General features: G+C 62.9%; 54 protein-coding genes (1 of these 54 only partly in view). 24 read left to right on the forward strand and 30 right to left on the reverse strand.

What is annotated here, in order from left to right; genetic code table 11:
- The first annotated feature begins 305 nt into the window (after window positions 1-305).
- Entirely contained in the window at window positions 306-1,523 is a 1,218-nt protein-coding gene (locus ACFY68_RS24675; protein ID WP_346614429.1) for an argininosuccinate synthase, read from the forward strand.
- A gap of 66 nt (window positions 1,524-1,589) precedes the next feature.
- Here ACFY68_RS24675 and ACFY68_RS24680 read toward each other — a convergent pair whose 3' ends face one another.
- A complete protein-coding gene (locus tag ACFY68_RS24680) occupies window positions 1,590-2,096 on the reverse strand; it encodes a hypothetical protein (RefSeq protein ID WP_387532895.1) in 507 nt (168 codons plus the stop codon).
- 364 nt (window positions 2,097-2,460) lie between these two features.
- On the opposite strand from ACFY68_RS24680, the gene ACFY68_RS24685 reads away from it, so the two are divergent.
- Complete coding sequence (locus ACFY68_RS24685) at window positions 2,461-3,087, forward strand: response regulator transcription factor (protein ID WP_346614427.1); 627 nt, start codon at window positions 2,461-2,463, stop codon at window positions 3,085-3,087.
- A 50-nt stretch (window positions 3,088-3,137) separates the two neighbouring features.
- On the opposite strand, the gene ACFY68_RS24690 is transcribed toward ACFY68_RS24685, so the two are convergent.
- The 7 genes from ACFY68_RS24690 to metG all read right to left on the reverse strand — a co-directional run bounded on the left by ACFY68_RS24690 (window position 3,138) and on the right by metG (window position 8,845).
- The gene (locus ACFY68_RS24690; RefSeq protein WP_346614426.1) at window positions 3,138-3,314 is read right to left on the reverse strand and encodes a PA3496 family putative envelope integrity protein; all 177 of its coding nucleotides are present in this window, start codon (window positions 3,312-3,314) and stop codon (window positions 3,138-3,140) included.
- A 104-nt stretch (window positions 3,315-3,418) separates the two neighbouring features.
- Window positions 3,419-4,057 carry an endonuclease III gene (gene nth, locus ACFY68_RS24695; protein WP_387532899.1) on the reverse strand — a complete coding sequence of 213 codons (639 nt, stop codon included), beginning with the start codon at window positions 4,055-4,057 and terminating at the stop codon, window positions 3,419-3,421.
- Window positions 4,058-4,061: 4 nt separating this feature from the next.
- Complete coding sequence (locus ACFY68_RS24700) at window positions 4,062-4,586, reverse strand: Rnf-Nqr domain containing protein (protein WP_387532902.1); 525 nt, start codon at window positions 4,584-4,586, stop codon at window positions 4,062-4,064.
- Complete coding sequence (locus ACFY68_RS24705; protein ID WP_387532905.1) at window positions 4,579-5,181, reverse strand: RnfABCDGE type electron transport complex subunit G; 603 nt, start codon at window positions 5,179-5,181, stop codon at window positions 4,579-4,581. The genes ACFY68_RS24700 and ACFY68_RS24705 overlap by 8 nt, the downstream gene beginning before the upstream one ends.
- A complete protein-coding gene (locus ACFY68_RS24710) occupies window positions 5,178-6,152 on the reverse strand; it encodes an RnfABCDGE type electron transport complex subunit D (protein WP_387532908.1) in 975 nt (324 codons plus the stop codon). Before ACFY68_RS24710 ends, ACFY68_RS24705 begins: the two co-directional genes overlap by 4 nt.
- Window positions 6,153-6,161: 9 nt before the next feature.
- Complete coding sequence (locus ACFY68_RS24715) at window positions 6,162-6,710, reverse strand: Rnf-Nqr domain containing protein (protein ID WP_387532910.1); 549 nt, start codon at window positions 6,708-6,710, stop codon at window positions 6,162-6,164.
- 89 nt (window positions 6,711-6,799) lie between these two features.
- On the reverse strand, window positions 6,800-8,845 hold the full coding sequence (gene metG / locus ACFY68_RS24720) for a methionine--tRNA ligase (protein WP_387532912.1): 2,046 nt from the start codon (window positions 8,843-8,845) through the stop codon (window positions 6,800-6,802).
- Window positions 8,846-9,001: 156 nt separating this feature from the next.
- On the opposite strand from metG, the gene apbC reads away from it, so the two are divergent.
- A complete protein-coding gene (gene apbC, locus ACFY68_RS24725) occupies window positions 9,002-10,096 on the forward strand; it encodes an iron-sulfur cluster carrier protein ApbC (RefSeq protein WP_387532915.1) in 1,095 nt (364 codons plus the stop codon).
- Window positions 10,097-10,292: 196 nt separating this feature from the next.
- On the opposite strand, the gene ACFY68_RS24730 is transcribed toward apbC, so the two are convergent.
- On the reverse strand, window positions 10,293-10,502 hold the full coding sequence (locus ACFY68_RS24730) for a cold-shock protein (protein ID WP_016488765.1): 210 nt from the start codon (window positions 10,500-10,502) through the stop codon (window positions 10,293-10,295).
- 329 nt (window positions 10,503-10,831) lie between these two features.
- Between ACFY68_RS24730 and dcd the strand changes: the two genes are divergently transcribed.
- Both dcd and ACFY68_RS24740 read left to right on the forward strand, forming a co-directional pair.
- Window positions 10,832-11,398, forward strand: a complete 567-nt coding sequence (gene dcd, locus ACFY68_RS24735) for a dCTP deaminase (protein ID WP_012313046.1) — start codon at window positions 10,832-10,834, stop codon at window positions 11,396-11,398.
- Between the two features lie 98 nt (window positions 11,399-11,496).
- Window positions 11,497-11,724 carry a hypothetical protein gene (locus tag ACFY68_RS24740; RefSeq protein ID WP_346614418.1) on the forward strand — a complete coding sequence of 76 codons (228 nt, stop codon included), beginning with the start codon at window positions 11,497-11,499 and terminating at the stop codon, window positions 11,722-11,724.
- 13 nt (window positions 11,725-11,737) lie between these two features.
- Here the strand turns inward: ACFY68_RS24740 and pdeM are convergent, their stop codons facing one another.
- The 10 genes from pdeM to ACFY68_RS24790 form a co-directional block, all read right to left on the reverse strand.
- Entirely contained in the window at window positions 11,738-12,346 is a 609-nt protein-coding gene (gene pdeM, locus ACFY68_RS24745; protein WP_387533004.1) for a ligase-associated DNA damage response endonuclease PdeM, read from the reverse strand.
- A gap of 44 nt (window positions 12,347-12,390) precedes the next feature.
- Window positions 12,391-14,844: a ligase-associated DNA damage response DEXH box helicase gene (locus ACFY68_RS24750; RefSeq protein ID WP_387532921.1), complete on the reverse strand. Its 2,454-nt coding sequence runs from the start codon at window positions 14,842-14,844 to the stop codon at window positions 12,391-12,393.
- Window positions 14,845-14,912: 68 nt separating this feature from the next.
- Window positions 14,913-16,028 carry a succinylglutamate desuccinylase/aspartoacylase family protein gene (locus ACFY68_RS24755; RefSeq protein WP_346614416.1) on the reverse strand — a complete coding sequence of 372 codons (1,116 nt, stop codon included), beginning with the start codon at window positions 16,026-16,028 and terminating at the stop codon, window positions 14,913-14,915.
- Between the two features lie 106 nt (window positions 16,029-16,134).
- On the reverse strand, window positions 16,135-17,793 hold the full coding sequence (locus tag ACFY68_RS24760; protein ID WP_387532924.1) for an ATP-dependent DNA ligase: 1,659 nt from the start codon (window positions 17,791-17,793) through the stop codon (window positions 16,135-16,137).
- Complete coding sequence (locus tag ACFY68_RS24765) at window positions 17,790-18,806, reverse strand: ligase-associated DNA damage response exonuclease (protein WP_387532927.1); 1,017 nt, start codon at window positions 18,804-18,806, stop codon at window positions 17,790-17,792. The genes ACFY68_RS24760 and ACFY68_RS24765 overlap by 4 nt, the downstream gene beginning before the upstream one ends.
- 203 nt (window positions 18,807-19,009) lie before the next feature.
- Window positions 19,010-21,451 carry a penicillin acylase family protein gene (locus ACFY68_RS24770; RefSeq protein ID WP_387532930.1) on the reverse strand — a complete coding sequence of 814 codons (2,442 nt, stop codon included), beginning with the start codon at window positions 21,449-21,451 and terminating at the stop codon, window positions 19,010-19,012.
- Between the two features lie 180 nt (window positions 21,452-21,631).
- The gene (locus tag ACFY68_RS24775; protein ID WP_012313055.1) at window positions 21,632-21,835 is read right to left on the reverse strand and encodes an SEC-C metal-binding domain-containing protein; all 204 of its coding nucleotides are present in this window, start codon (window positions 21,833-21,835) and stop codon (window positions 21,632-21,634) included.
- Between the two features lie 7 nt (window positions 21,836-21,842).
- On the reverse strand, window positions 21,843-22,319 hold the full coding sequence (locus ACFY68_RS24780; RefSeq protein WP_346616054.1) for an LEA type 2 family protein: 477 nt from the start codon (window positions 22,317-22,319) through the stop codon (window positions 21,843-21,845).
- A gap of 2 nt (window positions 22,320-22,321) precedes the next feature.
- Complete coding sequence (locus ACFY68_RS24785; protein ID WP_346616053.1) at window positions 22,322-22,798, reverse strand: YchJ family protein; 477 nt, start codon at window positions 22,796-22,798, stop codon at window positions 22,322-22,324.
- A 2-nt stretch (window positions 22,799-22,800) separates the two neighbouring features.
- A complete protein-coding gene (locus tag ACFY68_RS24790; protein WP_387532935.1) occupies window positions 22,801-23,295 on the reverse strand; it encodes a DUF6231 family protein in 495 nt (164 codons plus the stop codon).
- Window positions 23,296-23,454: 159 nt separating this feature from the next.
- Here ACFY68_RS24790 and ACFY68_RS24795 point away from each other — a divergent pair, with 159 nt between their 5' ends.
- From ACFY68_RS24795 to ACFY68_RS24805, 3 genes are all read left to right on the forward strand, one after another.
- Entirely contained in the window at window positions 23,455-24,153 is a 699-nt protein-coding gene (locus ACFY68_RS24795; RefSeq protein WP_387532938.1) for an OmpA family protein, read from the forward strand.
- 87 nt (window positions 24,154-24,240) lie between these two features.
- Window positions 24,241-24,954 carry an OmpA family protein gene (locus tag ACFY68_RS24800; RefSeq protein WP_387532941.1) on the forward strand — a complete coding sequence of 238 codons (714 nt, stop codon included), beginning with the start codon at window positions 24,241-24,243 and terminating at the stop codon, window positions 24,952-24,954.
- Between the two features lie 20 nt (window positions 24,955-24,974).
- Complete coding sequence (locus tag ACFY68_RS24805; RefSeq protein WP_387532944.1) at window positions 24,975-25,247, forward strand: DUF1145 domain-containing protein; 273 nt, start codon at window positions 24,975-24,977, stop codon at window positions 25,245-25,247.
- Between the two features lie 16 nt (window positions 25,248-25,263).
- Here ACFY68_RS24805 and ACFY68_RS24810 read toward each other — a convergent pair whose 3' ends face one another.
- Complete coding sequence (locus tag ACFY68_RS24810) at window positions 25,264-25,728, reverse strand: CopD family protein (protein ID WP_346616048.1); 465 nt, start codon at window positions 25,726-25,728, stop codon at window positions 25,264-25,266.
- A 98-nt stretch (window positions 25,729-25,826) separates the two neighbouring features.
- Between ACFY68_RS24810 and dinG the strand changes: the two genes are divergently transcribed.
- The 6 genes from dinG (at window position 25,827) to ACFY68_RS24840 (ending at window position 33,990) form a co-directional block, all read left to right on the forward strand.
- A complete protein-coding gene (dinG, locus tag ACFY68_RS24815; protein ID WP_346616047.1) occupies window positions 25,827-27,971 on the forward strand; it encodes an ATP-dependent DNA helicase DinG in 2,145 nt (714 codons plus the stop codon).
- Window positions 27,972-28,052: 81 nt separating this feature from the next.
- Entirely contained in the window at window positions 28,053-30,320 is a 2,268-nt protein-coding gene (locus ACFY68_RS24820) for a beta-galactosidase (RefSeq protein ID WP_387532948.1), read from the forward strand.
- A 106-nt stretch (window positions 30,321-30,426) separates the two neighbouring features.
- Window positions 30,427-31,572: a serine hydrolase domain-containing protein gene (locus ACFY68_RS24825; RefSeq protein ID WP_387532951.1), complete on the forward strand. Its 1,146-nt coding sequence runs from the start codon at window positions 30,427-30,429 to the stop codon at window positions 31,570-31,572.
- Window positions 31,573-31,671: 99 nt separating this feature from the next.
- On the forward strand, window positions 31,672-32,661 hold the full coding sequence (locus ACFY68_RS24830; protein WP_346616044.1) for an OmpA family protein: 990 nt from the start codon (window positions 31,672-31,674) through the stop codon (window positions 32,659-32,661).
- A gap of 19 nt (window positions 32,662-32,680) precedes the next feature.
- On the forward strand, window positions 32,681-33,328 hold the full coding sequence (pdxH, locus tag ACFY68_RS24835; RefSeq protein ID WP_346616043.1) for a pyridoxamine 5'-phosphate oxidase: 648 nt from the start codon (window positions 32,681-32,683) through the stop codon (window positions 33,326-33,328).
- A gap of 197 nt (window positions 33,329-33,525) precedes the next feature.
- Entirely contained in the window at window positions 33,526-33,990 is a 465-nt protein-coding gene (locus ACFY68_RS24840; RefSeq protein ID WP_033702633.1) for a glycine zipper 2TM domain-containing protein, read from the forward strand.
- Window positions 33,991-34,063: 73 nt separating this feature from the next.
- On the opposite strand, the gene ACFY68_RS24845 is transcribed toward ACFY68_RS24840, so the two are convergent.
- From ACFY68_RS24845 to ACFY68_RS24875, 7 genes are all read right to left on the reverse strand, one after another.
- On the reverse strand, window positions 34,064-35,671 hold the full coding sequence (locus ACFY68_RS24845) for an NAD(P)/FAD-dependent oxidoreductase (RefSeq protein WP_346616042.1): 1,608 nt from the start codon (window positions 35,669-35,671) through the stop codon (window positions 34,064-34,066).
- Between the two features lie 104 nt (window positions 35,672-35,775).
- Window positions 35,776-36,450, reverse strand: coding sequence for a COG3650 family protein (locus ACFY68_RS24850; protein WP_387532957.1), 675 nt, complete (start codon window positions 36,448-36,450; stop codon window positions 35,776-35,778).
- Window positions 36,451-36,644: 194 nt separating this feature from the next.
- A complete protein-coding gene (locus ACFY68_RS24855) occupies window positions 36,645-37,346 on the reverse strand; it encodes an ABC transporter ATP-binding protein (protein WP_016498257.1) in 702 nt (233 codons plus the stop codon).
- Entirely contained in the window at window positions 37,347-38,114 is a 768-nt protein-coding gene (gene livG / locus ACFY68_RS24860; protein WP_019473322.1) for a high-affinity branched-chain amino acid ABC transporter ATP-binding protein LivG, read from the reverse strand. It abuts the gene before it with no gap.
- Window positions 38,111-39,367: a high-affinity branched-chain amino acid ABC transporter permease LivM gene (locus ACFY68_RS24865; RefSeq protein WP_346616040.1), complete on the reverse strand. Its 1,257-nt coding sequence runs from the start codon at window positions 39,365-39,367 to the stop codon at window positions 38,111-38,113. Before ACFY68_RS24865 ends, livG begins: the two co-directional genes overlap by 4 nt.
- Window positions 39,364-40,287 carry a high-affinity branched-chain amino acid ABC transporter permease LivH gene (gene livH / locus ACFY68_RS24870; protein ID WP_003254876.1) on the reverse strand — a complete coding sequence of 308 codons (924 nt, stop codon included), beginning with the start codon at window positions 40,285-40,287 and terminating at the stop codon, window positions 39,364-39,366. The genes ACFY68_RS24865 and livH overlap by 4 nt, the downstream gene beginning before the upstream one ends.
- 185 nt (window positions 40,288-40,472) lie before the next feature.
- Window positions 40,473-41,588 carry a branched-chain amino acid ABC transporter substrate-binding protein gene (locus ACFY68_RS24875; protein WP_387532963.1) on the reverse strand — a complete coding sequence of 372 codons (1,116 nt, stop codon included), beginning with the start codon at window positions 41,586-41,588 and terminating at the stop codon, window positions 40,473-40,475.
- A gap of 359 nt (window positions 41,589-41,947) precedes the next feature.
- On the opposite strand from ACFY68_RS24875, the gene ACFY68_RS24880 reads away from it, so the two are divergent.
- The gene (locus tag ACFY68_RS24880; RefSeq protein ID WP_387532966.1) at window positions 41,948-42,259 is read left to right on the forward strand and encodes a DUF2288 domain-containing protein; all 312 of its coding nucleotides are present in this window, start codon (window positions 41,948-41,950) and stop codon (window positions 42,257-42,259) included.
- Window positions 42,260-42,426: 167 nt separating this feature from the next.
- Window positions 42,427-43,314 (forward strand): NAD(P)-dependent oxidoreductase, encoded by an 888-nt coding sequence (locus ACFY68_RS24885; RefSeq protein WP_387532969.1) that lies wholly within the window; start codon window positions 42,427-42,429, stop codon window positions 43,312-43,314.
- On the opposite strand, the gene ACFY68_RS24890 is transcribed toward ACFY68_RS24885, so the two are convergent.
- Window positions 43,214-45,478 carry a putative bifunctional diguanylate cyclase/phosphodiesterase gene (locus ACFY68_RS24890; RefSeq protein WP_387532972.1) on the reverse strand — a complete coding sequence of 755 codons (2,265 nt, stop codon included), beginning with the start codon at window positions 45,476-45,478 and terminating at the stop codon, window positions 43,214-43,216. The two genes, ACFY68_RS24885 and ACFY68_RS24890, sit on opposite strands and share 101 nt — an antisense overlap.
- 198 nt (window positions 45,479-45,676) lie before the next feature.
- Window positions 45,677-48,523 (reverse strand): RNA polymerase-associated protein RapA, encoded by a 2,847-nt coding sequence (gene rapA / locus ACFY68_RS24895; RefSeq protein ID WP_387532975.1) that lies wholly within the window; start codon window positions 48,521-48,523, stop codon window positions 45,677-45,679.
- A gap of 131 nt (window positions 48,524-48,654) precedes the next feature.
- On the opposite strand from rapA, the gene ACFY68_RS24900 reads away from it, so the two are divergent.
- The 8 genes from ACFY68_RS24900 to ACFY68_RS24935 all read left to right on the forward strand — a co-directional run bounded on the left by ACFY68_RS24900 (window position 48,655) and on the right by ACFY68_RS24935 (window position 53,993).
- Window positions 48,655-49,350 (forward strand): M949_RS01915 family surface polysaccharide biosynthesis protein, encoded by a 696-nt coding sequence (locus ACFY68_RS24900; RefSeq protein ID WP_387532978.1) that lies wholly within the window; start codon window positions 48,655-48,657, stop codon window positions 49,348-49,350.
- Between the two features lie 108 nt (window positions 49,351-49,458).
- Entirely contained in the window at window positions 49,459-49,791 is a 333-nt protein-coding gene (locus ACFY68_RS24905; protein ID WP_387532981.1) for an aspartate-semialdehyde dehydrogenase, read from the forward strand.
- Window positions 49,792-49,880: 89 nt separating this feature from the next.
- Window positions 49,881-50,042: a hypothetical protein gene (locus ACFY68_RS24910; RefSeq protein ID WP_387532984.1), complete on the forward strand. Its 162-nt coding sequence runs from the start codon at window positions 49,881-49,883 to the stop codon at window positions 50,040-50,042.
- A 135-nt stretch (window positions 50,043-50,177) separates the two neighbouring features.
- Window positions 50,178-50,294, forward strand: a complete 117-nt coding sequence (gene ccoM, locus ACFY68_RS24915; protein ID WP_003254862.1) for a cytochrome c oxidase subunit CcoM — start codon at window positions 50,178-50,180, stop codon at window positions 50,292-50,294.
- Window positions 50,295-50,474: 180 nt separating this feature from the next.
- Complete coding sequence (locus ACFY68_RS24920) at window positions 50,475-52,463, forward strand: FUSC family protein (protein ID WP_387532989.1); 1,989 nt, start codon at window positions 50,475-50,477, stop codon at window positions 52,461-52,463.
- Entirely contained in the window at window positions 52,450-52,656 is a 207-nt protein-coding gene (locus ACFY68_RS24925; protein WP_346616030.1) for a DUF1656 domain-containing protein, read from the forward strand. Before ACFY68_RS24920 ends, ACFY68_RS24925 begins: the two co-directional genes overlap by 14 nt.
- A gap of 11 nt (window positions 52,657-52,667) precedes the next feature.
- Window positions 52,668-53,534, forward strand: a complete 867-nt coding sequence (locus ACFY68_RS24930) for an HlyD family secretion protein (protein WP_346616029.1) — start codon at window positions 52,668-52,670, stop codon at window positions 53,532-53,534.
- A gap of 138 nt (window positions 53,535-53,672) precedes the next feature.
- Complete coding sequence (locus tag ACFY68_RS24935) at window positions 53,673-53,993, forward strand: DUF2025 family protein (RefSeq protein WP_387532993.1); 321 nt, start codon at window positions 53,673-53,675, stop codon at window positions 53,991-53,993.
- A gap of 40 nt (window positions 53,994-54,033) precedes the next feature.
- Here the strand turns inward: ACFY68_RS24935 and ACFY68_RS24940 are convergent, their stop codons facing one another.
- Window positions 54,034-55,746, reverse strand: partial view of an EAL domain-containing protein gene (locus ACFY68_RS24940; protein WP_387532996.1) — the 3' portion only. Its footprint extends 873 nt past the window's final position; only the last 1,713 of its 2,586 coding nucleotides appear in the window; its start codon lies off the right edge, out of view; it ends in the stop codon at window positions 54,034-54,036.

Here is a 55,746-nt window from a genome sequence, read left to right on the forward strand (position 1 = left end):
CCAAGGCGAACAACCATGGCCTGACTGGAATGGCACGTTGCAACAAATGTGGGAGCGGGCTTGCCCCGCGAAGCGCCGCGCGGGCGGCGCTCGATCTCACATGCGCCAACCCCCTCAAGGCATGCACCCGCTAGCCACACCTCCTCCAGCCATACACCTACCACCCCCCACCAACCCACCCCCCCCCACGTCGCCCCCTCGACACTTCCTGTCGCTTTGTCGTCACAAGCTGTCGCCCCACTGTAAATTTATCCGTAACGCCGGTAGAATCGATCCCTTTCCGTACAACCCCGTGGAGTGATGGCATGGCGGACGTAAAAAAGGTCGTACTGGCGTATTCCGGCGGCCTTGATACTTCGGTGATTCTCAAGTGGCTGCAGGATACCTATGACTGCGAAGTGGTGACCTTCACCGCTGACCTGGGTCAGGGCGAAGAAGTCGAGCCGGCTCGCGCCAAAGCCCAGGCAATGGGCGTCAAAGAGATCTACATCGACGACCTGCGCGAAGAGTTCGTGCGTGATTTCGTCTTCCCGATGTTCCGCGCCAACACCGTCTACGAAGGCGAGTACCTGCTGGGTACGTCCATCGCCCGCCCGCTGATCGCCAAGCGCCTGATCGAAATCGCCAACGAAACCGGCGCTGACGCCATTTCCCATGGCGCCACCGGCAAAGGCAACGACCAGGTACGTTTCGAGCTGGGTGCCTACGCGCTCAAGCCAGGCGTCAAGGTCATCGCCCCATGGCGCGAGTGGGACCTGCTGTCCCGCGAAAAGCTGATGGATTACGCCGAGAAGCACGGCATCCCGATCGAGCGTCACGGCAAGAAGAAATCGCCGTACTCGATGGACGCCAACCTGCTGCACATCTCCTATGAAGGCGGTGTCCTGGAAGATACCTGGACCGAGCACGAAGAAGACATGTGGCGCTGGAGCGTCTCGCCAGAGAACGCACCGGACCAGGCAACCTACATCGAGCTGACCTACCGCAATGGTGACATCGTCGCCATCGACGGCGTCGAGAAGAGCCCAGCCACCGTCCTGGCCGACCTGAACCGCATCGGCGGTGCCAACGGCATCGGCCGCCTGGATATCGTGGAAAACCGTTACGTCGGCATGAAGTCGCGCGGCTGCTACGAAACCCCGGGCGGCACCATCATGCTCAGGGCTCACCGCGCCATCGAATCGATCACCCTGGACCGTGAAGTCGCTCACCTGAAAGATGAGCTGATGCCCAAGTACGCCAGCCTGATCTACACCGGCTACTGGTGGAGCCCGGAGCGTCTGATGCTTCAGAAGATGATCGACGCTTCGCAGGTCAACGTGAACGGCGTTGTGCGCCTGAAGCTGTACAAAGGCAATGTCACCGTTGTCGGGCGCAAGTCGGACGACTCGCTGTTCGATGCCAACATCGCGACCTTTGAAGAAGATGGCGGCGCCTACAACCAGGCGGATGCGGCTGGCTTCATCAAGCTGAATGCGCTGCGCATGCGTATTGCTGCGAACAAAGGCCGCGGGATGCTCTAAGCGCCTCAGGCTGTTGAAAGAACCCTGGCTCCGGCCGGGGTTTTTTTTGCGCGAAAGGCCGTATATTCACTTCATCAGCTGAGCCGCATTTTCCGGTAGCTCGCTTGTGGACAGGCGAAAACACTGCTGATTGTCCAAGTTGCAAAATATCCAGTTGGCGCCTACGAGTTGAGGTTCTGAAACGGCCCGGAGTAGATGTTCCTGGATCAGTTTCTGTGCATCGGGGCCGGACAGCATGAGTGTCACAGGCTGAACTGTGGATGAGAGTGTTTCAGGGTTTTCGTTGGGTCGGTCAGACTGGGCCGTTAATGGTTGCGCATCAATTGTCGCAGGTGGTGTAGCCGCCTCAGTTGCAGTACCCGCTTCTTCGGGTTTGTAGAGTGACTTGTAATTGAAGTTGAGTGTCAGGAAAAAAAGCGCGGTAAGAAAAAACGGAAAACCCACTAGAAACCAAGTGTAGAGTCCCTGACTTTTTTCGCTGAGAAATGGAAGAGTTGCCAATGCAGAGGACTCGATGATCCCGGCAAAGATGGCGATGATCGTCAGTGGGGCTGCGGGCTGGGTTGCAGTCATGATGTGGGCCTCCTGCGGTTTTCTAATCAATACCCTAGCGAGGCGATCAACTAAATGATGGACTGTTTCCGGACGGTGAAATTGATCCCGACGTCGAGCTGCTGGATTTACCCATTTGTGGTTGGCTAAACCCGCCAGTGCAGCGGATTTTTCCTGTCATGCTGTTTGATATTCAGACGATTCAAATGCACGGGAAAATATGCATCTATGCTTGGGGGTAAATTTTATCCTGTAGGAAAATTCCGAAAGCGATGTAAGGTTGATCTATTCGTCTGTTTGCGCGGGAAATTGACACGCCATTGAACCCCCTGCTCGGTTATGGTGTCCCGACGTCAACGCAAAATAATGAATGAATGGATATCGCATGAATAAAGTCCTTATCGTGGATGATCATCCGGTCATACGCTTGGCAGTGCGCATGCTGATGGAGCGGCATGGCTACGATGTGGTCGCGGAAACCGACAATGGCGTGGCTGCTTTGCAGCTTACCCGGGAGCACCTGCCGGATATCGTGGTGCTTGATATCGGCATTCCCAAACTTGACGGGCTCGAGGTGATTGCCCGCATGGCTTCGGCCAGCCCGTGCAGCCGTGTGCTGGTGCTTACTTCACAATCCCCGGGGCATTTCTCGATGCGCTGCATGCAGGCGGGGGCATCAGGTTATGTGTGCAAGCAGCAGGAGCTCACCGAACTGCTCAGTGCAATCAAGGCCGTGTTGTCGGGCTACAGCTATTTCCCCAACCAGGCTTTGCACAAGTCACGCGGGCAAGTGGGGGGCGTTAGTGAGACCGAGATGGTCAGCCGCCTTTCAGCGCGGGAAATGATGGTGCTGCAGCAGCTGGCGCGTGGCAAATCCAACAAGGACATCGCCGACAGCATGTTCCTCAGCAACAAGACAGTCAGTACCTACAAGACCCGTTTGCTGCTCAAGCTCAACGCCCATTCGCTGGTGGACCTGATCGAGCTTGCTCAGCGGCATGGCCTTACCTGACATTCGAGGAGCGCAAAGCCTCCGTGTGGGAGGCTTTTTTTTGGTCCGGGCTACAGGTCGTAGTCGAAATCGGCGAGTTGCCGCTGCAGGCGTCGTTCTTCGAGGAGGTTGTCGATGGTCCGGCGCTTGCTCAGGTTGGTCTTGGCGGGTTCTACCTGGGGCTCGGCATCATCGTCAGTGGTGGCAAAGTCATCTTCGATCGACAGCTCGTCTTTATCGGTACTCATGAGTCGCTCCAAGCCAAAGGGCCATTGGCCGTCCTTATAACCAGAAAGCGAACGTTGGTAAAAAAGATTTTTTCAATCGAAACCGCTACCTAATCACTATCGGATCAATCGTCCGACGTTTTCAGCTTGTACTCGCACAAGTCCTCAATGCGGCAGCTGCCGCAGCGGGGCTTGCGCGCCTGGCACACATAGCGCCCATGCAGGATGAGCCAGTGGTGCGCATCGATCAGGTAATCCTTGGGTACGAACTTGAGCAACTTCTTCTCGACCTCCAAGACCGTCTTGCCAGGTGCGATACCGGTGCGATTGCTTACCCTGAAAATATGCGTATCGACTGCCATGGTGGGCTGGCGGAATGCGGTGTTGAGCACCACGTTGGCGGTCTTGCGGCCTACGCCCGGCAGCGCCTCCAGTGCTTCGCGGGTCTGCGGCACTTCACCGTCGTGGCGCTCGATCAGCAAGCGGCAAGCTTCAATGACGTTCTTCGCTTTGCTGTTATACAGCCCGATGGTCTTGATGTACTCGCTCAAACCTTCGACGCCGAGCGCGTAGATGGCTTGCGGGGTATTGGCAACCGGGAACAGGCGGGCGGTGGCCTTGTTGACGCCGACATCGGTGGACTGTGCAGAGAGGGTCACGGCGACCAGCAACTCGAAAGGGGTCGTATAAGCCAGTTCCGTTTTGGGGTCGGGGTTATCTTCGTGCAGCCTGCGAAAGATCTCCAGGCGTTTGGCGGCATTCATGGGGTCAACGCTTTCCTTGACGACGTGAGGGGGCTGGGCCCGGACGCAGGCGATTGTACAAGGCCAACAGCAAACCGAGCAGTAGCAGCGCGCCAGGCGCCAGGCTGGCGATGTGCAGGTTCAGGCCATTTTCCAGCCATTGGCGGCTGGCACCGAGCAACAGGCACAGGCCCAGCAAGCCAGCCAGGTGCACACTCAGCTGGCGCCAGCGGCCCTGCTCAGGCAGCAGGCGGTCCATAGCCAGGCATTGAACGCAGATCAGTGCCGGGAAGTCGCCGAGCGCCAAGGCAAGCGGTAGGGCCCAGGCGCGCAGGGCAAGTTGCAGACAACAGGCCAGGGCAGCCACCAGCAGCAGGCTCGCCAGCCCATACATCGCCCCGTCGAGCCTTGGGCGAAGAGGGTGCAGCAATGTCTGGTGCAGCACTGTCAGCAGCAGCATGCTGATGCCGATGACCGCTGCTTGCATGAATGTCCGGGTAGCGCCCAGCAGCGGCGCAAGGCTTGCCACCAGCAAGTAGGACCTAGTCATGTTCAGGGCCCCCGAGCAGCTGCGTGCGATGTTGGTCAACGTAGCGCAACGCGTCGTGCTGTGCCTCGATGACCGCGCGCGAGGTAACGGTCGCTCCGGCCAATTGATCGAAGTCGCCCTGGTCGCGCTTGAGTGCCCAGCGGGCGTCAAGCCGACGGTTGGCGAACTGCGCCAGCCAATTCACGTGCGGGTCGCTGATGCGCCCACCGAGGCCGGGGCTTTCCTGTTGATCGATCACTCGGGTGCCGATCAGGCGGCCATCCGCAGCGATGGCAAGGCTCAGCCGTATGGGCCCGGCGTAACCCTGTACCTGGCTCACCAGGATCAACGCTGTAGCCGCCGTGCCGCGGGTTGCGCGATAGGCGGCCAATATCCGGCTATTCGGCGGCTGCGCCCCCGGCAGCGGCAGGGGGTTGCTCAATGGCCTGTTGTCGTAGTTTTGGCCAGGCAGAACAGCGAGCAACTGGCGGGCTTGCAGTTGCTGTTCGGCATCGGCAATGGGCTTTCGGGTAAATTGCTGCCAGGTAACAGTGACCAGCAAAGCCAGCGCCCCGACCAGCAACACCCACAATGCGCTGCGCACAGGGCGGTTCATGGTGTGGCCTGCTGTTGCCGGGTGGCAAGCCGGTCCAGCGCCGGGGCTGCAAGGTTCATCAGCAGAATGGCAAACGCAGTGCCATCCGGGTAACTACCCCAGGTACGGATCACATAGATCAGCGCGCCGGCACCAACGCCGAACATCAACTTTGCCAAACCGGCCTTGGGGCCAGAAACCGGTTCGGTGGCAATGAAAAATGCCGCCAGCATGGTCGAGCCCGAGAACAGGTGCAGCAGTGGCGAGCCATTGGAGTCCGAGCCTGAGCCATTCCAGCCCAGTAAGCTGAATACGAATAACGCCGCCAAGAGGCCGGCCGGGGCATGCCAGCTGCAGACCTTGCGCTGTATCAGAAACACCCCGCCCAGAAGAAACGCCAGGTTCACCCATTCAATGCCGCGGCCGCCGAAATGGCCGAAGCCCGGGTGATGGGCGAACAGTTCATCGATGGTCAGGCTGAGATTGTGGCGAAGGCCGTCGAGCACGGTCGGCCCGGCCCATGCATCGATCTGTTCGCGACTGTCAAACACCAGGTTCAAGCTGTCGAAAAAACCTGGCGACTGGGCGGGCCAATGGCTCATCTGCAGCGGGAAGCTCAGCAGCACGAAGGCATAGCCGACCATCGCCGGGTTGAACGCGTTGCGTCCTACGCCGCCGAAGGCTTGCTTGCCTAGGCCAATGGCGATGGTGGCGGCAATCACCGGTAACCACCAAGGCGCCTGGGTGGGCAGGGCGAGCGCCAGCAGTATTGCGCTCACCAACGCGCTACCGTCGCTCAGTGCCGTTGCGACAGGCCGGCCTCGAAGCGTCAGGCACGCAGCTTCGCAGCAGGCTGCAGCGAGCATGCACAGCAGCAGGCTGAACAGCAGGCCCCACCCCAGCAGCCAGAACGATGCCAGCAAACCAGGAAGACAGGCCAGCAGCACCAGGCCCATTGCGTCGCGCAGCAGCCGTGGGTCAGGTGTGGTCATGAGCCAGTCTCATTGCCCGAGTAAACCGTTGAGGCCTGAGAACGCCAGGGTCATGACACCTGCGCCGAGCAATGTGACAGGCAGGCCGCGCAATGCTTTCGGCACGTCAGGGTGTTTGCTACGCTGCATCAGGTCATCAAAAAGCACCAGGGCCAGCCAGAAACCCATCCCGGCGACTAAGCCGTAGCCCAGCGCGGCAAGCCATTCACGGTGCTCGCCGACGACCTGCAATGCAAGGCCCAGCAGCAAGGCATTGCTCACTATCGGCCAGGTCAGGTCTGCTGTGGGCCAATCAGGCCGTAACCTTGCCAGTGCTCGCGTTACACCCCAGGCGAGCAGTGCCATCCAAGGCAGCAGCAGGAACAAGCGCAGGTCCTGCAATTGCCAAGGCACCACGAGCAGACGCTCAAGCAGTTGCCCCCCAGTGACCCCACACACGATCGACAAGGCGCACGCCAGGCCGCACACGTGCAGGCGCAGCCGTGAGGCCGGCTGTTGTTGCAAAAGCAGATGGCTGAGCAGCGCTGCGCTGACCAGAACCAGGGCATGGTCATTCATGCCAATGACGATAGCCGGGAATCGCTGGCAACGTCCGGCAATACGCGAGGGGATGAAAAACCCCGGCACTGAGGCCGGGGCGGGGGAGGTTACTTGATGCGCTGGCCTGGCTTGGCGCCGCTGTCCGGGCTGAGCAGGTAGATCTCTTCGCCGCCAGGGCCTGCCGCCATGACCATGCCTTCGGACACACCGAAGCGCATTTTGCGTGGCTTGAGGTTGGCGACCATCATGGTCAGGCGGCCTTCAAGCTTGGACGGGTCGGGGTAGGCCGACTTGATGCCCGAGAACACGTTGCGGTGTTCGTCACCTATATCCAGGGTCAGTTGCAGCAGCTTGTCGGCACCCGGCACCGCTTCGGCCTTGACGATCAGCGCCACGCGCAGGTCGACGGCGGCGAAGGTGTCGAATTCGATTTCCGCCGACAGCGGGTCCTTGGCCAGTTCGCCGTTGCCGGCGGGTGCCTGGGCCTGGCCGCCAGCTGCCAGCAAGTCTTCCTTGCTGGCGGCGATCATGGCTTCGACCTTGGCCGGTTCGATGCGGCTCATCAGTGCCTTGAACGGGTTGAGCGGGTGGTTTTCCAGGCGCGACTGGTGGTCGTTCCAGCTCAGCGGCGCGACATTGAGGAACGCCTCGGCGTCGGCGGCCAGTACCGGCAGCACCGGCTTGAGGAAAATCACCAGTTGGCGGAACAGGTTGATGCCCTGGGCGCAGATTGCCTGGACTTCGTCCTGCTTGCCTTCCTGCTTGGCCAGCGACCACGGTGCCTTGTCGGCGATCCAGGCGTTGGCACGGTCAGCCAGGGCCATGATTTCGCGCATGGCACGGCCAAAGTCACGGGCCTCGTAGGCTTCGGCGATGGACGGGGCCGCAGCGAGGAACGCTTCGCTCAGCTCTGGCGCAGCGTCGCCGGCAACCATCACGCCGTCATTGCCCTTGTGAATGAAGCCGGCGCAGCGGCTGGCGATGTTGACCACCTTGCCGACCAGGTCGGAGTTGACCTTCTGCACGAAGTCTTCGAGGTTCAGGTCCAGGTCATCGACGCCACGGCCGAGCTTGGCGGCGTAGTAGTAACGCAGGTATTCAGGCTGCAGGTGGTCCAGGTAGGTGCGGGCCTTGATGAAGGTGCCGCGCGACTTGGACATCTTGGCGCCGTTGACGGTCAGGTAACCGTGCACGTTGACCGCGGTCGGCTTGCGGAACCCTGCGCCTTCGAGCATGGCTGGCCAGAACAGGGCGTGGAAGTTGACGATGTCCTTGCCGATGAAGTGGTACAGCTCGGCTTTCGAGCCTTCGTTCCAGAACGCATCGAAGTCCAGCTCAGGGCGGCGCGCGCACAGGTTCTTGAAGCTGGCCATGTAGCCGATCGGGGCATCCAGCCACACGTAGAAATACTTGCCTGGCTCGCCCGGGATCTCGAAGCCGAAGTACGGCGCGTCACGCGAGATGTCCCATTCCTGCAGACCGGCGTCCAGCCATTCGGCCAGCTTGTTGGCCACGGCGTCCTGCAGCGTGCCGCTGCGGGTCCACTGCTGCAGCATGGCCTGAAAGTCCGGCAGCTTGAAGAAGAAGTGCTGCGAGTCGCGCAGCACCGGCGTGGCGCCGGAGATTGCCGACTTGGGGTTCTTCAGCTCGGTCGGCGCGTAGGTGGCACCGCATTTTTCGCAGTTGTCGCCGTACTGGTCTTCGGCCGCGCACTTGGGGCAGGTGCCCTTGATGAAGCGGTCGGCCAGGAACATGCCCTTCTCAGGGTCGAAGTACTGGGTGACCGAACGGGTGGCGATGTGCCCGGCGTCGCGCAGACGCGAGTAGATCATGCCCGACAGTTCGCGGTTTTCGTCGCTGTGGGTGGAGTGGAAATTGTCGAAATCCACCAGGAAGTCGGCGAAGTCGCTGCTGTGCTCGGCCTGGACGTTGGCGATCAGCTGCTCCGGGGTGATGCCTTCCTTTTCGGCGCGCAACATGATGGCCGAACCGTGGGCGTCGTCGGCGCAGACATAGATGCACTGGTTGCCGCGCATTTTCTGGAAGCGAACCCACATGTCCGTCTGAATGTACTCAAGCATATGGCCAAGGTGGATGGACCCATTGGCATAGGGCAGGGCGCTGGTGACGAGAATCTGGCGTGGCTCGGACATGGTGGCTCGGCTACTTATATGGCTCGGGTAAAAATGAGGGTGATCGGCCACTATAAAGGGCCGGCGAATATATTTCACCCCATGGACGCAACTGCTGACGATTGACGGGTTAGGATAGGCGTCTGTTTGACTATCCGTTTGCCAATGGGAGCCTCCATGAGTGCCGTCACCCGTGCCGCCGTCGAAGGCGTGCTTCGCCAGTACACCGACCCTTATCTGAACCAGGACCCGGTCAGCGCCGGCTGTGTGCGCGCCATCGATATCCAGGGCGGGCAGGTCGCTGTGCAGTTGCAACTGGGGTATGCCGCCGGTCTGTTCAAGAACGGCTGGGCCCAGGTGTTGCAGACCGCGATAGAGAACCTCGACGGTGTCAGTTCGGCCCAGGTATCGATCGACTGCGTGGTCGCCGCGCACAAGGCCCAGGCCCAGGTGCCGGCCATGGCCAACGTCAAGAACATCGTTGCCGTGGCCTCGGGCAAGGGCGGTGTCGGCAAATCGACCACGGCCGCCAACCTGGCCTTGGCCCTGGCCCGCGAAGGGGCCCGGGTGGGCATCCTCGACGCCGATATCTACGGCCCCAGCCAGGGTGTGATGTTCGGTATCGCCGAAGGCACCCGGCCGCAGATTCGCGAGCAGAAGTGGTTCGTGCCGATCAAGGCGCATGGTGTCGAGGTCATGTCGATGGCATTTCTCACCGATGACAACACGCCGATGGTATGGCGTGGCCCGATGGTGTCCGGTGCGCTGCTGCAATTGGTGACCCAGACGGCTTGGGACGACCTCGATTACCTGGTTATCGACATGCCGCCGGGTACCGGCGATATCCAGCTGACGCTGGCGCAGAAGGTCCCGGTGGCGGGTTCGGTGATCGTTACCACGCCGCAAGACCTGGCGCTGCTGGATGCGAAGAAAGGCGTGGAGATGTTCCGCAAGGTCAACATCCCGGTGCTGGGTGTGGTCGAGAACATGGCGGTGCACATCTGCTCCAACTGCGGCCATGCCGAGCACCTGTTCGGTGAAGGTGGTGGCGAGAAGCTGGCGGCGCAGTATGGTGTCGAGCTGCTGGCTTCACTGCCGCTATCGATGCTGATCCGTGAGCAAGCCGACAGCGGCAAGCCGACTGCGATTGCCGAGCCAGAAAGCCAGATTGCCATGGTCTATCAGGAACTGGCCCGCCAGGTGGGTGCACGGATCGTCTTGCAAGAAGCGGCGGCACCCGCGATGCCGAGCATTACCATTAGCGAAGACTGACGCATTTTTGTGGGAGCGGCCTTGTGCCGCGAAAGGGCCGCAAAGCGGCCCCAGCAATATGTGGTTGGATCACATAGCTTGGGGCGCTTCGCACCCCTTTCCGACCGGTCCGGCGCGCCGGCAAGGCCGCTCCTGGACAGGCATAAAAAAACCCGCCAGAAGGCGGGTTTTTTTGAAAGCTAGGAAGCTAAATCGCTTAGGCGATTTGAACTTCTTCAGCCTGCATGCCTTTCTGGCCGCGGGTAGCGACGAAAGTAACAGCCTGGCCTTCTTTCAGGGTTTTGAAGCCGTCAGCTTGGATGGCTTTGAAGTGCACGAACAGATCGTCGCCCGACTGAGGGGTGATGAAGCCGTAGCCTTTCTCATCGTTGAACCACTTAACGGTACCGGATTGACGGTTGGACATTTTTCTGTCTCCTTGGACAAAGTAGATAACGGTCAGGAAAAACCCTGGCCGGGACTGAGTGCAAAGAGAGCAGAAAATTCAGCGATGGTGCGATCAGGATCGTGCATCAAACTAGAGATTCTCGGTGTCACGTGCAGCACAGTGGCGTCACCTTAACCCACTTTCCACGAGCTGCCAATCTCCAAAATAGCCTTTGATGAAATTCGGATCGGCGGCGGCCGCAAGCCCCGTCTGGCGCGGGATGCGGGATGGAACTTTAACCTGAGCGCGGGGACCGGTAAGATGCGCCTTTCGTTTTTTCACCTCGCAACTCTCAGGACACCCCCGCCATGAGCATCAAATCGGACAAGTGGATTCGCCGCATGGCGCAGGAACACGGCATGATCGAACCGTTCGTCGAGCGCCAGGTGCGCGGCGAGCACGACAGCCGGGTGATCTCGTTCGGCGTTTCCAGCTACGGATACGACGTGCGTTGCGCCGACGAATTCAAGGTGTTCACCAACATCAACTCGGCCACCGTCGACCCAAAGAACTTTGACGCCGGCAGCTTCGTCGACGTCAAGAGCGATGTCTGCATCATCCCGCCGAACTCCTTCGCCCTGGCCCGTACCGTCGAGTACTTCCGCATCCCGCGCAACGTGCTGACCATCTGCCTGGGCAAGAGCACCTATGCGCGTTGCGGCATCATCGTCAACGTCACGCCACTCGAGCCGGAGTGGGAAGGCCACGTGACCCTGGAATTCTCCAATACCACCACACTGCCGGCGAAGATCTACGCCAATGAAGGCGTAGCGCAGATGCTCTTCCTCGAATCCGATGAAGAGTGCGAAGTGTCGTACAAGGACCGTGGTGGCAAGTATCAGGGCCAGCGCGGCGTCACCCTGCCACGCACCTGAGCCGACGAGCGCGGGGAATTAGTTCTCGCTTGGGCACTCCAAGTTACTGAACAGTGCTGCCATGCATGATGCGTGGCGGCCCTAGTCAGGAGTTACCCATGAAACTCGATCCCGCAATCAGTGCAAAGCTGGCTGTGCTGCAGCCCAACCATATCGGCATGCTGGCGTGGTCTCTGCTGGCCCATCCTGCGCCGATGCACCTTGGCGGCGTACCCGGTCAGCCTGGCCCGGATACCCCGCAACCCGCCCAGCCTGGGGATACACCACCCATGGAACCGGGCGAGCCAACCCTGCCCGATGAACCGCCTCCTGCCCCTGTGGCCTGAACGGCCCGTTCAGTCAGAGCTGCAATGGCCAGACCTGGTCCGCGCCGGCAAGGTAGATGCGGTTGCCCTGGTTCTGCTCGACATTCCAGCCGCCAGTGAATTCACCAAACGCCGGTAACAGGCTGACCTGACCCATGACGAAACAGGGCAGCCTCAGCCGCTGGCGGGCGCGACCACGCAGGACGTATACCGGGTGTACATGGCCTGACAACACCGGGTGGTCCGGGTGTGTTTCAGGTTCGTGCTGCAGCGCGAATGGCGGCAGTACCCAAGGTTCATCTTGAACCTCGATGCCAAGCTGTGCGGGTGGATCACCTGCATGGCGATCGTGGTTGCCACGTACCAGCACGATGCGCAACCCTGCATGGCGCGTCCGCCAAGCCTGTAGCTTGGCCATCGTTGCCGCGGTCCGGCCCGTTCGCGCATGCAGGAAGTCGCCCAGCACGATCAACATCTCGCACTCACAGGCTGCAAGCAGTGCATCCAGGCGCTGGAGCGTGGCTTCGGTGGTGCCGCGTGGTACGGGTTGGTGCAATGCGCGGTAACTGGCAGCCTTGCCGATATGCACGTCGGCTACCAGCAGAGCGCGACGGGCTGGCCAGTAAAGGGCACGGTCAGGCATCAACCACAGTGTTTGCCCGCAATGTTCGATGGCCAGGTGTTCACTCACGTCGTTCTGCTCGCGGCTTTTTCAAGGTCGGCGACCATCCGCGCAATGCGATCCGCCAGCTTCTCTGTGCTCAGGGTTTCTCGCATGCCTTCCACCAGCAGCGTGAACGCCAGTGGCCCTGGCCGTCGCAGTTCGCGCATGTCCAGGCGCAGCCGGCTCATTTTGGCCAATTGACCCTGCAATCGTTCGATTTCCAGTTCCTCTCGTAGCACTTCGTCCCGTGCCTGGCCCAGCAGCAGGTTGCCGGCATCATGCTTGCGAAAGACCTCGAAGAACAGCCCGCTCGACGCCTGGATCTGCCGAGTGCTCTTTTGCGCCGCCGGGTACCCGCCAAACACCAGCCCGGAAATCTGGGCGATTTCACGAAAGCGTCGCAAGGCCATTTCACTGGCGTTCAGGCTGGCCAGCACATCATCCAGCAGATCCTCGCCGGACAACGCCGCAGGCAGATGGGTGGCCCAGTCCACGGGGCTAGGGCTGAGCAGCTCGAAGCCGTAGTCACTAACGGCAATGGAGACCGACAGCGGTTGGTGGCGGCTGATCCGCCAGGCGATCAGGTTGGCCAGGCCCAGGTTGGCCATGCGCCCGGCAAAGGGGTACAGAAACAGGTGTGAGCCTTGGCGTGTGGCAAGCGTTTCGGCCAACAGCGTCTGTGTGCTGGGCAAGGCTGACCACTGCCCTTGAAGCGTGAGCAATGGGCGCACCGCGCGCATCTCCGGGTCGTCGAAATGGCCGCGGGCGGCGGCATCGAGCTTTTCCACCAAGGCATCGGCCAGTTCGCTGGAAAGCGGCATTCGCCCGCCATTCCAGCGGGCGATGGCGGCTTTGCGGGCAGTGCTGCGGCGCACGTAGGCAGTCATGTTCTCTACGCGCACCAGCTCTAGTACACGCCCGGCAAAGACCAGGGTGTCGCCTGGGCGCAGGCGGGCGATGAACGCTTCTTCGACACTGCCCAGGTGTTTGCCGCCGCCACCTTTGCTCCAGTATTTGAGCTGCAGGCTGGCGTCGCTGACGATGGTGCCGATGCCCATGCGATGGCGCCGCGCCAGACGCTCGCTGGCGACCCGCCAGACACCATCGGCGTGGGCTTCGACGCGTTGGTAGTCAGGGTAGGCGCTGAGTGAGCTGCCGCCATGGCTGACGAAGTCCAGCGCCCACTGCCATTGGCTGTCACGCAGCTCGCGAAATGCCCAGGTGCTGCGCACTTCAGCAAGCAGTTCGGCTGGGCGAAACCCACTGCCCAGTGCCATAGAGACCAGGTGCTGGACCAGCACATCCATGCACAGGCGCGGCGAGCGGCGTGCTTCGATATGCCCCGCAGCCAAGGCGTTGCGTGCCGCTGCGGCCTCCACCAGTTCCAGGCTGTGGGTGGGCACCAGGGTGATCCGCGACTGACGCCCCGGCGCATGCCCGGAGCGCCCGGCGCGCTGCATCAGGCGAGCGATACCTTTGGCCGAGCCAATTTGCATGACCCGCTCCACTGGCAGGAAATCCACCCCCAAGTCCAGGCTGGACGTGCAGATCACGGCCTTGAGCGCACCCTGTTTGAGGCTGAGTTCCACCCAGTCGCGGGTCGCGCGGGCTAATGAGGCATGGTGCAGGGCGATTTGCCCGGCCCAGTCGGGGCGGGCGTCGAGCAAGGCCTGGTACCACAGCTCGGCCTGGGCGCGGGTATTGGTGAACACCAGGCTGCTGGCACTGCCGTCGAGCTCACGGGCGACCGGGTCGAGCATTTTCAGGCCCATGTGGCCGGCCCAGGGGAAGCGTTCGATGGCCTCGGGCAGCAGGGTATCGACAATAAGGCGCTTGTCCTGGCGGCCTCGCACCAATTGGCCGCCCTCGGGCAACAGCACCTCGAGCGCATGGGGCAGGTTGCCCAAGGTGGCCGAGAGCCCCCAGGTCACCAGGCGCGGGTGCCAGCGGCGCAGGCGGGCAAGGGCCAGTTGCAGTTGCACGCCGCGCTTGTTGCCCAGCAGTTCGTGCCATTCGTCCACCACCACCAGGCGCAGGTGGGCGAAGTCCTCGCAGGCTTGTGCCCGGGTCAGCAGCAGGGTCAGGCTTTCGGGGGTGGTGATCAAGGTGCTCGGCAGGCGCCTGGCTTGCCGGGCGCGCTCGGCGCTGCCGGTGTCACCGCTGCGCACACCGACGCTCCAGTTCAGGCCGAGCTCATCCAGTGGTGCTTGCAAGGCCCGGGCGGTATCTGCGGCCAGCGCGCGCATGGGGGTGATCCACAGCACTTGCAACGGCGCGGGCTGGCGGCCTGGGGCAGGCTGGGCAAAGGCGCGCAGCGCCGCAAGCCATACCGCGTAAGTCTTGCCGGCACCAGTGCTGGCATGCAGCAACCCCGATTCGCCGCGGCCGACCGCCGCCCAGACTTGCCGCTGGAAGGCGAAGGGCTTCCAGCCGCGTGCGGTGAACCAGGCATTGGCTAGGTCTGTTTGGGCGGGCATGCGGGCGCGGTGTCCTTCGAGGGCTGTGCTTATAAGGACCACCCGCCCGGTGCATTGGTTTTACCGAGTCAGTTCGCCAGCAGATAGCCGCTGCGGCACACCTGTTGACCTGCTACGTGGGCAATGACCATTCCGGCCGTGGCCATGCGCCGCACGCTGCGGGCATACAGCAGGCCGGGCTGGCTGTTGCGCACGGCGGTCACCCGGTCGCTGAGCGGGTCGATGACTTCGGCGATAAGTTGGCCAGCCTCAAGCTGCTGGCCAGGCCGGGCGTGATACACCAGCAGCCCACCGAGCGGGGCCGATACCGGTTCGACAGCGGCCAGTGGGGTAGCGGGGCTGGGCAGTGCCGGCAAGGGCGCGGGTGTACCCGCTAGGACGCCCGCGTGGGTGAGGTAATCAAGGATCGCCTGGCAATCCTTGCTTGCCAGGTCATGGCTGACGTCGGCCTGGCCACGCAGTTCGACGGTCACCGCGACGCTGCCCAACGGGATCGGGAAGCGCTTGCCGAAGCGTTGCTGCAGCTGCCACCAGACCAGGCTGAAGCATTCATCGAACGACTGCCCGCCGGAATCGGTGGCCAGCAGGCTGGCCTGGGCCCCCAGGTAGCGGGCCAGCGGCTCGACCTGTGGCCAGGCTTCCGGGGTGGTATAAAGGTGTTCGACCGCCTCGAAGTCGCAGTGCAGGTCGAGGACCAGGTCTGCATCGCAGGCCAGCCGCTGCAGGATCAGGCGCTGAGACTGCAGCGGCGTAAGCGCCGGGTGGGCATCCAGGCCGCGGCGCAGGTACTCGCGAATCAGCGCGAGGTTGTGCGCGGGGTCCTGGGTCAGATGCCCCTCGATCTGGTCGCCGATGCTGTCGGAAAGGTCGACGAAATTGCGGTTGAAGTTCTCGCCACTTTGCAGCTCGAAACGGCCCAGCGGCGCATCCAGCATCACCTGCTCCAGGCCCACCGGGTTGGCCACGGGCACCAGGATGATTTCGCGGCGCAGGCGCCCTTGCTGTTCCAGCTCGCCCAGGCGGCGCTTGAGGTGCCAGGCCACCAGCATGCCCGGCAGTTCGTCGGCATGCAGTGAGGCCTGGATATACACCTTGGCGCCACCGCGCGGGCCGAAGTGGAAACTGTGCAGTTGGCGAGTGATGCCGGGTACGGGGGACAGCAAGTCGTGGGTCGAATGGTGCATGGTGGTCCTGATTACGTGGCGAAAACGGTCTGCGACACGGGTCGGCACAAAGCTAAGCATAATTTTGCCGGCTGTGCCTGTCTGCGCGTCTTGCCACGGTGTGCGGTCAGGCCAGCAGTGCCTGCAAGGTCGCCAGGTCGTCCGCCTCGGCGACCGGTTTATCCTGGCGCCAGCGCAACATGCGTGGGAAGCGCACGGCGATGCCGCTCTTGTGCCGCTTGGACAGTGCGATACCCTCGAAGCCCAGCTCGAACACCAGCGTCGGGGTCACGCTGCGCACCGGGCCGAAGGTTTCTACCGTGGTCTTGCGGATGATGGCATCCACCTTGCGCATTTCTTCATCGCTGAGGCCCGAGTAGGCCTTGGCGAACGGGACCAACGCACGCTCCGGGCTACCGGGTGGCGCGTTCCAGACGGCGAAGGTGTAGTCGCTGTACAGGCTGGCGCGTCGGCCATGGCCGCGTTGGGCGTAAATCAGCACCGCATCGACGCTGAACGGGTCGATCTTCCATTTCCACCATACCCCCATGTCCTTGGTTCGCCCCACACCGTACAAGGCGTCACGCTGCTTGAGCATGAGGCCCTCGACCCCCAGGCTGCGCGACTGTTCGCGCTGAACGGCGAGGTCTTGCCAGTCCTGCCCTTCCAGCAGCGGCGACAGCAGCACGGGGGCCAGTGGGTAGTCGGCGACCAGGCACTGCAACTGCTGACGGCGTTCGTGTTGTGGTCGGTTACGCCAGTCCTCGCCTTGCCACTCCAGCAAATCGTACGCCTGCAGTACCACGGGCGTGTCGGCCAGCAGCTTCTTGCCCAGGGTCTTGCGGCCAATGCGTTGCTGCAGCAGGGCGAACGGTTGCACGGCCAGCGCTTCGGCGGTGGCGCCGGGTTTCCAGACCAGGATCTCGCCGTCGAGGACGACGCCGTCCGGCAGGCTCTGCGCCAGGCTGTGCAGCTCCGGGAAGCGGTCGGTGATCAGCTCTTCGCCGCGCGACCACACCCACACCTGGCCATCGCGCTTGACCACCTGGGCGCGAATGCCATCCCACTTCCATTCGATCTGCCAGGCGCTGGGGGGGCCAAGCAGGTCGTCGAACTGCTCGGTGGGGGCTTGGAGGGCATGCGCCAGAAAGAACGGGTAAGGCTGGCCGCCGCGCTGGCTGTGCTCATCAGCCGATTCGGCGGCGATCAGCTTCTGGTAGCTGTCGGCAGTAGGGCGATGGCTGATGTCGGTGTAGCCGACCAGCCGCTGCGCCACGCGCTTGGCATCCAGCCCGGCCAGCTGGGCCAGGGCGCGGGTGACCAACAATTTGGACACGCCGACGCGAAAGCTGCCGGTGATCAGCTTCAAGCACAGCATCAGGCTGGGGCGGTCCAGTTGTGCCCACAGGGGAGGCAGGCGCTGCTGCACTTCTTCGGCGGGCAGCCCGCGAAGGGGGAGCAGGTGGCCTTCAACCCAATGGGCCAGGCCGTCGTCGCTGCCGTGCTGATTTTCAGGCAGCAGCAGCGATATGGTTTCCGCCAGATCGCCCACCGCCTGGTAGCTTTCCTCGAACAACCAATCGGGCAGGCCGGCCAGTGCCGTCGCCAGTTCGCGCAGTACGCGGGTAGGCACCAGCTGGCGTGGTCGGCCACCCGACAGGAAATACACGGCCCAGGCCGCATCTTCGGCAGGGGCGGCGGCAAAATAGTCGCGCAGCGCTTCGAGCTTGGCATTGCTGGACGTCGTGGCATCCAGCCGCAGGTAGAGTTGGGCGAAGGCTCTCATGCTCCGGCTTCCGTCGCGGGGGCGTCATCTTCCTCGCCATACTCGGTAACGAAGGCGCGGGCATCGAGGCCCTTTTCATTGAGCAAGCGCACCAGCACATTGACCGAGCCATGGGTCACCATCACCCGTTCGGCACCGGTCTGCTCGATGGCCCAGAGCAGGCCTGGCCAGTCAGCATGGTCGGACAACACGAAGCCACGGTCCACGCCGCGCCGGCGCCGCGTGCCGCGCAGCAGCATCCAGCCACTGGCGAAGGCATCGCTGTACTCGCCAAAGCGGCGCATCCAGCTGCTGCCTGCGGCAGAGGGGGGCGCCAGAACGATGGCTTGGCGCATGAGTGGGTCGTTTCGTGGCACATCACCCGCATAGAGGGTTTGCGGCAGGTACACACCCGCCTCGCGGTATACCTGGTTGAGGGGCTCCACCGCACCGTGCACCAGAATCGGCCCGATGCTGCTATCCAGGCCGTGCAGGATGCGCTGAGCCTTGCCGAAGGCGTAGCAGAACAATACGCTGGCCTTGCCCTGATCCCGGTTGGCCCGCCACCAGGCATTCACCCCGGCAAACACCTCGGCCTGGCTTGGCCAGCGGTAGATGGGCAAGCCGAAGGTCGATTCGGTGATGAAGGTGTGGCAGCGCACCGGCTCGAACGGGGCGCAGGTACCGTCGGGCTCGACCTTGTAGTCACCGGAGGCCACCCAGACCTCGCCCTCATGCTCCAGGCGCACCTGGGCCGAGCCCAGCACATGCCCGGCCGGGTGCAGGCTGATGGTGACGCCGTGGTGACGGATGCGTTCGCCGTAGTCCAGGGTCTGCAAGTCGATGTCCTGGCCAAGGCGGCTGCGCAAGATACCGGCGCCAGGGGTGGCGGTCAGGTAATGCGCGTTGCCGCGACGGGCATGGTCGCCATGGCCATGGGTGATGATGGCACGCGCCACCGGCCGCCACGGGTCGATGTAAAAATCACCGGGCGGGCAGTACAGGCCTTCGGGGCGGGCGATGACGAGGTCCATGGCGTAGGCACTGGTGGTTGGGGTTACCAGTTAGGAGCGGTGCCAGGGTTGGGAAGTTCGCAGAGGTTTGAGTTTGAGGTTAGGTGCCTGTCGCGAGTGCGGTGGCGCTCTTGCGATCGAGCGCCGCCCGCGCGGCGCTCGATCTCAAACCACCTGGAAGGCCAAAGGCGAGCACATCACAGCCCTGCCGCCATTATTCCCGGTTACCTACCAGGCACCAACGTCAACCGCTGGCTCCCATAAGCCCGCGCAAAATTCTGCGGCTGCAACGGCAGGCTCGTGAACCGCCCTTTGAACCAGGCATCCAGCCCATCGCTGTAATGCCCGCTGGCCGGGTTGCCTGACTGGCCATTGCTGGTCAGCACCTGCAGCGGTTCGGCCTGGCCAAAGTCGACGATCATGCGTGCCGAGGCCGGCAGGCGGGTGTCGAAATCGCTGCCCCATGCATAAGGCGTCAGGGCCAGGGTGCTGAAATCACCGCCGGCCGCCAGCGGCGAGCGGCTGAGGGCATCGCCCAGGCCGTGGTAGGCCGGGGCTGGCCAGCGGTACTGGTGCAGCTTGCCCCATTGCCAGGCGCGGCGGTCGCTGCCCAGTTGGGCGGTACCTGCATCCACCGCCGCCGCCAGGCTACGGGCGAGAATGGCCGGTTTGTCTTCCTTGTGCGGCGTGTTGCGGTCATCCCAGAACGGGCTGTCCTCCCGGCCAAGCAGGTGGTCGGCCTGGGCCGAGTAGGACAGGCGGGCGTTGCTGACAAACGCCTGCCAGGCTGGGCTGGACTCCGGGCCGAGGTCGTCGAGGAAAGTCTGGCGCGCGACTTCCTGCAGGAACAGTTCATACAGCGCCGCATCTGCCGAGACCGGGCTCAGGCGGCCGTCGAACGCTTTCAATCGGGCCAGCGCATCGCGGGCCTTGTCGCGCTGGGCACCTGGCAGCGCGTCGATGGCCTGTTTGAGCGGCTGGGCCATGCCGGGCGCATCGAACATCTGCTTGAGCTTGTCGGCCAGCAGCGTCACCTGGTCGTTCTGTAGCGCCATCAGGCTGCGGCTGTCGTGGCGGCCATTGCCAGCCAGTTGGCCCAGGCGTTCGGCGCGCTCCGGGTAGTACCAGGTGTTGGACAGTTGCATGCCGTAGCCACGCGGCAGGCTGCGCTGATTGGCGTGGCCGATCCAGCCGGCTGGCGGGTCCTGGTCATAGGGGTGCAGCATCGGGTCGGCATAGCCGTCCCAGTCAAAACGCCCGTCCCAGCCAGGCGACGGCAGCAGGCCCTGGCCTTCGCGGCGGTTCGGGTAGCGGCCGCTGACCTGCCAGCCAATGTGTTCAGGTTCGGCGAACACGAAATTGAGCGCCGCAGCACCGATCTCGCGCGTGCTGTCGAACGCGCGCTCGACGTTTTTTGCCCGGGTCAGGTCGAACAGCGCGTCAAGGCTTCGGTCGCCCTTGAGCTGCGGTAGGTTCAGCGCCAGGCCCAGGCTGGCATTGCCCGGCTGCGAGAGCAGGGTGCCGTGGCGGGTGTCGTACATCACTTCGCGCTGCGGGCGTTGGCCGCGGACGAAAAAGGTTTCGGTGCGCGCGCGGGCGGGCAGCCATTTGCCATCGGCCAGGTAGCTGAGCTGGCTGCCCTGATGGCGCAGTTGTTCCAGGTACAGGTCCTGGTTGTCGGCCATCACCGCACTGCTGCTCCAGGCCAGTTTGCCGTTGTAACCGGCCAGGACGATGGGCAGCCCCGGCAGCGACAGGCCAGCCACCTGGTACTTGCTGGTGTGGATTTGTACCGGGCTCAAGGCCCAGGCTGCCCGGCTGTCGCTGGCCAGCAGGCTCTTGCCACTGCGGCTGCGTTGCGGGCCCAGTGCCAGGTTGGCCGAGCCGGGGCTGCCGAGCAGGTCAAGGTCGGCGAGCTTCTGGCTGGCCGCAGCGAGCATAGCCAAGCCCGGCAGCTGGCTAGCCAGGTTCAGGCCCTTGAGTTTTTCCACCTCGGCGTCGGCAAGCGGTTCATCCGGTGCGCCGGGCAGCAACCATGGCAATTTGTCGCTGCCCACCTTTTGCGCCAAGGTCAGGGCGCTGAGCTCTTCCTGCAGGTTCACCGACTGGCTGAAGGCATACAGGCTGAAGATCAATGCCGAGTCTTCGGGCTTCCAGTATTCCGGGCGGTAGCCGCTGCTGGCGAGGTTGGCCGGCAATTTGTCGCGATAGCGGAACAGGTAGGCGTTGACGCCCCGGGCATAGACTTCGAAGAAGCGCTTGAGCCGTGGCGAGGCGTCCGTATACAGCTGGGTAGCATTCTGTTTGAGATTGGCGGCGCGCATCAGGCGGTCGATGTCCAGTGCGTCGCTGCCCGCCATTTCTGCCAGGCGGCCTTGGGCGAGCAGGCGCATGGCGAGCATCTGTTCGATGCGGTCACCGGCATGCACGTAACCCAGGCTGAACAGGGCGTCGTGGAAGTTGCTGGTTTCGATCAGCGGCGCGCCCATGGCGTTGCGCCGAACCGAAACGTTTTGCGCCAGCCCTTTGAGCGGCTGCACGCCGGTTGTCGGTGGCACACTGTCCTGGTAGCCGCCCATCTGGCAACCGGCAAGCCCGAGCATGCCAAGCAGCGTGGCAGCGGTGGCGAACCGCAGGCGGAAGGGAGGAAGGACGGGGGCGGCCATGACAAGGGCTCCTGCAAGGCGAGGCGGGGGTTTTGATTGGCGCTAAAGTAGCATGCCGATGGGTTTTCGGCGCCTGGGGATTGGGGCTTTGGGTGCTAGTCTTGGGTTGTTTTTTTACATGAGATCGAGCGCCGCGCGGGCGGCGCTCGATTTACGCCGCACCGCAGCACTCAAGCCGTATCAAGCCCCGTGGCACTTCTTGAATTTCTTCTCGCTGCCACACGGGCATGGGTCGTTGCGGCCGACGTCCTTCAGGGCGTTGCGAACCGGCTCCTGGTGGCCGTGGTTGCAATGCGGGCCGTGCACATGGCCGTGGTCGTGATCGTGGTGATGATCGTGACCGTGGTTGCAGTCAGGGCCATGAACGTGGGGTTGTTGGGTCATTGCAGGGTTACTCCGGTATGAAATCGCCGGGCATTATCTCACCACTGCGCGATATGTGCAGGTCCCGGTGGATGAGCAGGCCGGTCGCCAGTTCACCCTGCAAGCGGTAGTGCAGCGTCTGCTCACTTTTGAGCAACTTGGCCAACGGCTTGAGCTGTTTCCACAGGTTGGTCCGCGCGGTGATCTTGAAGGTGCGCCGGGCGTGGCCACCGACGCTGCGCCAGATGCTGGCCTGGTCTTCTGCCAGGAGCAGGTCGTTGAGCCAGATCGAATAGCTCAGGTTGCGAATGAACAGACGGCTGTCGTCAGGGTTTTCGATACGCACGTGCAACACGAATTCCTGCTCAAGCAAGCGCGCCTTGACCGTTTCGACCTCGACCAGATGCACCTGGGGCGCACGCCAGTCGTCGCCACCCCATAGTGCACAGCCCGTCTGCAGTGCCAGCAGGGTGCCAAGCATGAGCGTGCGGGCCAGGGCGATCATGGTCAGTTACCGACGTAGCTGGCGCAGCATTTCTTGAACTTCTGCCCGCTGCTGCAGGGGCAAGGGTCGTTGCGGCCGGCCTTGAGCTCGACCGTCGGGTCGATGAAGAACCAGCGCCTGTCGTGCTGCACGAAGGCGGACCGCTCGCGGTGCTGGTGGTCGCCCTCCTGGTCATGCCAGCGCGCAATGAAGGTGACGAAAGCATGCTCGGGTTGGCCTCCCAGTACCTCGGCGTTCTCCACTTCCAACCCCAACCAGGTGCTTTGCGCGCTCCAGGCGGCCATGGCGGCGCGGTCCAGCCCGGCCTGTTGGGCCGGCAGGGTGGTGGCGACCAGGTAATCGATAAGGCCCAGCACGTAAGCGCTGTAGCGCGAACGCATCAATGTCTGCGCATCCGGTGCCGGGGTTCCGGCGTGGTAGTGCCCGCAACAGGCGTCCAGCAGGTTACCGCTGCCACAAGGGCAAACCGAGACACTCATCATCACCACCAGTACTTGCCGAAGTTTTCAGGGTTGGCCCAGAACCTGGCGTTCAACCAGTCCGGGACCTGTTTGTAATCATGTAGATCATAGGTGAACAAGCTCAGCACCTGCTCGTCGCGGCGGAATTTCTCGCTGGCCGACAGGGCCAGGGCAAAAAAATCGGTGTCCTGCCAGCCACTGGCACGCAGGTCGGCAAGCACCGCGACCCGGCTGGCGTTGAGGTTGCGGATGCCGCCCAGCAGTTCCAGGCCAGCCCGTTTGGGCAGGTGTTCCAGGCAGTCCACCAGCACGGCCAGGTCGAAGCGCTGTGCGGCAATGTGCGCCGGCAGAGCACCAGGCGAGCAGACCTCGATGGTCACCTGCGGATGGGCCTGGGCAAATGCGTCCAAGGCCGGGAAGCGGGTGCCTACCAGCAGCAGGCGTTGCGGGGTGAAGCGCTCGAGCAGGGCCGCCAGGGCCTGCTGCGGTGTGCGTTGGGAAAAACCGTCGGTCATTGCCATTCCTCGTTCAGGTATCTCAAGACTAACGGGCTGTTGGTCGCGGGCAAAGCGGCATGTGACCACGCTGTGGCTTATTGCTGGCAGGGATGAAAAGCACGGTCTTTACTCCCAGAGATCGGCCTTATGCCGATTCCCCCTAGGAGAAGCTACAAAATGAGCATAGTACGCACAGCGTTACCCCTGGTACTGCTCACCAGTGTGTTGACTGGTTGTGCAGGTTTGCAAAAAACCGACTGGCCGAAGTGTGCTGCCGTCGGGGGTGTGGGCGGTGCCGCGTTGGGCGCCATCGAAAGTTCCAGTTGGGCCGGTTGGGGCGCGTTGCTTGGCGGTGGCCTGGCTGCGGGCTATTGCTGGGCGCATGGCGACGGTGACGAAGATGGCGATGGCGTGCCGGACAGCCGTGACAAGTGCCCGGGTACGCCACGTGGCGTGCAGGTCGATGCCAATGGTTGCCCGCCAGAGCCGGCGCCGGCACCAGTGGTCGAGGAAGTGGTGGTACAGAAGGAAGAAGTCATCGTCATCCGTGACGTGCACTTCGAGTTCGACTCGGCACGGCTGACGGCAGCCGACAAGGAGCGCCTGAACACCATCGCCACGCGCCTCAAGCAGGAAGCACCGAGCGCCCGCCTGAGCGTTACTGGCCACACCGACAGCGTTGGTTCCGACAGCTATAACCAGAAACTGTCCGAGCGCCGTGCCCACTCGGTGACCGAGTACCTGGTCCAGAGCGGTGTGCCGCGCGCCAGCTTCGTATCGGTGGTCGGCGCCGGTGAAACCCAGCCGGTGGCAGATAACGCCACAGCCGATGGGCGTTCGATGAACCGTCGCACCGAGATCAAGATCCAGCGCTGACGGCTTGCGCCCGCACCTTGAGAAGTGGCGCGGGCGCGTCTTTACTCCTGTAGGCCGGTTGCGGCCAACGACACAGGAGCATTCATCATGAGTGTCATGTCAAAGGCGGCGCTGCCGTTGCTGGTGGTTTCCAGCCTGCTTGCAGGCTGCGCCACCCACAGTGACGGCAGTGCGCCCCTCAATCAAAGGACTTGGCCCCTCTGCAGCCTGCTGGGCGGCCTGGCGGGCGGTGGCCTGGGCGCCATCGAAAGCTCGAGCTGGGCTGCTGGAGGCGGCGCTTTGGGTGCGATCGCCGGGGGGTTGATCTGCTACGCCCAGGACGGTGACGAAGATGATGATGGCGTCTTCGACCGCCGAGACCGCTGCCCCGATACGCCAGCCGGCACGGCCGTCAACCACATGGGTTGCCCGCTGCCACAGTACCCGCCCAGCCAGCCTGCACCCGAGCCTCAGCCCGAAGTGATCTCTCTCGACGATCAGGGCCAGGTGATGTTCGCCTTCAATTCTGCCGACCTGACCCCGGGCAGCCAGCAACGGCTGCAAAGCCTGCTGCCGAGGCTGAACGAGTTAGGGGTGTCGCGCATCAAGGTCGTAGGCCACACCGACAATGTCGGCTCGGACAGTTACAACCAGGCACTCTCCGAGCGGCGTGCCGCCAGTGTCGCCGAATACCTGATCAGCCAGGGCCTGGCACCGCAGAAGGTCACCAGTGAAGGCCGGGGTGCAAGTGAGCCGGTAGCGGAAAACGACACCGAAGAAGGCCGCGCGCATAACCGACGGGTCGACCTGCACCTCAATTGACGACGCAACAGGAGTGGCTGATGAAGTTCATTCTGGGCCTGGGCAAGTGCTTGACCATCGCTTTCTGGGGCGTGGTGCTGTTCAACCAGCTGATGCCGCAGCCGCTGCCCTTCAACCTGCTGATCAATGCGGCGGGCATTATGCTGCTGGGGCTGCACGTGCTTGAGGTGCTGTTTTTCAACGGAAGTTTGCGTGGGCGCAGCCACCGTTGGTTTGACCGCCTGCAGATCCTGCTGACGGGGATATTCCATGTCATGTCCATACCGCGCCAGCCTGAGCTGTCGCGGCGCTGACACCGGTGCGGCCAGCCTATAGCGGTAACCGCAAGCTGGCCACTGCCACCACCGCCAACCCCAGCAGGAGGTTGACGCCGACCATGCGCCGGATCCGCCCCAGCGCGGCAGCGCCTGCCGGCCAGTCCTCGGCCTGCACCGCTGCCTTGAGTTCTGGCAGCAGCAGCGCCTGGATGCGCATGAACAGCGCGAACATCGCGATCCCGCCTCCCATCATCACCTGCACATAGCGGGGGGCGGTCTCGAAGCCACTGAACCGCATGTGCAACATGCCGATACCACTTATCGCCAAGATCGCCACCGCCAGCCAGACCCAGACGAAGAAGCGTCGGAAAACTTCCACCCACAGCCGCAGCCGGGCAGGCCCCTCAAGGGCCGCAACCGTTGCCGGGCGCAGCACCAGCCAGGCGAAGAACATGCCACCAACCCAGACCAGGGCGGCAAGAACATGCAGTGTGTAGGGCAGGGCAAAGGCAAGCATCCGGATCTCCATGCGGCACAAAGGGCAATAGCGGGGTATGATAGCCGCCCCATGCGAAACACTGAAAATATATCCAGCCCTTCGGGCGCCTGCAGACCATGATCAGCAACGAACTCAAAGCCACCATCCAGGGCGCCTACTCGCGTTTTCTCGAAGCCAAGAGCCTCAAGCCGCGCTATGGCCAGCGCCTGATGATCGCCGAAGTGGCCAAAGTGCTCGGCGACATCGCCTGCGACGATGAAGGCCGCCGCGCCGGCGAGCCTGCCGTGGTGGCCGTAGAGGCGGGTACCGGTACCGGCAAGACGGTCGCCTACAGCCTGGCCGCGATCCCGGCTGCCAAGGCTGCCGGCAAGCGCCTGGTGATCGCCACCGCCACCGTGGCGCTGCAGGAGCAGATCGTCTTCAAGGACCTGCCCGACCTGATGCGCAACAGCGGCCTGAACTTCAGCTTCGCCCTGGCCAAGGGGCGCGGCCGCTACCTGTGTCTGTCCAAGCTCGACGTCCTGCTGCAGGAGGGCCACGCACAATCGGCCACTGCCCAGCTGTTCGAGGAAGAGGGCTTCCACATCGAGGTCGACGAACGCAGCCAGAAGCTGTTCAACAGCATGATCGAGAAGCTCGCCGGCAACCGTTGGGACGGCGACCGTGACAGCTGGTCCGAAACCCTTGAAGACCAGGACTGGGCGCGCCTGACCACCGACCACAGCCAATGCACCGGCCGGCACTGCCCGAACTTCCAGCAGTGCGTGTTCTACAAGGCTCGTGAAGGCATGGGCAAGGTCGATGTCATCGTCACCAACCACGACATGGTCCTGGCTGACCTTGCACTGGGCGGCGGTGCAGTGCTGCCCGACCCGCGCGACACCATGTACGTGTTCGACGAAGGCCACCACCTGCCAGACAAGGCCATCGGCCACTTCGCCCACTATTCACGCCTGCGCTCTACTGCCGACTGGCTGGAGCAGACTGCCAAGAACCTGACCAAGCTGCTGGCCCAGCATCCGTTGCCGGGTGACCTCGGCAAGCTGATCGAGCAGGTGCCGGAGCTGGCGCGGGAAATTCGCACCCAGCAACAGTTCATGTTCACCTTGTGCGAACAAGTCGCCGACTTCCGCCCCAGCGAAGACGTCGAAGGCCGGGAGCGCCCGCGCTACCGCTTCGAGGGCGGCGTGGTGCCCGAGCAGATCCGCGAAGTCGGCATCGAGCTGAAAAAGGGGTTTTCTCGCCTCAACGACCTGTTCACCCGCCTGGCCGACCTGCTCAAGGAAGGTATGGACGGTGAGGTCAACATCGGTATCGCCAGCCATCAGGCCGAAGAGTGGTACCCCTTGTTCGGCAGCCTGGTGACCCGTGCTCAGGGTAACTGGGAGCTGTGGACCGCCTTTACTGCCGAAGACCCGGAAGACAGCCCGCCCATGGCCCGCTGGCTGACCCTGGCTGAAAGCGGTGCGCTGTTCGATATCGAGGTCAACGCCAGCCCGATTCTGGCAGCCGAGATGCTGCGCCGTAGCCTGTGGAGCGTTGCCCATGGCGCGCTGGTGACGTCGGCAACGCTCACCGCGCTGGGCAAGTTCGACCGTTTCCGCATGCGTTCGGGCCTGCCCCGCGACGCGGTAACCTGTGTGGTTCCCAGCCCGTTCGTGCATGGTGATGCCGGCCTGCTGCGCGTCCCCGACCTCAAGGCCGACCCGCGCGATGCGGCGGCGCATACTGCGGCGATCATCCGCGAGCTGCCGAACATCGTCGAAGACGCCCGCGGTGCGCTGGTGCTGTTTTCCTCGCGCAAGCAGATGCAGGAAGTGTTCGACGGCCTGGACCGTGACTGGCGCAAGCTGGTACTGATCCAGGGCAACCTGTCCAAGCAGGAAACCCTGAACAAGCACAAGGCGCGGGTCGACGATGGCCAGCACAGCGTGCTGTTCGGCCTGGCCAGTTTCGCCGAGGGTGTCGACCTGCCGGGCGCCTATTGCGAGCACGTGGTGATCGCCAAGATCCCCTTCTCCGTGCCGGACGACCCGGTCGAGGCGGCCCTGGCCGAGTGGATCGAAGCCCGTGGCGGTAACCCATTCATGGAAATTGCCGTGCCCGATGCCTCGTTGAAACTGATTCAGGCCTGCGGCCGCCTGCTGCGTACCGAACAGGACCGTGGTGTCATTACCTTGCTTGATCGGCGTCTGGTCACCCAGCGCTACGGCAAGGCTATTCTCAATGCGCTGCCGCCCTTCCGGCGGGAGATTTCCTGACGGCCGGAGCACGAAGCACCGGCCCGTTGTCCATCACTCTGTCGCGGGCTCATGAGGGCCTGGAAGGAGAGCCTGACCCCTATGATCCGCCGCACCTTGCCCGCTGTTCTCACCCTGTTGCTGAGCACGCCCTTGCTGGCTGGGCAGCAGACGCTGTTCAGCTTCGTGCGCCCTGCCTCGGTCGTCAATGTGGCCACCGAGGGTACCGGTATGCCGCAGTACAACGCAGAACAGACCACCGAAGGTGAGGTGTTGCGGCGGGTGGTGTTCAACCCGGTCGAGCGACCGACCTTGCGCCTGAGCCCACAGAGCGGCGGCTGGGACTGGTCCGCCGGGCAGTTCCTGACCTTGCGTCTGCAAAGTGCCATGGACTGGGCGCTGACCGTGGATGTCACGGTGCAGAGCAGTGATGGCCGCACCTTGACCAGCCGCATCGACCTGCCGGCGGGGCCTGCGCAGACGGTGATGGTGCCGCTCAAGGCCAGCTCGCCGCTGAGCCAGGGGATGCGCGCCGGCCCACCGATGCCTTGGGTTTACGAAGGCCAGCGCGTGCTCTTGAGCAACAGCGCCGGTGAAGTCGACCTCCAGCAGGTGGCTTCGATCAGCCTGAGCATTCCCAGCCCCAAGGTGGCGCAGAACCTGCTCATCGAAAAGGTAGGCATTCAGGATGACGACCTCGCCTACCAGGCGGCCTATCAGCAATTGATTGACGGCTACGGCCAGTTCAGCCGTGGCCGCTGGCCCGAGAAGGTCGTCAACGACCAGCAGCTCAAGGCCGCCGACAGCCGCGAGCAGCAACAGCTCAAGGCCTGGCTGGCCGAACGCGGCAAGCAGCAGCTGGACAGCTACGGTGGCCTGCTGGCAGGCCCGGCGTTCGAGGCCAAGGGCTTTTTCCGCACCGAGAAACGTGACGGCCGTTGGTACCTGGTAACCCCGGACGGCCATCCGTTCTACTCGCTGGGCGTGAATGCCGTGGCCGCCGATGGTGGGCGCACCTATGTCGCCGGCCGTGAGGGCATGTTCAGCAAGCTGCCGGGTGAAGGTGACGCGCTTACGGCGTTCTACGGCGAAGGCAATAACGACGATGGCAATGCTTCGTCGCAAGGGCGCAGCTTCAAGAAAGGCCGTTGGTTCGACTTCTATGCTGCGAACATTCAGCGCACCTATGGCAAGCCGTGCCCTGCTGCCGTCGAAGGCCAGCCTGCTCCTCAGTGCCCGCCGCTGGTGCTGGATGCCGCCCGCTGGCAGGCGCACACCCTGGACCGTCTGCAGGCGTGGGGTTTCAACACCTTGGGTAACTGGAGCGATCCCGGCCTGGCCGAGGCCAAGCGCATGCCGTACACGCTGCCACTGTCGATCGTGGGTGACTACGCCAGCATCAGCACGGGCATGGATTGGTGGGGTCGCATGCCCGACCCGTTCGACCCGCGTTTCGCCATGGCTACCGAGCGCGCCGTGGCCATCGCTGCCCGCGATCACCGTGATGACCCTTGGCTGATGGGTTATTTCGCCGACAACGAACTGGCCTGGAGCGCACCGGGTAGCGACCCCAAGGCCCGTTACGGCCTGGCCTATGGCACCCTGCGCCTGACCACCGATGTGCCGGCCAAGCGCGCCTTCCTCAAGCAGTTGCGTGACAAGTACCGTAACCAGGAGGGGCTGTCCAAGGCCTGGGGCATCGACTTGCAGGCGTGGGAGCTGATGGAAGACCCAGGCTTCGAGGCGCCGTTGCCCAACCCCGAGCACCCGGAGATCGAGCGTGATTACCAGTATTTCCAGCAGGTGTTCGCCGAGACCTACTTCAAGACCATTGCCGACTCGCTGAAATGGCATGCGCCCAACCACCTGCTACTGGGCGGTCGCTTTGCCCTGAGCACGCCAGAAGCGGTCAAGGCCTGCGCCGAGTTCTGCGATGTGCTGAGTTTCAACTTCTATACCCTCAAACCTGAAGACGGCTACGACTTCACCCGCCTGGCCGAGCTGGACAAGCCGGTGCTGGTGTCCGAGTTCCAGTTCGGCTCCCGTGACCGCGGGCCGTTCTGGCCAGGCCCAGTGGAGGTGGCACGTGAGGAGGATCGTGGGCCGGCCTACGGTAACTTCCTCAAGGCTGCATTGGCGCAGCCCATGATCGTTGGGGCGCACTGGTTCCAGTACCTCGATCAACCGGCCAGCGGGCGCTTGCTCGACGGCGAAAACGGGCATCTGGGCTTGGTGGCGATCACCGATGTGGCGTACCCGGGGTTTGTCGAAGCGGTGCGCAAGAGCAACCAGCAGGCCGTTGGTCAGTTGAGTGGTTTGTTGCACAAAGCGTCGTCTATCACGGGCTCTGCGACCAGTGAGGCGCCCTGAAAAAGGTGCCTTTCTTCATCTCCAGACGGCCTCGCCCAGTAGGCAAAACCGCCAACTACTGAAACAATGCACGCCATTTTCGGCAAGGTCGTACGGAGAACAGCGGGTGCAGATTCAGGGTCACTATGAGCTGAAGTTCGAGGCGGTGCGCGAAGCTTTCGCGGCATTGTTCGATGATCCCCAGGAGCGTGGCGCAGCGCTGTGCATCCAGGTGGGTGGCGAGACCGTGATAGACCTGTGGGCGGGCAGTGCCGACAAGGACGGCCAGCAGGCCTGGCACAGCGATACCATCGCCAACCTGTTCTCCTGCACCAAGACGTTCACCGCAGTCACCGCGCTGCAGTTGGTGGGCGAGGGCAAGCTGGCCCTGGACGCGCCGGTGGCGCGCTACTGGCCCGAGTTTGCCCAGGCAGGCAAAGAGGCCGTCACCCTGCGCCAGCTGCTTAGCCACCGCGCCGGTTTACCAGCCATCCGCGAGCTGCTGCCTGCAGAGGCCCTGTATGACTGGCAAACCATGGTCGATGCCCTGGCCGCCGAGACACCGTGGTGGGCGCCGGGCACCGAGCACGGCTACGCCGCCATCACCTATGGCTGGCTGATCGGTGAGCTGATCCGTCGCGCCGATGGCCGGGGCCCGGGCGAGTCGATCGTTGCGCGCACTGCACGGCCACTGGGGCTGGACTTCCATGTCGGCCTGGCTGACGAAGAATTTGATCGCGTGGCGCATATCGCACGCGGCAAGGGCAATGCTGGCGATGCCGCCGCCCAGCGCCTGCTGCAGGTGACCATGCGTGAGCCAGAGGCGCTGTCGACCCGTGCGTTCACCAACCCGCCGGCGATTCTCACCAGCACCAACAAACCCGAATGGCGGCGCATGCAGCAGCCGGCAGCCAACGGCCATGGCAACGCCCGCAGCCTGGCGGGTTTCTACGCCGGCTTGCTCGACGGCAGCCTGCTCGAATCCGAACTGCTCGACGAGCTGACGCGTGAGCACAGCCTCGGCCAGGACCGTACCCTGCTGACCCAGACCCGCTTCGGCCTGGGTTGCATGCTTGACCAGCCCACCGTGGCCAACGCCACCTTTGGCCTTGGCGCTCGTGCCTTCGGGCATCCCGGGGCGGGTGGCTCGGTCGGTTTTGCCGACCCCGAACACGACGTCGCCTTCGGTTTCGTGGTCAATACCCTCGGCCCTTACGTGCTCATGGACCCGAGAGCCCAGCAACTGGTGCGGGTGCTTGGCACTTGCCTTTGATCGGGTAATGCGGGTATTGCGCGACCCCTTTGACTATCCTCAATGCCAACGCCTCACATGTGTTGGCAAAATTCCTTTCTATTTCATGGTGTATCGCTGATGTCTTCACATAAAACCTTAGCTCTGGCCCTGTGCCTGACCGCCGTGACCGGCTGCGCCAGCCATTCTCAGGACGCTTCGAAGGGTGCCAGCAGCAGCTGGTGGCCGTTCGGTTCGGACAAGGTTGCCGAGCAGGAAGTGAAGCAGGCCGTCACCGAAAAAGTCGCCAAGGCCGACGCCAAATCCGAGAGCGCCAGCCGCTGGTGGTGGCCATTCGGTGGTGACGACAAGCAGGCCAAGGGCCCGGTCGTACCGAAAATCGACGAAAAGGCCACCCAGGCCTGGCTGGACCAGTACGAGCCCAAACTGCGCGAGGCGATCAAGGACAGCAAGCTTGAGCTCGAGCGCCGTGAGAACGTCCTGGTGGTCACCATTCCAGCCGACAGCTCGTACAACCCGGACCGTCCGAACATGCTGCTGCCGATGACCCTCGGCCCGATCACCCGCGTGGCCAAGGCCGTCGAGGGCGATACCAAGACCGCCGTGCTGGTACTGGGCCACGCCGACACCAGCGGTGCAGCCGCTGTCAACCAGAAGCTCAGCCTGGAGCGCGCCGCCTCGGTGTCGGCAATCTTCCGCTTGAGCGGCCTGCAGCGTGACCGCCTGTCGCTCAAGGGCATGGGCTCGGAAATGCCACGCGCTGCCAACGACAGCGCCGAAGGCCGTTCCCTGAACCGCCGCGTGGAAATGCTGCTGACGCCGCAGAACACCATGCTGGCATTGATGGCCAAATACCAGAAGGCCGCCCCGGCCCCGACCCCGGCTTCGATGGTCGCCGTCCAGGATGCCAAGGCGCCTGCTGCCAAGGCTGCCGAGAGCAAGCCAGCCGCCAAGGCCGCCGCCAAACCCGCTGCGAAAAAACCAGCTGCCAAAGCCAAGGCGCCGGCCAAGACTGCTGCGAAGAAAAAGGCCGCGCCGGCCAAGCCCGCCGCCAAGAAAGCTACGGCTGACAAGAAAGTAGCTGCCAACACCCCTGCGAAGACCAACTGATCGTCAAGGAAGCGCAGCCATGACTCAATCCCTGGCCGATATGCGCCGCGACTACACCCGTGATGGCCTGGCGGAAGCCCAGGCCCCGGGCGAGCCGTTCGCGCTGTTTCACCAGTGGTTCGCCGATGCGGTAAAGACCGAGCAACCCCCGGTGGAAGCCAATGCCATGACCATCGCCACGGTTGATGGTGAAGGCCGTCCGCATTGCCGCGTGTTGCTGCTCAAGGGGCTCGATGAGCGAGGCTTCACCTTTTTCACCAACTACGACAGCGCCAAAGGGCAGCAACTGCAAGCCAACCCTTTCGCTGCCATGACCTTCTTCTGGCCGGCGCTGGAGCGCCAGGTGCGGATCGAGGGGCGTGTGGAGAAGGTCACGGCCAAGGAGTCGGATGACTATTACCAGGTGCGTCCGCTGGGTAGCCGCCTGGGCGCCTGGGCCTCCCCGCAGAGCCGAGTGATTGCAGGGCGCGAAGAACTGGAAGGTCTGGTGAAAGCCACCGAGGCTCGGTTCTCCGACACCCAGCCACATTGCCCGGAGCATTGGGGCGGCTATCGTCTGCTGCCCGAGCGCATCGAGTTCTGGCAAGGGCGGGCAAGCCGCCTGCACGACCGCCTGAATTATCGGTTGGTGGAGGGGCAGTGGCTGCGCGAGCGCCTGGCCCCCTGAAATGCAAGGGGCTGCGCTGCGGCCCCATCCCCGCCTCAACACCGATGCAGTAATCCCCGACTATCCTCTGTCAAAGTCTTCAAGCCTGGCTCGAAGACTGTACCGTAGCTGAACGGAAATAATTTTATTGCTCCGATGCCGTGACAGCCGTCGAGGTGCAGCGTCTAATGGACACCTGACTTATGGAGACTTTACCCATGCGTAAATCCGCTTTGCTGGTGGCGACCTTCACCACCATGTCGTTGTTGCTGGGCGGCTGTGCCTCCAGCCTCACCGGCGACAGCTACTCCCGTGATGAAGCCCGTCGCGTGCAGACCGTACGCATGGGGACTATCGAATCGCTGCGCCCAGTCAAGATCGAAGGCACCAAGACGCCGATTGGCGGTGGTGCAGGCGCGATCGTCGGTGGTGTGGCCGGCAGCGCCGTCGGTGGTGGCCGCGGCAGCATCGTTGCGGCCGTGATCGGCGCCGTGGCCGGTGGCCTGGCAGGTTCCGCTGCCGAAGAAGGCATTACCCGCACCCAAGGTGTGGAGATCACCGTGCGTGAGGACGATGGCAGCATGCGCGCCTATGTACAGGCCGTGCAGGAGAACGAAATCTTCCGCGTGGGTGAGCGCGTGCGCATCATGACCGTTGACGGTACCAGCCGCGTTTCTCACTGATAGCTGAATAAACAAAACCCCGAACCGGTCTCGCCAGTTCGGGGTTTCGTGTGTCTGTACCGGCGCTACAGGCTTAAAGCCCGAGCATGTCCCGCGCGACCGCCTCCGCAATGCGAATGCCATCGACCCCGGCCGAGAGAATGCCACCGGCATACCCGGCGCCTTCGCCGGCCGGGAACAGCCCTTTGACATTCAGGCTCTGGTAATCGGCACCGCGGGTAATGCGCAGCGGCGAAGAGGTGCGCGTCTCGATCCCGGTCAGCACTGCATCATGCAGGTTGTAACCTTTGATCTGCCGATCGAACGCTGGCAGTGCCTCGCGGATGGCTTCGATGGCGAAGTCCGGCAGGCTCGGGGCCAGGTCGCCCAGGGTAACCCCGGGTTTGTACGAAGGCTCGACGCTACCGAGGGCGGTGGAAGGCTTGCCGGCAACGAAATCGCCGACCAGCTGCGCCGGTGCCTGGTAGTTGCTGCCCCCCATCACATAGGCATGTGCCTCCAGGCGTTCCTGCAGCTCGATGCCCGCCAGCGGGCCGCCCGGGTAGTCACGCTCAGGGTCGATACCGACCACGATGCCGGAGTTGGCATTGCGCTCGTTACGCGAATACTGGCTCATGCCATTGGTGACGACGCGGCCGGGTTCACTGGTGGCGGCCACCACAGTACCGCCGGGGCACATGCAGAAGCTATACACCGAGCGGCCGTTCTTGGCGTGGTACACCAGCTTGTAGTCGGCGGCGCCGAGCTTCGGGTGGCCTGCATACTTACCCAGTCGCGCCTTGTCGATCAGCGTTTGCGGGTGCTCGATACGGAAGCCCACGGAGAACGGCTTGGCTTCCATGTACACGCCCTTGGCATGGAGCATGCGGAAGGTATCGCGGGCGCTGTGGCCCAGGGCCAGCACCACATGGCGCGACTGCAGTTGCTCGCCGCTTTCCAGTACCACACCACTCAGTTGGCCATCGGCCAGCAGCAGGTCGGTGACCTTTTGTTCGAAGCGCACTTCACCGCCGAGGGCGATGATGTCCTGGCGCATCTGCTCGACCATGCCGGTCAGGCGGAAGGTGCCGATGTGCGGCTTGTTGATGTAGAGGATCTCGTCCGGCGCACCGGCTTTGACGAACTCTTCCAGCACCTTGCGGCCGTGGTGCAGTGGGTCCTTGATCTGGCTGTACAGCTTGCCATCGGAGAAGGTCCCGGCGCCGCCTTCGCCGAACTGCACGTTGGACTCGGGGTTGAGCACACTCTTGCGCCACAGGCCCCAGGTGTCCTTGGTACGCTGGCGCACTTCCTTGCCACGCTCGAGGATGATCGGCTTGAAGCCCATCTGTGCCAGCAGCAGTCCTGCGAAGATGCCGCATGGGCCGAAGCCTACAACGATCGGGCGCGCCTGCAGGTCGGCCGGCGCTTGCCCGACGTACTTGTAGGTGACATCCGGGGCGACACTGATGTTGTGATCGTCAGCGAACTTGCTCAGCAGCTCGGCTTCGTTGCTGGCTTCGAGGTCGATGGTGTAGATGAACAGCAGTTCGCTGTTCTTCTTGCGCGCATCGTAGCTGCGCTTGAACAGATTGAAGCTGAGCAGTTGCTCGTCGCTGATGCCCAGGCGCTGAACGATCGCTTCGCGCAGTGCTTCGTCGGGATGGTCCAGGGGCAGCTTCAGTTCGGTGATTCGTAGCATGGCAGGGTCCAGTATCCCGGCCATGGGCGGCCGGCGGCTTTACACAAACCGCCAAGTATAAGCTGTTCGCCGCCCTGACTGGCAGGATAAAAAGCGCCCGGCGATCAGTTGTCGCGTGCGCCGCCGTAATAACCGCAGCCCTTCAAGGTCTGGCCATCGATGCGCAGTTCGGCGCGCAAGTGGCGCACGGCACCGCTGGCACCATCGACGCAGCGCTGCGGAGCGACCCACAATTCCACGTGCTGGCCGTTGGCTTCGCTGCTCAAAGTCAGGCCACCGCCAGGCACCTCCTCTTCCAGGAAGGGCAGTGGCAACGGCTCTTTGCCCACGCGGTTGAGCACCATGCCCTTGCCACTGGCCTTGATGTCCCACTCCGGCTCATGGCCACCGGCGCGCAGGGTCAACTGCTTGAAGTTAGGGTCTTCGCAGGCGCGGGTAGAGGGTTCCAGGCGGTAAAGGCGGCTCACTTCCAGCTGGCCGTCGTTGTTGGCCTGCTTGCTGCCGGTGAGACGCCCGCGCACGTCGGCGAACAGTTTGTCGCCGGCGTCGTCGGCCAGGTTGGCGGCTTCCTGCAGAATCCCGGTGCCGGCCACGTCACTGATCACGAAGCGCCGGGGTTCGTTGCAGGGTTTGAACAGCAACTGCCCGCCACCTGCACTCAGTTCGCCCTGCATGCGCGTGGTGCCGATGTTCGGGTCGCTGGGGGCGTCAGCCATGAGCTGGCAGCCGGCGAACAGGGGCAGCAGGGCAGTGAGCAGCAGTGAAGGGCTGAGGCGCATGGGGCGGGCTCCGGGAATCTTGCAAAAGAGCTGGCCACGGTACTCAGGCTGGGTGGGGATCACAAGTCTTCGATCGCCTTACGGGCCTCTTCGCGGGCAAGCCCGCTCCTACAGGGATCGCGCAAGTGGTGAAAATGGTGCCGTGGTACAGGCAGAAAAAAGGGCCCGAAGGCCCTTTTCACGATTGGCGACAATCAACCACCCAGGTAGGCGTCACGCACTTTCGGATCAGTCAGCAGTGCCTCACCAGTGCCTTGCATCACCACCCGGCCGTTCTCCAGCACATAGGCCCGGTCAGCGACTTTAAGCGCCTGGTTGGCGTTCTGCTCCACCAGGAACACTGTCACGCCATCGCGGCGCAGCTGTTCGATGATGTCGAAGATCTGCTGGATGATGATCGGTGCCAGGCCCAGCGACGGCTCGTCCAGCAACAGCAGCTTGGGCTTGCTCATCAGCGCCCGGCCGATGGCGAGCATCTGCTGTTCGCCGCCAGACATGGTGCCACCGCGCTGGATGTAACGTTCCTTCAGCCGCGGGAACAGCTGCAAGACCTTGTCCAGTTGCTCCTGATAGTCACCCTTGTTGGTGAAGAAGCCGCCCATGGCGAGGTTTTCCTCGACGGTCAGGCGGGCAAACACGCGGCGGCCTTCCGGGACCACGGCGATGCTCTTGCGCATGATGTGCGAAGACGGCTGGCCAACCAGCTCTTCACCCAGGTACTTGATGCTGCCGCTGTGCGCCTGCGGCGAGCCGCACAGGGTCATCAGCAAAGTCGACTTGCCGGCACCGTTGGCGCCGATCAGGGTGACGATCTCGCCCTGGTTGATCTCGACGTTGACGCTGTGCAGCGCCTGAATCTTGCCGTAGAACGTGGAAACGTTTTCGAACTTCAGCATTTACGCTTCCCCCAGGTAGGCTTTGATCACGTCAGGGTTGTCGCGGATTTCCTCCGGCGTGCCGTTGGCCAGGGGCGTGCCCTGGTTGATGACGACGATGTGGTCGGAAATGCTCATCACCAGCTTCATGTCATGCTCGATCAGCAGCACGGTGACGTTGTGCGACTCGCGCAGGTAGGCGATCAGTGCCTTGAGGTCCTCGGTTTCCTTCGGGTTCAGGCCGGCTGCCGGTTCGTCGAGCATGATGATCCGTGGCTGGGTCATCATGCAGCGGGCGATTTCCAGGCGGCGTTGCTGGCCGTAGGCGAGGGTGCCGGCGGTGCGGTTGGCGAATTCGGTCAGGTTGACCTTTTCCAGCCAGTACTGGGCGCGCTCCATGGCCTCCTTCTCGCTGCGGCGGAAGCTCGGGGTCTTGAACAGGCCGGCGAAGAAGTTGGTGTTGAGGTGGCGGTGCTGGGCGATCAGCAGGTTCTCCAGCGCGGTCATCTCCTTGAATAGGCGCACGTTCTGGAAGGTCCGCACCACGCCCTTGCGGGCGATCTGGTGGCCGGCCAGGCCCTGGATGGGCTGGCCGTCGAGCAGGATGGTGCCACCGCTGGGCTTGTAGAAGCCGGTCAGGCAGTTGAATACGGTGGTCTTGCCGGCGCCGTTCGGGCCGATCAGCGCCACTACTTGCTTTTCCTTGACGGTCAGGGCCACGCCGTTGACCGCCAACAAGCCGCCGAAGCGCATGCTCAGGCCGCTGACTTGCAGAATTTCACGGCTCATCGATGCAGCTCCATGTGTGGACGTTGCATAGGCAGCAAGCCTTGCGGACGCCAGATCATCATCAACACCATCAGCGCACCGAACATCAGCATCCGGTATTCGCTGAACTCACGCATCAGCTCGGGCAGCAGGATCATCACGATGGCCGCGAGAATCACGCCCAGTTGTGAGCCCATGCCGCCCAGCACGACGATGGCGAGGATGATCGCCGACTCGATGAAGGTAAACGACTCCGGAGTGACCAGGCCCTGGCGCGCGGCGAAGAAGCTGCCGGCGAAACCGGCGAAGCAGGCACCGAGGGTGAAGGCCGAGAGCTTGATGATGGTTGGGTTCAGGCCCAGCGCACGGCAGGCGATCTCGTCTTCACGCAGCGCTTCCCAGGCACGGCCGATGGGCATGCGCAGCAGGCGGTTGATGACGAACAGCGCCAGCAGGGCCAGCAGCAGGGCCACCAGGTAGAGGAAGATGACCTTGTTGATCGAGTTGTATTGCAGCCCGAAGAACTCGTGGAAGGTCTGCATCCCCTCGGCCGCACGGCGCTCGAAGGTCAGGCCGAAGAACTCCGGCTTGGGGATGTTGCTGATGCCGTTGGGGCCGCCGGTCCAGTCGGTGAGGTTGCGCAGGAACAGGCGGATGATCTCACCGAACCCGAGGGTCACGATCGCCAGGTAGTCACCGCGCAGGCGCAGCACCGGGAAGCCGAGCAGGAAGCCGAAGGTGGCGGCCATCAGCCCGGCAATTGGCAGGCAGACCCAGAAGCTCCAGCCCAGGTAGTGCGAGAGCATCGCATAGCTGTACGCGCCCACGGCATAGAAGCCCACGTAACCCAGGTCGAGCAAGCCGGCAAGGCCTACCACGATGTTCAAGCCAAGGCCCAGCAGCACGTAGATCAGGATCAGCGTGGCGATGTCGACCGCACCGCGCGAGCCGAAGAACGGCCACACCAGGGCTGCTACGATCAAACCGATGATCACGTAGCGCTGGGTCCTGGGCAGGGTCAGGTAGTTGCTTACCGCCGGCGGGATCAGCTTGCGGTCCGAGCGGCGGCTCATCACCGAGCTCCACTGCTTGTCGAACAGCACGCGCAGGAACATCAGCACCGAGCACACGGCAATGATGCTGATGGTGAACGAGCCCTGGCTGTGTACCGCCAGGCTGATGCCGTCGATGCTCAGTTTCAGGCCCAGTACCGGGAAGGCCACGGCCCAGACCAGCAAGGCGCTGAAGAACGCCTGTTTGAGATTTCTGTTCATACTTTTTCAACCTCCGGGCGGCCCAGAATGCCGGTCGGCCGGAACAGCAGGACAAGAACCAACAGACCGAATGCCACCACGTCCTTGTACTGGTCGCCGAAGATGTCGGCGCCAAAGGCTTCGGCCACACCCAGCACCAGCCCGCCGAGCATGGCGCCCGGAATGCTGCCGATGCCACCCAGCACCGCCGCGGTGAAGGCCTTCAGGCCCACCAGGAAACCGGCGTTGGGGTTGATCACACCGTACTGCATGCTCAGCAGTACGGCCGCCACCGCCGCCAGCGCGGCACCGATGACGAAGGTCAGGGCGATGATGTTGTTGGTGTTGATGCCCAGCAGGTTGGCCATCTTGATGTCTTCGGCGCAGGCACGGCAGGCGCGCCCGAGGCGGGATCGGGAGATGAACAGGGTGAGCAGCGTCATGGCTACCAGGGTGACCACGAACACCAGAACCTGCATGTAGGAAATCAGGACTTCTTCAGCCCCGCCCGGCCCGAAGGAGAAGCTCCCGGGTATCAGGTTGGGGATGGATTTGTCCTTGGAGTCTTGCGACAGCAACACGGTGTTCTGCAGGAAAATCGACATGCCGATGGCGGAGATCAGCGGGATCAGGCGATTGCTGTTGCGCAGGGGGCGGTAGGCAACCCGTTCGATGCTGTAGCCATAGGCACTGGTGACGAAGATCGTCGCGACGAAGGCAACGGTCATCAGGATCGGCAGCGAATGGATACCCATCATGGCCAGGCCCGCCAGGGCAATGAAGGCCACGTAGGAACCGATCATGTACACCTCGCCGTGGGCGAAGTTGATCATGCCAATGATGCCGTACACCATCGTGTAGCCGATGGCGATCAAGGCATAGGTGCTGCCGATGGTCAATCCATTAACCAGTTGTTGGAAGAAATGGTAGATCTCAGGCATTACAGCGCTCCTAAAAACCTGATTTGCATTTCGCTGGCGGGGGTAGGCCAGGAAACCGCGGGTGACGGTTTTAAGATTTTCAGGTGGACTGGCCCCCGGATCGCGGGAATCAGGTCCATGAACCTCATAAAACAAAGCCCACTGCTCGCACAGTGGGCTCGTAGGTCAGCTATTTAGTCACGCAGTTACTGAGGGGAGACTTCGGTCTTCGGCTTGCCGAAGTGCCATTCGTAGACCACGAACTTGAAGTCTTTCAGGTCGCCTTTGGCGTCGTACGACAGGTCGCCGGTCGGGGTCTTGAAGGTACCGGCGTGGATGGCTTCTGCCACCTTCTCGGCGTCTTCGGACTTGGCCGCTTTGATGCCTTCGGCGATCAGTTGGACAGCCGAGTAGGCCGGGAACACGAACGGGCCGCTCGGGTCTTTGCCGTCGGCCTTGATGGCGTCGACGATGGCCTTGTTTTCAGGATCGGCGTCGAACGACTTCGGCAGGGTGACCAGCAGGCCTTCGGAGGCGTTCTGGGCGATCTGCGAGATCGAGTCGTTGCCTACGCCCTCTGGGCCCATGAACTTGGCTTTCAGGCCTTTTTCCTGGGCCTGGCGCAGGATCAGGCCCAGCTCTGGGTGGTAGCCGCCGTAGTAGACGAAGTCGACGTTGTTCTGCTTGAGCTTCTGGATGATCGAGGAGAAGTCCTTGTCACCGGCGTTCAGGCCTTCGAACACGGCAACCTTGGTGCCTTTGCTTTCGAGGGTCTGCTTGACCGCGGTGGCGATGCCTTCACCGTACTGCTGCTTGTCGTGCAGGACGGCAACGACCTTCGGCTTGACGTGGTCGGCGATGTAGTTGCCGGCCGCTGGGCCCTGGGCGCTGTCCAGGCCGATGGTACGGAAGATCATCTTGTAGCCACGCGCGGTGATTTCCGGGCTGGTGGCGGCGGGGGTGATCATGATCACGCCTTCGTCTTCGTAAATGTCGGACGCAGGCTGGGTAGAGCTGGAGCACAGGTGGCCAATGACGAACTTGACACCGTCGTTGACCACTTTGTTGGCGACTGCCACGGCCTGTTTAGGGTCGCACGCGTCGTCATATTCCTTGGCTTCAAGCATTTTGCCATCGACGCCGCCCTTGGCGTTGATGTCCTTGATGGCCTGTTTGGCGCCGATGAACTGCATGTCGCCGTACTGGGTCACAGGGCCCGTCTTCGGACCGGCGATGCCGATCTTGATGGTATCGGCGGCAAACGAATGGCTGGCTACCCCTGCCAGAACCATTGCGGCGAACAGCTTGGAAATCTTGATCATAGTGCTCCACTCATTCTGTTGTAATTCTTATAGTCCTGGCGGCCAGGGCTACAGACCGGGCGGGATTTGCGGTATGGCCACGCCACACTGCATGCCCACCTTCCCCCGGAACATGTCCCGGAACTGTACCGGTACAGTGTAGAGCGCTGTTCGAGCGCTTGAAAAGCGGGCGAAAAGTGCCTATCTCGAGGGTTGTCGCATGATCGACACAAAGATACAGAATAGCGCCATCAATTTGCCTGCATCTTCGGCCCCACCCCACAAGTTATGGGCCAATCGACCAAATTACGTATTTGAAACCGGGTTTTTCTGCAAAAATGCCGGCCTTTTTATTGGCCGATTTTTACGGGTAAAAACCCATGACTGATCAAACAAGCACCCTCTATGCCAAATTGCTCGGCGAGACGGCAATTATCGAGTGGAAGGCTTTGGAGCGTTTCTGGGCCAAGGGTGACCTGATTTGGGTCGACCCCAGCCTGGACCTGATCGCCGTTGCCGAAGCGATGGCCGAGAATCGCGGCGAGATCTTCGCTAAATGGCGTAGTGATGGCACTGTCGGGCCGGTCACGGCCGAGCAGGCGCTCGACCTGCAAACCCGCGATCCAGAGATCTGGGCAGTGGTGGTATCGCCGTTCATCGTGATTCAGCTCAAGGGCTTGAAAAAGGACTGATTGCTTTTAGTGCGTAAAAATGCGCAGCCGCCCCATTTTGGTGCTCGATGGCGTTCAGGGTGGGTAGAGGTAGGTAACAAATTCGGCGTGGCGGTAACAGTTTACGGGATGCGTAATGGGGCCTGAGTAAAGGCCCGGATAGATATCGAATTAGCCAGGAGTCGTTCATGAGCACTGCACTACCTTCGCTTGGATTCGCCGGCATCGGCTTGATGGGCCTGCCGATGTGCTGGCGCCTGCTGGCGGCGGGCTATCCGCTGACAGTGTGGAACCGCAGCCCGGACAAGTGCGCCGAGCTGGTCGCCGCGGGCGCACGACTGGCCGCAAACCCTGCCGAATTGTGCCGAAGCAGCGACATGGTGTTGTTGTGCCTGGCCGACACAGCGGTGGTGCGCGAGGTAGTGTTCGGCGAGCAGGGCATTGCCCAGGGCGGGCGCAGCGGGCAGTTGCTGGTCGACTTCTCCAGCCTCGAGCCGACCGCCACCCGCGAGATGGCCGCCGAGCTGGCTGCCCTGTGCGGCATGGCCTGGCTGGATGCGCCGGTATCCGGTGGTACGCTGGGCGCCGAAGCCGGCACCCTGGCAATCATGGTTGGCGGCGAAGCTGTCGACCTGCAACGGGCGCGCCCGATACTGCTCACCCTCGGCCAGCGGGTGACGCACATGGGCGGTGTTGGGGCGGGCCAGGTGACCAAGGCATGCAATCAGATGATCGTGGCTTGTAATGCGCTGGTGATTGCCGAAGTGGTGGCACTGGCCGAGCAGTCTGGGGTGGATGCAACGCTGATTGCCGAAGCGCTGGCGGGAGGCTTTGCCGATTCCAGGCCGCTGCAGATCCTGGCCCCGCAAATGGCCGAAAGCCGCTTCGAACCGATCAAGTGGCATGTGCGCACGCTGCTGAAGGATCTCGATGGTGCGGTCAAGTTTTCGCGTGAACAGGGCTCGGCAACGCCGCTCAGTGGTCTCGCCGCGCAACTGATGCGCCTGCACGGTAGCCAGGGGAATCTGCAAAAAGATCCGGCGACCCTGGTAGAGCTGTATCGCAACAAGCAATAAGCGCAGCTTCCTGGCGGTCGAGCCGGTCGAGGATCGGCCGCAGCTCCGCCAGTGGCACCGGGCGGCTGAGCAGGTAGCCCTGCAGGTAGTCGCAGCCGTTGGCGGCCAGGAACTCATGTTGCTCGACGGTTTCGACGCCTTCGCTGACCACCTGCAGGTGCAGGGTATGGGCCATCGCGATAATGGCCTGGACGATTTCCCGGTCCTTCAGGCTGGCCGGCACGTCCTGCAGGAAGCTACGGTCGATCTTCAAGACGTCCAATGGCAAGCGTTTGAGGTAAGCCAGCGACGAATAACCGGTGCCGAAATCATCGATCGACAGGCTCACCCCTTGGCCACGAATACGCTTGAGCAGGCTGACCGTGCGCTGGATGTCGCCCATCAGTGCGTTTTCGGTAACCTCCAGCTCCAGGTAGCGCGGCGCCAGGCCTGCATGGAACAAGGCCATTTCCACTTCGTTGGGTAGCTCTTCATGGCCCAGGGTCACTGCGGAGCAATTGACCGTGAGCTTGAGGCTGGAAAAACCATGGCGATGCAACTGCGCCAGGTCTTCGCAGGCGTGGCGCAGCACCCACAAGTCGAGGTCGACGATCAGGCCGTTGGCTTCGGCGATGCCGATGAAGCGGTCGGGGCTCAGCAGGCCATGTTGCGGGTGCTGCCAGCGTACCAGCGCTTCTAGCTTGGCCACCTGGCCACTGTGCAGGTCGTAGATGGGCTGGTAATGCACCCGCAACCCCCGCTCTTCGAGCAGGGCAATGCGCAGTTCCTCTTCCAGCTGCAGTTCGAGGGTGGCGCGGCTTTTAAGCCCGCTGTTGAAAAAATGCAGGCTGTTGCGGCCACTGCCCTTGGATTGGTAAAGCGCGAGGTCGGCGTGCTTGAGCAATTCTTCAGCGGTAAGGCCGTCGTCGGGGTAGATGCTGATGCCGATGCTGGTGGTCATGACCATGCGCCGGCCGCCCAGGTCGATCGGGTCTTTCATGCGCTGCATGATGCGCTGGGCCAGGTGACGCGCCTCGTCGGGGCCATGCAAAGTGGTCACCACGCAGAATTCGTCACCGCCAAAGCGCGCCACCAGGTCCTGGCTGCGGGTGGCCGCCTTGATATGGCTGGCAATCACCTTGAGCAGTTCGTCACCCGCGTCATGGCCCAGGCTGTCATTGATCCGCTTGAAGTGGTCGATATCGAGGAACATCACCGCCAGCCGGTTTTCGCTGGCATCGAGTTCCGCAAGGCGTTCGGCGAACACCTGGTTGAAACCGCGGCGGTTGACCAGGTTGGTCAGGGCGTCGTAGTGCGCCGCTTGCTGCAGCGACGCGCGGGCCTGGTCCAGTTGGCTCAGCAGTACGCCATAACGGCGCAGGTCGTCTTCCTTGCTTTGCAGTTTCTTGTCGGCCAGGGCCGCGCTGATGCTGCTGCCGCTTATCAGCAAGGTGATGAAGGCGACGGTCAGGCCCAGTTGCAGGCTGTTGTCGCCGGATGGCAGGTTCAGGGCCGTGTCGGCCGGGATCACCAGGGTCATGGCGGCCATTGCCGTAAAGTGCGTGGCGACGATGCCAGTGGCCATCAGTAGGCTTGCCCCGTACTTCATGGCCTGGTGCAAGGTGCCGCTGCCGTTGCGGAAGTAGCGGGCCAGCAACAGGGCGGCGAGGCTGGTAAGCAGGGCGATGGCGATGCTGACCAGTACCAGGCCGGTCTGGTAGTACTGCTGGGCGCCAGTCTGCAAGGCGGCCATGCCGACAAAATGCATGATCACGATACCCATGCCGATCAGCAGGGCGCTTTGCAGGTAATGCTGCGGCCGCATGTGCTCGCGGTCGAGGCTGGTCATGGCCAGCCAGGCCACCAGCAGCGCAATCAATAGCGAAAGGCCGGTCAGAGAGGCGTCATAGTGCATTTCGACCGGGGCCTGGAACGCCAGCATGCTGATGAAGTGCATGGCCCAGATCCCACCGGCCAGGCAGCAGGCGCCGAGCATGCGCCATTGCCGCTGTGCAGCGGGGTGTTCGCTGTGGGATTGACGCTCGGTCATGTCGAGGGTGGCGAAGCAGGCTGCACTGGCCACGGCAAAGGCGATGAGAATCAGCAGGGGCTCATGCCGGCAATCGATGACGATCCGCCCGCTTGCCGGCAGTTCGGAGAACAGTTGCAGTCCCAGCCATTCCATTGCTTGCCCCATGGTCGAGTTCGCACTGGTCTCCAATCAAGCCCCGAGGAGACTGTTCAGAAAGCAGTATAGAAACGGGTGTTTAAACCTTCCTGACTAATGGCGCTTTGATTGCAATGATTTGGTTATCGGACTGATAGCGTGGGGGAATAAGAGGGGAGGGAGGCGCGGCGCCCCTCCCAATCGGTTGCGCTGCCGTCAGCCGGCAACCAGCACGCGGATGGCCTCAAGGCGCAGGGCTGCCTTGTCCAGCATGGCCAGGCCATCTTCGCGCTGCTTGCGCAGGGCGTCGATTTCGCTGTCGCGCACACTTGGGTTGACCGCCTTGAGAGCGGTCAGGCGTGCGAGCTCTTCATCGGACTCGGCTGCCAGGCGGCGTTGCGCCTCGGCCACGCGTTCGACGTGGGTCGGCATGATCTTGGCCTCACCGCCGCTGATGCGTTGGGCCAGAACATCACGCTGAGCCTGCACGAACTTGTTGGCGCTGGCCCGTGGCACGCTTTCGAGCTGGTCGTTGAGCGTTTCGAAGGCGACCCGCGAAGCCAGGTCGTTGCCATTGGTGTCGAGCAGGCAGCGCAGCGCGGCAGGTGGCAGGTAGCGGCCCAGCTGCAGGCTGCGCGGTGCCACTACCTCGCTGACGAACAGCAGTTCGAGCAGCACGGTGCCAGGCTTGAGTGCCTTGTTCTTTATCAGCGCAACGGCTGTGTTGCCCATCGAACCGGACAGCACCAGGTCCATGCCGCCCTGCACCATCGGGTGCTCCCAGGTAAGGAACTGCATGTCTTCTCGCGACAGCGCCTGGGTACGGTCGTAGGTGATGGTGACGCCTTCGTCGTCGCCCAGCGGGAAGCTGGCGTCGAGCATCTTCTCGCTCGGTTTGAGGATCAGTGCGTTTTCCGAATGGTCTTCGCTGTCGATGCCAAAGGCGTCGAATAGCGTTTCCATGTATATCGGCAAGGCGAACTGATCATCCTGCTCAAGAATGGCCTCGACCAGCGCCTGACCTTCGCCGGCACCGCCGGAGTTGAGCTCCAGCAAACGATCCCGGCCACTGTGCAGCTCGGCTTCGAGACGCTCTCGCTCGCCTTTGGCCTCGACGACCAGCGCATCCCAGGCCTTGCTGTCGCCGCCTTCGAGCATCGACAGCAGGCGCGGGCCGAACTGGTGCTGCAGGGCGTTGCCGGTCGGGCAGGTATTGAGGAAGGCGTTGAGGCCTTCGTGGTACCACTGGAACAGGCGCTCTTGCGGGCTGTCCTGCAGGTAAGGGATGTGCAGCTGGATGATGTGCTTCTGGCCGATCCGGTCGAGGCGGCCGATGCGCTGTTCGAGCAGGTCGGGGTGGGCTGGCAGGTCGAACATCACCAGGTGATGGGCGAACTGGAAGTTGCGGCCTTCGCTGCCGATTTCGGAGCAGATCAGCACCTGGGCGCCGAACTCTTCGTCGGCGAAGTAGGCGGCGGCGCGGTCACGCTCAAGGATGCTCATGCCCTCGTGGAAGACGGAGGCCGGAATGCCAGACCGCACGCGCAGGGCGTCCTCCAGGTCCATGGCGGTTTCCGCATGGGCGCAGATCACCAGGACTTTGGTGCGCTTGAGCATCTTCAGGGTGTCGATCAGCCAGTCGACCCGTGGGTCGAAACGCCACCAACGCTCTTCCTCGCTGACGTCGCCTTGTGCCTGGAACGCGACTTCCGGGTACAGCTCGGCGTGCTCGCCGGCCGGCAGGTCGCGGTACTGGTCTGGCAGGGCCAGCGGGTAGGGGTGCAATTGGCGCTCGGGGAAGCCTTGGATAGCCGCACGGGTGTTACGGAACAGCACCCGGCCAGTACCATGGCGGTCCAGCAATTCACGGATCAGGCGTGCGCTGGCCTGGGTGTCGCCGTCGCTGACCGCAGCCAGCAGGGCTTCGCCTTCGGCACCCAGGAAGCCTTGGATGGTGGCATGGGCCTTGGGCGAGAGACGGCCTTCATCAAGCAGTTCCTGTACCGCTTCGGCCACCGGGCGATAGTTTTCGCTCTCGGCACGGAAGGCGGCCAGGTCATGGAAGCGGTTGGGGTCGAGCAGGCGAAGACGGGCGAAGTGGCTGTCCTGGCCAAGCTGCTCGGGGGTGGCGGTGAGCAGCAGCACGCCCGGGATGACCTGGGCCAACTGCTCGACCAGGCCGTATTCGGCGCTTACCTGGTCTTCGTGCCAGACCAGGTGGTGAGCTTCGTCGACCACCATCAGGTCCCAGCCGGCGGCGAACAGCGCGTCCTGGGCCTTTTCGTCATCGACCAGCCACTCCAGGGCGACCAACGCCAGCTGCGCATCTTCGAACGGGTTGCTGGCATCGCTTTCGATGAAGCGCTCGGCGTCGAACAGCGCCACCTGCAGGTTGAAGCGTCGGCGCATTTCCACCAGCCACTGGTGCTGGAGGTTTTCCGGCACCAGGATCAACACGCGGCTGGCGCGCCCGGTCAGCAGCTGGCGATGGATCACCAGGCCTGCCTCGATGGTCTTGCCCAGGCCCACTTCGTCGGCCAGCAGGACGCGTGGCGCGCTGCGGTCTGCCACTTCGCGGGCGATGTGCAGCTGGTGAGCGATCGGTTGCGCGCGGCAGCCGCCCAGGCCCCACAGCGACGACTGGACCTGCTTGCTGGTGTGCTGCAGGGTGTTGTAGCGCAGGCTGAACCAGGACAGCGGGTCGATCTGGCCGGCGAACAAGCGGTCGCTTGCCAGGCGGAACTGGATGAAGTTCGAGAGCTGGGTTTCCGGCAGGGTGCGCGGCTGGTTCTGGCCGTCGAGGCCGTGGTAGACCATCAGCCCGTCGATGTCATCGACTTCGCGGACCGTCAGCTTCCAGCCCTCGAAGTGGGTGATCTGGTCACCTGGCGAGAAGCGCACGCGGGTCAGCGGCGCATTGCGCAGTGAATACTGGCGGGTGTCGCCAGTGGCCGGGTAGAGCACGGTCAGCAAGCGGCCATCCTGGGCCAGGATGGTCCCCAGGCCGAGCTCCGCTTCGCTGTCACTGATCCAGCGTTGCCCCGGTTGATACTGCTGCGCCATACTGCCTGAACTCCCGCGATGAAAAAGCCGGCTATGTTAACGGATAGGCCGGTCAGACCATAGAGTAGAAGTCCAAGAGTCTAGCTGTTTCATCGCAGTTTACCGTCTTGCCGACGAGGGCTACGGACGATATGCCGCTCAAGCACCGCTGGTTGAATGCTTCCCTGGTTGTGAGCAGCCTCATGCTGCTGGCCGCTTGCGAACAGAAAAATTTCGAAAGCTTGCCGGCGATCCCGGTCGAGCAGCTCGAGGTGTTGGGGGTGCAGACGCCTATCAAGAGCGTGCACTTCCGTGACCGCGACGGCGAAGGCCTGCTGGTGCTCAGCCGCAGCGACGGCCAGGCCGTGGATGCCGAGTCCGAGCAGGAAGTCGACAAGGTAGTGCTCAAGGCCACCTTGTATGGGCGAGCGAACGAGCGCGATGGCTTCAAGCCACGCTGGCAGATCGAGCAGGAAACCACCTGCCCAGGGCTGGACCTGGATGTCGATTTCTACACCGATGTCAGTGATGTCGGCGACCTGAACAAAGACGGTATTGCCGAAGTGACGGTAGCCAGCCATGCCTTCTGTGGGGGTGGCATCGACCCGCATGATATTGCCATCGAAATGCGCGAAGGCCAGGCCAGCTACACCATCACCGGCCAGTCGCTGATTACCCCGGCGGGCGAAGAGCCCATCGGCGGTGAGCGAGAAGACAGCGCGTCGCTCAAGAATGCCTCGCCGGTACTGCGCGAGCATATGGACGCGGTTTGGCAACAGGTCTACAAGCGGCCCTGGAGCGAGGCCAGCACACCCAGTAACGATGACCCTGACGACGAACCCGAATAGCCGCTGTCTATACTGGCACGACGCAGCCGGCACCGGCTGCACAACCTCGTTCGCCGACGCTCAAGGTGGCTGACACCCGGCCGATACAGTGGGCACAGGAGAATCCACATGCTGCCGCCGATCATTCCGCTCAGTGCTGCCCCCGTTACCTCGCAACTGGATCCGGTCAAACCGACACCGGACATTAAACCGGTGGTGCCTGCGCAGCCTGCCTCGGGTGAAAGCGCGATCGACCTCAAGCACCAGCGCGACCCGCAGGAGCAGGCCTTGCTGCTGCGTGATGAACAGCGCCGCCAGCAGCAGCGTCGCAACAGCAAGGGCGACGAGGAGCGCTACAGCGCTTTGCCGGGTGATGAAGTTAACGCCGACAACACGGTGCCGGTAGCACCGTTGATGGGTGAGCACCAGCGCCAGGGCCTGCTGGTAGACATAGAAGTCTAGGGTGCCAACCACTGCATAGGGGCGGGGGGCTGGTAACCATCAGCGCCTGGCTTCATCATGCAAGTCTCTGTTGATCGTCGAGCCCACCCATGAGCCAAGACAACCTCATCGACTTCGATGCCGAACGCGCCAAGCGCGTCCATGACATCAAGGAAAAGCGCCTGAACGAAGTGCGTCAGGCGTTCGAGCAAGCCATGCCGTTGGGCAAGGCGAAGAAAAAGAAACCCAAGGGCAAGCCCAAGAAGCGCTGAAACTTGACGCAGGTCAAACCTGCGCCCCCCTCGCGTGCCCGGCCCCGGGCACCATTGACCTCGATCAATTTCCTTCTCCTCCATCTTCGTTACCTTGCACCCATCGAACAACGGCAAACGAAACGGGAGGCCGACATGTTCTTCGACAACGTGGTTATCGCTGGCGTGGTAACGGTCGGATTGATGGTCGCATTCTTTGCCGGTCTGGGCATTTTCATCTGGAAGGACTCGAACAAGCGCAAGCCGCGCTGACCTTTCAGGTTCACGAGCACGCAAGGCATTTAGGGCGACTTCGGTCGCCCATTTTTTTTGCCTGGCAAAAATCCAACCGTCGATCCATAAAGATGATTAGCTAGCTAATTATTCGTTTCAGCATTATCCTTCGCTTCATTGTCTATCGTTTACCTGACCATCCCCCGCAAGGTCCGATTCGTGCCCATCACTCTCCAGGCCCTGTTTGCACCCAGCAGCCTCGCCCTCAAATTCGCCATCAAGACCGTGCTTGGCGGCGGCCTGGCGTTGTGGCTGGCGATGCGTTGGGGGTTGGAGCAGCCGTCCTGGGCACTGATGACTGCGTTCATCGTCGCCCAGCCCTTATCGGGCATGGTGGTGCAGAAGGGGCTAGCGCGGTTGGCCGGGACCTTGGTCGGTACCTGCATGTCCGTGGTGTTCATTGGGCTGTTCGCCCAGACGCCTTGGCTGTTCCTTATCACCTTGGCCTTGTGGCTGGCCCTGTGCACAGCGGCCTCGACGCAACTGCGCAGCGCCTGGGCTTATGCCTTCGTGCTCGCGGGCTACACCGCAGCGATCATCGCATTGCCTGCCATCGCCAACCCGTTGCAGGTGTTCGACCAGGCGGTGGCGCGTTGCACCGAGATTTGCCTGGGCATCTTTTGCGCCACCGCGACCAGCGCCTTGCTATGGCCGATGCGGGTCGAACAGCAACTGGCCTGGCAGGCGCGTCAGGCCTGGCAGAATGGCTTGCAGGCCGCCAGTGCGATGCTGGGTGGCGAGGACGAAGCACGCAAAGGTTTGTTGGAGATTCTAGGGCGCATCGTCGCCATCGATACCCAGCGCGAACACGCCTGGTTCGAAGGCCCGCGCGGGCGTCAGCGGGCCAGGGCCATCCGCGGGTTAAGCCAGAAACTGATGGTGTTGTTGCGCATCGCGCGTTCGGTGCGTCGCCAGTGGCACCAGCTCGATGAGCACCAGGCCTCGCGCCTGTCTCCTTGGCTGGAAGAGGTAAGGGGGCTGCTGGCCAAGCCCGACCAGCCGAGCCTGCTGTTGCTGCGCCAGCGTATCTGGGACGCTGCGCATGACGAGCACATCAGCTCTGCCGAGCATTTCTGCCTGGCTCGCATGGCCTTGTTGCTGGACTACGCCATGGCGGCCACCCAGGCACTGGATAATGTCGAAGCGGGCAAGGCACCCAAGGATGTGGCGCAGGGCCTGGCGGCACACCGCGACTGGTCGCTGGCGTTGCTGTTCGGTTCACGTAGCGCATTGGCCTTTCTGGCCATGAGTGGCTTCTGGCTGGCTACTGCCTGGCCATCCGCGCCTGGTGGCCTGGTGCTGACCTGCGTGGTCTGCAGCCTGTTCGCCAGCCGTGAAAATGGTGCGCAGATCGGCCTCAGCTTCTTGCGCGGCATCCTCTTGGCGATCCCGGCAGCGTTGCTGGTCGGGCAGATCATCCTGCCGCAGTGGAGCAGCTTCGCCATGCTTTGCCTGGGCATGGGCGTGCCGTTGTTCTTCGGCGCTCTGGGCATGGCCCACCCGCGCACGGGGGCCACGGCCACTTCCTATTGCCTGCATTTCATCGTCCTGGTGTCGCCACTCAACGCCATGCAGTTTGGTGTGGCGACCATGCTCAACAGTGCGTTGGCCATGCTCATGGGGGTAGGAGCCGCGGTGTTGGCGTTTCGCCTGTTGGTGTTCCGTCACCCGGCCTGGCTGGGCCGGCGCCTGCGGGCGGCGACCCAAAGCGACCTGGTGCGCCTGACCCGGCGCGACCTGCGCGGCGCCGACAGCTGGTTTGGCGGGCGCATGGCCGATCGCCTGATGCAGCTGGCGCGGCATGCCAGCGAACTGCCCGAGGCCCAGCGCAAGCGCTGGGACGACGGCCTGCACGGTCTGGATATCGGCGACGAACTGGTGCACTTGCGCATGTGCCTGGCAGTTGCCCAGGCGCCGCTGGGCGCTGCCGAACGTGAGTATCTACAGCAACTGGAAGCGGTATTGGCCAAGGGGCCGGCAGCGGGGCGCGGACAACGGCTGGATGCCGCCAGCGAACAATTCATTGCGGCCCTGCAGCGCCAGCCAGTGAGTGACCCGTTGCGCCTGGCCGAAGGGGCCGTGCTGCAGTTGCAGAAGAGCTGGCGCAAGTGGTGCCGCTGGCAGGAGGACGCCCATGGGCTTGCGTGAGTGGGCATTGGGCGGCGTGCTGCTCAGCCCTTTTCTGATCTACGTGCTGATGGCGCTGGTGCTTACCGGCGTGCTGCGCCTGGTGGTGCAGGCTACGCCGCTGGGGCGCTGGATCTGGCATGAAGCGCTGTTCGACACAGCGCTGTTCGTTTGTGTGCTGTACCTGGTAGTCCGCCTGCTGGGGCCTTTGTAAGGAGTGATTGAATGCGTGCTGTCGTCCGTATCCTGGTGACCCTGTGCGTGGTCGCCATTGCCGTGCTGGCAGGTTACAAACTCTGGCAGTACTACATGCTCACCCCCTGGACGCGTGATGCTCGGGTGCGTGCCGATGTGGTGGTGATTGCCCCTGACGTATCCGGCTGGGTACGTGAGCTGAAGGTCCAGGATAACCAGCAGGTCAAAGCGGGCGATTTGCTGATGAGCATCGATCGTGAGCGCTTCCAGGCGGCTTTCGATCAAGCAAGCGCGGTGGCTGAAACGCGCGCCCAACAGTTGCACCTGCGCGAGCGTGAGGCGGCGCGGCGCACGGCATTGGGGCCTGAGGCGATCAGTGCCGAGCTGCGCGAGAATGCGCAGATCAATGCCGCCATTGCCCGCGGCGAGCTGCATGAGGCGCAGGCTCAGCTGCAGGTGGCGAAGATCAACCTGGCACGTAGCGAAGTGCGCGCACCGCGCAGCGGGCATATCACCAACTTGCGCCTGGCCCAAGGCAACTATGTGAATGTCGGGCAGTCGGTGATGGCCCTGGTGGATGATTCGACCTTCTATATCCAGGCCTACTTCGAAGAAACCAAACTGCCCCGCATACGCGTGGGCGACTCGGTGAAGGTTTGGCTGATGGGGGCAGGGGAGGCAATGCAAGGGCATGTGGAAAGCATCAGCCGGGGCATCACCGACAGCAACAGCAACCCGGACAGCCAACTGCTGCCTGTGGTCGAGCCGACCTTCAACTGGGTGCGGCTGGCCCAGCGCATACCCGTACGGATCAGGCTGGACCAGGTTCCGCAGGGCATGAACCTGAGTGCGGGCATGACGGCCAGCGTGCAGGTGCACGAAGACGCTCCCGAGTGAAAGCTGGCGCTGTTTGGTTGCTCTCGATCTATTGAAACGGCGGGCACTTGCGCTAGGCTGGGCCCCACGCGTTGCCCAGCAGAGGCGACCGTTGCCCGCCTGGCGTGCGTCACTTTCGTTCATTTGCGAGGTTACGTCATGGCCATCACATCCCAGGACATCTGCAGCGCCGCCGACCAGCTCAAGGGTTTCGTCGGTTTTCATGGCAAGCGCGGGGTCCATATCGTGCGGTTTTCCGAAGACGCGTTTGGTATGGACGTGGCGGACGAGAGCATCACCCCCTGCAACGAATTCGTCTGGCGGCCCGAACCCGGTGCGCGCATGGCGTTGTGCCGTGAGCGGTTGGCGCTGCTGCTGGAGCAGCATGTGGATGATCGGCTGAATATTGCCGAGGCGTTGCGCATTTACCTGCGGCGCCGTGATCTGCCGGAGATTGTGGCGCAGCGTACGTTGCGCTGAATTGCGTGCTGCCTGTACCCGCGACAGGGCCGGTGCAGGCTCAGGAAACTCCGGCTGATCGCCCGGGCCTTTGCTGCAACAGTTGCTCAAAGGCCAGCTTGTCCAACGGCCGGCTCAGGTAATAGCCTTGTACTTCATGGCAGTTGTCCACTTCCAGCGCCTTCAATTGCTGCTCGGTCTCCACCCCTTCAGCCGTCACCGTCAGCCCCATGGCCTCACCCAGGTTGATGATCGCCTGCACCACGGCACGGTCGCTGCTGTTGGAGTTGCCCAGCCCCGCGATGAAACGCTTGTCGATCTTGATGCTGTCGAACGGGTAGGTGCGCAGATAGCCCAGTGACGAATAGCCAGTGCCGAAATCATCCATGTTCAGGCGTACACCCAGTTCCTTCAGCGCTTGCATGGTAGCCAAGGCACCCTCGATGTCGTTGAGCATGACGTTTTCGGTGATTTCCAGCTCCAGGCGCTGTGCGGGAAAGGTACTTTCCAGCAGGATATCGCGCACATCGGCAACCACATCACTGCGCAGGAACTGGGCTGGCGAGAGGTTCACCGAGACCAGCAACTGCTCGGGCCAGCCCAGGGCGCTGCGGCACACTTCGCGCAACACCCAGCGCCCCAACGTGACGATCAAGTCGCTCTGCTCGGCCAGCGGAATGAACGTGTCCGGGCCAAGCAGGCCCTCCTGCGGGTGTTGCCAGCGCAGCAAGGCTTCCACCGATACGATGCGCAGGTCACCCAGGCGGTAGCGCGGCTGGTAGTACAGCACGAACTCTTGATTTCTCAATGCCCGGCGCAGGTCATTTTCCAGCTGGCGCCGGTACTGGATCTGTTGGTTCATCTCGGCGGCGAAGTAGCGCCAGGTATTCTTGCCGTCGGCTTTCGCCTGGTACAGGGCAATATCGGCGCAGCGCATCAGTTCGCCGGCGTCAAAGCCCTGGGTGCGGGTTTGGGCGATACCTAGGCTGGCGCCAATGTGCAGCACTTGGTCTTCGTAAGAGATGGGCTGCTGCAGCAGTTCGATCAGCCGTTTGCTCAGCCGGTCGATCTCGGTGCGGTTATCCATGCCTTCGAGCACCAGCACGAACTCATCGCCGCCCAGCCGTGCGACCAGGTCGCCTTCACGGGTGGTATCGCGCAGGCGCGCGGCCACTTCCTGAAGCACCGCATCACCTGCCGCATGGCCAAGGGAGTCGTTGATCGGCTTGAAGTTGTCCAGGTCAAGCAGCAGCAAGGTCAACGGCGGCGAGTCGCTGCCACGCAGCAAGGCATGCTCCAGATGGCGGGCGAGCTTGTTGCGGTTGGCGAGGCCGGTCAGCGGGTCGTGCAAGGACAGGTGCTGGATGCGCGCATGGGCTGCGACTTCGTCGGTAATGTCGCTGGCGGTGCCGCGAAAACCGGTGAGCTTGCCGTCGTACACAATCGCCCGGGCTGAAATACGGCAAAAGCGGTTCTGGCCGTTGTGGTCGCGATAGGCGCAGCGCAAGTTGGCTGGTTGTTCCGTGTCGGCTTCGGCCTGTGCATCCAGCCAAGGCGACAGCGGGGTGGTGTCACAACTGAGCAGTTGGTTGATCGGTTGCCCCAGCCACTCTTCGATTTGATCACCGGTGACCCTGACGAAGCGTTGCGACAAGTAGGTCAGCCGCTGCTGGCGATCGGTTTCCCAGATCCAGTCGGACGCGGCCTCGGCGACTGCGCGAAACCTTTGTTCACTGGCCTCCAGGGCTTGGTTGCTCTGCTGCAGGTGCAGCAG

The organism is Pseudomonas sp. NPDC012596 (genome assembly GCF_042902325.1).
Classification (GTDB): domain Bacteria; phylum Pseudomonadota; class Gammaproteobacteria; order Pseudomonadales; family Pseudomonadaceae; genus Aquipseudomonas.

Bases quoted from the DNA above. Each gene is read 5' to 3' on its own strand.
- dcd (WP_012313046.1), top strand. From the start codon at position 10,832: ATGAGCATCAAATCGGACAAGTGGATTCGCCGCATGGCGCAGGAACAC.
- ACFY68_RS24740 (WP_346614418.1), top strand. From the start codon at position 11,497: ATGAAACTCGATCCCGCAATCAGTGCAAAGCTGGCTGTGCTGCAGCCC.
- ACFY68_RS24750 (WP_387532921.1), bottom strand. From the start codon at position 14,844: ATGCCCGCCCAAACAGACCTAGCCAATGCCTGGTTCACCGCACGCGGC.
- ACFY68_RS24820 (WP_387532948.1), top strand. From the start codon at position 28,053: ATGATCCGCCGCACCTTGCCCGCTGTTCTCACCCTGTTGCTGAGCACG.
- ACFY68_RS24715 (WP_387532910.1), bottom strand. From the start codon at position 6,710: ATGAATGACCATGCCCTGGTTCTGGTCAGCGCAGCGCTGCTCAGCCAT.
- ACFY68_RS24935 (WP_387532993.1), top strand. From the start codon at position 53,673: ATGGCCATCACATCCCAGGACATCTGCAGCGCCGCCGACCAGCTCAAG.
- pdxH (WP_346616043.1), top strand. From the start codon at position 32,681: ATGACTCAATCCCTGGCCGATATGCGCCGCGACTACACCCGTGATGGC.
- ACFY68_RS24755 (WP_346614416.1), bottom strand. From the start codon at position 16,028: ATGCACCATTCGACCCACGACTTGCTGTCCCCCGTACCCGGCATCACT.
- ACFY68_RS24880 (WP_387532966.1), top strand. From the start codon at position 41,948: ATGACTGATCAAACAAGCACCCTCTATGCCAAATTGCTCGGCGAGACG.
- ACFY68_RS24855 (WP_016498257.1), bottom strand. From the start codon at position 37,346: ATGCTGAAGTTCGAAAACGTTTCCACGTTCTACGGCAAGATTCAGGCG.
- ACFY68_RS24830 (WP_346616044.1), top strand. From the start codon at position 31,672: ATGTCTTCACATAAAACCTTAGCTCTGGCCCTGTGCCTGACCGCCGTG.
- ACFY68_RS24930 (WP_346616029.1), top strand. From the start codon at position 52,668: ATGCGTGCTGTCGTCCGTATCCTGGTGACCCTGTGCGTGGTCGCCATT.
- ACFY68_RS24680 (WP_387532895.1), bottom strand. From the start codon at position 2,096: ATGACTGCAACCCAGCCCGCAGCCCCACTGACGATCATCGCCATCTTT.
- ACFY68_RS24900 (WP_387532978.1), top strand. From the start codon at position 48,655: ATGCCGCTCAAGCACCGCTGGTTGAATGCTTCCCTGGTTGTGAGCAGC.
- apbC (WP_387532915.1), top strand. From the start codon at position 9,002: ATGAGTGCCGTCACCCGTGCCGCCGTCGAAGGCGTGCTTCGCCAGTAC.
- metG (WP_387532912.1), bottom strand. From the start codon at position 8,845: ATGTCCGAGCCACGCCAGATTCTCGTCACCAGCGCCCTGCCCTATGCC.
- ACFY68_RS24795 (WP_387532938.1), top strand. From the start codon at position 23,455: ATGAGCATAGTACGCACAGCGTTACCCCTGGTACTGCTCACCAGTGTG.
- nth (WP_387532899.1), bottom strand. From the start codon at position 4,057: ATGAATGCCGCCAAACGCCTGGAGATCTTTCGCAGGCTGCACGAAGAT.
- ACFY68_RS24780 (WP_346616054.1), bottom strand. From the start codon at position 22,319: ATGATCGCCCTGGCCCGCACGCTCATGCTTGGCACCCTGCTGGCACTG.
- ACFY68_RS24790 (WP_387532935.1), bottom strand. From the start codon at position 23,295: ATGACCGACGGTTTTTCCCAACGCACACCGCAGCAGGCCCTGGCGGCC.
- ccoM (WP_003254862.1), top strand. From the start codon at position 50,178: ATGTTCTTCGACAACGTGGTTATCGCTGGCGTGGTAACGGTCGGATTG.
- ACFY68_RS24885 (WP_387532969.1), top strand. From the start codon at position 42,427: ATGAGCACTGCACTACCTTCGCTTGGATTCGCCGGCATCGGCTTGATG.
- ACFY68_RS24875 (WP_387532963.1), bottom strand. From the start codon at position 41,588: ATGATCAAGATTTCCAAGCTGTTCGCCGCAATGGTTCTGGCAGGGGTA.
- ACFY68_RS24770 (WP_387532930.1), bottom strand. From the start codon at position 21,451: ATGGCCGCCCCCGTCCTTCCTCCCTTCCGCCTGCGGTTCGCCACCGCT.
- pdeM (WP_387533004.1), bottom strand. From the start codon at position 12,346: ATGCCTGACCGTGCCCTTTACTGGCCAGCCCGTCGCGCTCTGCTGGTA.
- ACFY68_RS24890 (WP_387532972.1), bottom strand. From the start codon at position 45,478: ATGGAATGGCTGGGACTGCAACTGTTCTCCGAACTGCCGGCAAGCGGG.
- ACFY68_RS24850 (WP_387532957.1), bottom strand. From the start codon at position 36,450: ATGCGCCTCAGCCCTTCACTGCTGCTCACTGCCCTGCTGCCCCTGTTC.
- ACFY68_RS24700 (WP_387532902.1), bottom strand. From the start codon at position 4,586: ATGACTAGGTCCTACTTGCTGGTGGCAAGCCTTGCGCCGCTGCTGGGC.
- ACFY68_RS24730 (WP_016488765.1), bottom strand. From the start codon at position 10,502: ATGTCCAACCGTCAATCCGGTACCGTTAAGTGGTTCAACGATGAGAAA.
- ACFY68_RS24675 (WP_346614429.1), top strand. From the start codon at position 306: ATGGCGGACGTAAAAAAGGTCGTACTGGCGTATTCCGGCGGCCTTGAT.
- ACFY68_RS24705 (WP_387532905.1), bottom strand. From the start codon at position 5,181: ATGAACCGCCCTGTGCGCAGCGCATTGTGGGTGTTGCTGGTCGGGGCG.
- ACFY68_RS24760 (WP_387532924.1), bottom strand. From the start codon at position 17,793: ATGAGAGCCTTCGCCCAACTCTACCTGCGGCTGGATGCCACGACGTCC.
- rapA (WP_387532975.1), bottom strand. From the start codon at position 48,523: ATGGCGCAGCAGTATCAACCGGGGCAACGCTGGATCAGTGACAGCGAA.
- ACFY68_RS24710 (WP_387532908.1), bottom strand. From the start codon at position 6,152: ATGACCACACCTGACCCACGGCTGCTGCGCGACGCAATGGGCCTGGTG.
- ACFY68_RS24810 (WP_346616048.1), bottom strand. From the start codon at position 25,728: ATGCTTGCCTTTGCCCTGCCCTACACACTGCATGTTCTTGCCGCCCTG.
- ACFY68_RS24690 (WP_346614426.1), bottom strand. From the start codon at position 3,314: ATGAGTACCGATAAAGACGAGCTGTCGATCGAAGATGACTTTGCCACC.
- ACFY68_RS24840 (WP_033702633.1), top strand. From the start codon at position 33,526: ATGCGTAAATCCGCTTTGCTGGTGGCGACCTTCACCACCATGTCGTTG.
- ACFY68_RS24785 (WP_346616053.1), bottom strand. From the start codon at position 22,798: ATGAGTGTCTCGGTTTGCCCTTGTGGCAGCGGTAACCTGCTGGACGCC.
- ACFY68_RS24925 (WP_346616030.1), top strand. From the start codon at position 52,450: ATGGGCTTGCGTGAGTGGGCATTGGGCGGCGTGCTGCTCAGCCCTTTT.
- ACFY68_RS24845 (WP_346616042.1), bottom strand. From the start codon at position 35,671: ATGCTACGAATCACCGAACTGAAGCTGCCCCTGGACCATCCCGACGAA.
- ACFY68_RS24865 (WP_346616040.1), bottom strand. From the start codon at position 39,367: ATGAACAGAAATCTCAAACAGGCGTTCTTCAGCGCCTTGCTGGTCTGG.
- ACFY68_RS24685 (WP_346614427.1), top strand. From the start codon at position 2,461: ATGAATAAAGTCCTTATCGTGGATGATCATCCGGTCATACGCTTGGCA.
- ACFY68_RS24905 (WP_387532981.1), top strand. From the start codon at position 49,459: ATGCTGCCGCCGATCATTCCGCTCAGTGCTGCCCCCGTTACCTCGCAA.
- ACFY68_RS24805 (WP_387532944.1), top strand. From the start codon at position 24,975: ATGAAGTTCATTCTGGGCCTGGGCAAGTGCTTGACCATCGCTTTCTGG.
- livH (WP_003254876.1), bottom strand. From the start codon at position 40,287: ATGCCTGAGATCTACCATTTCTTCCAACAACTGGTTAATGGATTGACC.
- ACFY68_RS24775 (WP_012313055.1), bottom strand. From the start codon at position 21,835: ATGACCCAACAACCCCACGTTCATGGCCCTGACTGCAACCACGGTCAC.
- ACFY68_RS24910 (WP_387532984.1), top strand. From the start codon at position 49,881: ATGAGCCAAGACAACCTCATCGACTTCGATGCCGAACGCGCCAAGCGC.
- ACFY68_RS24800 (WP_387532941.1), top strand. From the start codon at position 24,241: ATGAGTGTCATGTCAAAGGCGGCGCTGCCGTTGCTGGTGGTTTCCAGC.
- livG (WP_019473322.1), bottom strand. From the start codon at position 38,114: ATGAGCCGTGAAATTCTGCAAGTCAGCGGCCTGAGCATGCGCTTCGGC.
- ACFY68_RS24765 (WP_387532927.1), bottom strand. From the start codon at position 18,806: ATGGACCTCGTCATCGCCCGCCCCGAAGGCCTGTACTGCCCGCCCGGT.
- dinG (WP_346616047.1), top strand. From the start codon at position 25,827: ATGATCAGCAACGAACTCAAAGCCACCATCCAGGGCGCCTACTCGCGT.